The 43,624-nt window shown below is 63.8% G+C and carries 42 protein-coding genes and 1 riboswitch (1 of these 43 cut by a window edge); of the genes, 14 read left to right on the forward strand and 28 right to left on the reverse strand.

The window, feature by feature from the left end; all coding sequences use genetic code 11:
- From DT069_RS22170 to DT069_RS22195, 6 genes are all read right to left on the reverse strand, one after another.
- Positions 1-1,417, reverse strand: the 5' portion of a protein-coding gene (locus tag DT069_RS22170) for a peptidoglycan DD-metalloendopeptidase family protein (protein WP_162913358.1). It extends 122 nt beyond the left edge of the window; the window shows 1,417 of its 1,539 coding nt (coding positions 1-1,417); its start codon is at positions 1,415-1,417; its stop codon lies beyond the left edge, outside the window.
- Between the two features lie 303 nt (positions 1,418-1,720).
- Positions 1,721-3,634 carry an adenylyl-sulfate kinase gene (gene cysC, locus DT069_RS22175; protein ID WP_425450466.1) on the reverse strand — a complete coding sequence of 638 codons (1,914 nt, stop codon included), beginning with the start codon at positions 3,632-3,634 and terminating at the stop codon, positions 1,721-1,723.
- Positions 3,634-4,428, reverse strand: a complete 795-nt coding sequence (cysD, locus tag DT069_RS22180; protein ID WP_119462522.1) for a sulfate adenylyltransferase subunit CysD — start codon at positions 4,426-4,428, stop codon at positions 3,634-3,636. Before cysD ends, cysC begins: the two co-directional genes overlap by 1 nt.
- Before the next feature lie 163 nt (positions 4,429-4,591).
- Entirely contained in the window at positions 4,592-4,963 is a 372-nt protein-coding gene (locus DT069_RS22185; RefSeq protein ID WP_425450467.1) for a cupin domain-containing protein, read from the reverse strand.
- A gap of 169 nt (positions 4,964-5,132) precedes the next feature.
- Positions 5,133-6,752: a BCCT family transporter gene (locus DT069_RS22190; protein WP_119462523.1), complete on the reverse strand. Its 1,620-nt coding sequence runs from the start codon at positions 6,750-6,752 to the stop codon at positions 5,133-5,135.
- A gap of 85 nt (positions 6,753-6,837) precedes the next feature.
- Positions 6,838-7,254 carry a universal stress protein gene (locus DT069_RS22195; RefSeq protein WP_119462524.1) on the reverse strand — a complete coding sequence of 139 codons (417 nt, stop codon included), beginning with the start codon at positions 7,252-7,254 and terminating at the stop codon, positions 6,838-6,840.
- 205 nt (positions 7,255-7,459) lie between these two features.
- Between DT069_RS22195 and DT069_RS22200 the strand changes: the two genes are divergently transcribed.
- From DT069_RS22200 to DT069_RS22210, 4 genes are all read left to right on the forward strand, one after another.
- On the forward strand, positions 7,460-7,933 hold the full coding sequence (locus tag DT069_RS22200; protein WP_425450473.1) for a hypothetical protein: 474 nt from the start codon (positions 7,460-7,462) through the stop codon (positions 7,931-7,933).
- Positions 7,934-8,249: 316 nt separating this feature from the next.
- A complete protein-coding gene (locus tag DT069_RS24750) occupies positions 8,250-8,561 on the forward strand; it encodes a hypothetical protein (RefSeq protein WP_162913359.1) in 312 nt (103 codons plus the stop codon).
- A 61-nt stretch (positions 8,562-8,622) separates the two neighbouring features.
- A complete protein-coding gene (locus tag DT069_RS22205; protein ID WP_162913360.1) occupies positions 8,623-9,621 on the forward strand; it encodes a phosphotransferase in 999 nt (332 codons plus the stop codon).
- 79 nt (positions 9,622-9,700) lie between these two features.
- Entirely contained in the window at positions 9,701-10,747 is a 1,047-nt protein-coding gene (locus DT069_RS22210) for a class I SAM-dependent methyltransferase (RefSeq protein ID WP_162913361.1), read from the forward strand.
- Positions 10,748-10,763: 16 nt separating this feature from the next.
- On the opposite strand, the gene DT069_RS22215 is transcribed toward DT069_RS22210, so the two are convergent.
- The 5 genes from DT069_RS22215 to DT069_RS22235 form a co-directional block, all read right to left on the reverse strand.
- Positions 10,764-11,276, reverse strand: a complete 513-nt coding sequence (locus DT069_RS22215) for a 6,7-dimethyl-8-ribityllumazine synthase (RefSeq protein WP_119462564.1) — start codon at positions 11,274-11,276, stop codon at positions 10,764-10,766.
- An 80-nt stretch (positions 11,277-11,356) separates the two neighbouring features.
- Positions 11,357-11,509: riboswitch (FMN riboswitch) on the reverse strand.
- A gap of 83 nt (positions 11,510-11,592) precedes the next feature.
- Positions 11,593-12,345: a metallophosphoesterase family protein gene (locus tag DT069_RS22220; protein ID WP_119462527.1), complete on the reverse strand. Its 753-nt coding sequence runs from the start codon at positions 12,343-12,345 to the stop codon at positions 11,593-11,595.
- 3 nt (positions 12,346-12,348) lie between these two features.
- The gene (locus DT069_RS22225; protein ID WP_119462528.1) at positions 12,349-13,065 is read right to left on the reverse strand and encodes an SOS response-associated peptidase; all 717 of its coding nucleotides are present in this window, start codon (positions 13,063-13,065) and stop codon (positions 12,349-12,351) included.
- 13 nt (positions 13,066-13,078) lie between these two features.
- Positions 13,079-14,431, reverse strand: a complete 1,353-nt coding sequence (locus tag DT069_RS22230; protein ID WP_119462529.1) for an MFS transporter — start codon at positions 14,429-14,431, stop codon at positions 13,079-13,081.
- Between the two features lie 9 nt (positions 14,432-14,440).
- Complete coding sequence (locus DT069_RS22235) at positions 14,441-15,232, reverse strand: SDR family NAD(P)-dependent oxidoreductase (RefSeq protein ID WP_119462530.1); 792 nt, start codon at positions 15,230-15,232, stop codon at positions 14,441-14,443.
- A gap of 284 nt (positions 15,233-15,516) precedes the next feature.
- Here DT069_RS22235 and DT069_RS22240 point away from each other — a divergent pair, with 284 nt between their 5' ends.
- The 4 genes from DT069_RS22240 to DT069_RS22255 all read left to right on the forward strand — a co-directional run bounded on the left by DT069_RS22240 (position 15,517) and on the right by DT069_RS22255 (position 19,326).
- On the forward strand, positions 15,517-16,014 hold the full coding sequence (locus DT069_RS22240) for a PAS domain-containing protein (protein ID WP_119462531.1): 498 nt from the start codon (positions 15,517-15,519) through the stop codon (positions 16,012-16,014).
- 162 nt (positions 16,015-16,176) lie between these two features.
- Positions 16,177-17,346 (forward strand): sensor histidine kinase, encoded by a 1,170-nt coding sequence (locus DT069_RS22245; RefSeq protein WP_119462532.1) that lies wholly within the window; start codon positions 16,177-16,179, stop codon positions 17,344-17,346.
- Positions 17,347-17,762: 416 nt separating this feature from the next.
- Positions 17,763-18,017, forward strand: a complete 255-nt coding sequence (locus DT069_RS22250; protein WP_119462533.1) for a hypothetical protein — start codon at positions 17,763-17,765, stop codon at positions 18,015-18,017.
- A 412-nt stretch (positions 18,018-18,429) separates the two neighbouring features.
- Positions 18,430-19,326 carry a hypothetical protein gene (locus tag DT069_RS22255; protein WP_425450468.1) on the forward strand — a complete coding sequence of 299 codons (897 nt, stop codon included), beginning with the start codon at positions 18,430-18,432 and terminating at the stop codon, positions 19,324-19,326.
- A 77-nt stretch (positions 19,327-19,403) separates the two neighbouring features.
- Here the strand turns inward: DT069_RS22255 and DT069_RS22260 are convergent, their stop codons facing one another.
- The 6 genes from DT069_RS22260 to DT069_RS22275 all read right to left on the reverse strand — a co-directional run bounded on the left by DT069_RS22260 (position 19,404) and on the right by DT069_RS22275 (position 22,063).
- Positions 19,404-19,835: a hypothetical protein gene (locus tag DT069_RS22260; RefSeq protein ID WP_162913363.1), complete on the reverse strand. Its 432-nt coding sequence runs from the start codon at positions 19,833-19,835 to the stop codon at positions 19,404-19,406.
- A gap of 447 nt (positions 19,836-20,282) precedes the next feature.
- Complete coding sequence (locus DT069_RS22265) at positions 20,283-20,573, reverse strand: hypothetical protein (RefSeq protein WP_162913364.1); 291 nt, start codon at positions 20,571-20,573, stop codon at positions 20,283-20,285.
- Between the two features lie 94 nt (positions 20,574-20,667).
- Entirely contained in the window at positions 20,668-20,805 is a 138-nt protein-coding gene (locus DT069_RS24755; protein WP_162913365.1) for a hypothetical protein, read from the reverse strand.
- A 46-nt stretch (positions 20,806-20,851) separates the two neighbouring features.
- The gene (locus DT069_RS22270; protein ID WP_119462537.1) at positions 20,852-21,460 is read right to left on the reverse strand and encodes a tetratricopeptide repeat protein; all 609 of its coding nucleotides are present in this window, start codon (positions 21,458-21,460) and stop codon (positions 20,852-20,854) included.
- Positions 21,461-21,554: 94 nt separating this feature from the next.
- Complete coding sequence (locus DT069_RS24760; protein WP_162913367.1) at positions 21,555-21,704, reverse strand: hypothetical protein; 150 nt, start codon at positions 21,702-21,704, stop codon at positions 21,555-21,557.
- 95 nt (positions 21,705-21,799) lie between these two features.
- A complete protein-coding gene (locus tag DT069_RS22275; protein WP_119462538.1) occupies positions 21,800-22,063 on the reverse strand; it encodes a hypothetical protein in 264 nt (87 codons plus the stop codon).
- Positions 22,064-22,921: 858 nt separating this feature from the next.
- Here DT069_RS22275 and DT069_RS22280 point away from each other — a divergent pair.
- Positions 22,922-23,935, forward strand: coding sequence for a fatty acid desaturase (locus DT069_RS22280; protein ID WP_119462539.1), 1,014 nt, complete (start codon positions 22,922-22,924; stop codon positions 23,933-23,935).
- A 321-nt stretch (positions 23,936-24,256) separates the two neighbouring features.
- Positions 24,257-24,763 (forward strand): DUF2147 domain-containing protein, encoded by a 507-nt coding sequence (locus tag DT069_RS22285; protein ID WP_119462540.1) that lies wholly within the window; start codon positions 24,257-24,259, stop codon positions 24,761-24,763.
- 59 nt (positions 24,764-24,822) lie between these two features.
- Here DT069_RS22285 and DT069_RS22290 read toward each other — a convergent pair whose 3' ends face one another.
- From DT069_RS22290 to DT069_RS22315, 6 genes are all read right to left on the reverse strand, one after another.
- Complete coding sequence (locus DT069_RS22290; protein WP_119462541.1) at positions 24,823-25,179, reverse strand: hypothetical protein; 357 nt, start codon at positions 25,177-25,179, stop codon at positions 24,823-24,825.
- Between the two features lie 374 nt (positions 25,180-25,553).
- A complete protein-coding gene (locus DT069_RS22295) occupies positions 25,554-25,748 on the reverse strand; it encodes a hypothetical protein (protein WP_119462542.1) in 195 nt (64 codons plus the stop codon).
- Positions 25,749-26,492: 744 nt separating this feature from the next.
- Positions 26,493-27,632 (reverse strand): MFS transporter, encoded by a 1,140-nt coding sequence (locus DT069_RS22300; RefSeq protein WP_162913369.1) that lies wholly within the window; start codon positions 27,630-27,632, stop codon positions 26,493-26,495.
- Between the two features lie 70 nt (positions 27,633-27,702).
- Complete coding sequence (locus DT069_RS22305) at positions 27,703-29,685, reverse strand: ABC transporter permease (RefSeq protein WP_119462544.1); 1,983 nt, start codon at positions 29,683-29,685, stop codon at positions 27,703-27,705.
- A complete protein-coding gene (locus DT069_RS22310; RefSeq protein WP_119462545.1) occupies positions 29,682-30,749 on the reverse strand; it encodes a quaternary amine ABC transporter ATP-binding protein in 1,068 nt (355 codons plus the stop codon). The genes DT069_RS22305 and DT069_RS22310 overlap by 4 nt, the downstream gene beginning before the upstream one ends.
- Before the next feature lie 148 nt (positions 30,750-30,897).
- Positions 30,898-31,866, reverse strand: a complete 969-nt coding sequence (locus tag DT069_RS22315) for an ABC transporter substrate-binding protein (protein ID WP_425450469.1) — start codon at positions 31,864-31,866, stop codon at positions 30,898-30,900.
- Positions 31,867-32,215: 349 nt separating this feature from the next.
- Between DT069_RS22315 and torR the strand changes: the two genes are divergently transcribed.
- Positions 32,216-32,935 (forward strand): two-component system response regulator TorR, encoded by a 720-nt coding sequence (gene torR, locus DT069_RS22320; protein ID WP_425450470.1) that lies wholly within the window; start codon positions 32,216-32,218, stop codon positions 32,933-32,935.
- A 1-nt stretch (position 32,936) separates the two neighbouring features.
- Here the strand turns inward: torR and torS are convergent, their stop codons facing one another.
- A complete protein-coding gene (torS, locus tag DT069_RS22325; RefSeq protein ID WP_119462547.1) occupies positions 32,937-35,954 on the reverse strand; it encodes a TMAO reductase system sensor histidine kinase/response regulator TorS in 3,018 nt (1,005 codons plus the stop codon).
- Positions 35,955-36,051: 97 nt separating this feature from the next.
- Between torS and torT the strand changes: the two genes are divergently transcribed.
- Positions 36,052-37,143 (forward strand): TMAO reductase system periplasmic protein TorT, encoded by a 1,092-nt coding sequence (gene torT, locus DT069_RS22330; RefSeq protein WP_425450471.1) that lies wholly within the window; start codon positions 36,052-36,054, stop codon positions 37,141-37,143.
- Between the two features lie 298 nt (positions 37,144-37,441).
- Here the strand turns inward: torT and DT069_RS22335 are convergent, their stop codons facing one another.
- Positions 37,442-38,704, reverse strand: coding sequence for an App1 family protein phosphatidate phosphatase (locus tag DT069_RS22335; RefSeq protein WP_425450472.1), 1,263 nt, complete (start codon positions 38,702-38,704; stop codon positions 37,442-37,444).
- A gap of 648 nt (positions 38,705-39,352) precedes the next feature.
- A complete protein-coding gene (locus tag DT069_RS24765) occupies positions 39,353-39,760 on the reverse strand; it encodes a tetratricopeptide repeat protein (RefSeq protein ID WP_162913370.1) in 408 nt (135 codons plus the stop codon).
- Positions 39,761-40,195: 435 nt separating this feature from the next.
- On the opposite strand from DT069_RS24765, the gene DT069_RS22345 reads away from it, so the two are divergent.
- The gene (locus DT069_RS22345; RefSeq protein WP_119462550.1) at positions 40,196-41,305 is read left to right on the forward strand and encodes a patatin-like phospholipase family protein; all 1,110 of its coding nucleotides are present in this window, start codon (positions 40,196-40,198) and stop codon (positions 41,303-41,305) included.
- Between the two features lie 275 nt (positions 41,306-41,580).
- On the forward strand, positions 41,581-42,165 hold the full coding sequence (locus DT069_RS22350) for a YciE/YciF ferroxidase family protein (protein WP_119462551.1): 585 nt from the start codon (positions 41,581-41,583) through the stop codon (positions 42,163-42,165).
- Here the strand turns inward: DT069_RS22350 and DT069_RS22355 are convergent.
- Both DT069_RS22355 and DT069_RS24770 read right to left on the reverse strand, forming a co-directional pair.
- The gene (locus DT069_RS22355) at positions 42,162-43,049 is read right to left on the reverse strand and encodes an FkbM family methyltransferase (protein ID WP_162913372.1); all 888 of its coding nucleotides are present in this window, start codon (positions 43,047-43,049) and stop codon (positions 42,162-42,164) included. The genes DT069_RS22350 and DT069_RS22355 overlap by 4 nt on opposite strands.
- A gap of 70 nt (positions 43,050-43,119) precedes the next feature.
- Complete coding sequence (locus DT069_RS24770; protein WP_119462655.1) at positions 43,120-43,359, reverse strand: hypothetical protein; 240 nt, start codon at positions 43,357-43,359, stop codon at positions 43,120-43,122.
- Positions 43,360-43,624: the final 265 nt, after the last annotated feature.

Below are 43,624 nucleotides of genomic sequence, written 5' to 3' on the forward strand. Positions count from 1 at the left end.
CGATCCTGTCGCGGTAGTCCACCATGTCTCCGACGGAGACAGAGATGGAATGCAGATGCCCGTAGCGCGTCGTGATGCCGAGGCCATGGTCGATCTCGACCATCCGACCATAGCCTCCGTTGCGGCCGGCGAACGTAACTCGGCCGGGCCCCGGGCTGAGGACCGGCGCCTTCATCGGGCCCGACAAATCGACGCCCTCATGCATCGCTCGCCTGCCGGTCACCGGGTCCTTGCGCGGGCCGAACAGGCTGGCGACCCAGTAAGAGTCGACTGGAGACGTCAGCGGCAGGGTCCGCAGGATGGCTTGCAGCCGCTCCCAACGCTGTACGGTATCGTCGAGGTCGGCGACACTGGCCAGCAGGATCTCGTTACCAACCTGCTGATCGAGGGGAATGAACGGCCCGCCGGTGCCCTGTTGCTCATTCTCGGTCCGGGATAAAAGCATCTCGACATCGAGGCCGGTCATGGCGACGGTTTTCTCGACCTCGTCGACGCCGCCGCGGGCGCGGTCCACCAAGCTCTGGACGATGGCGTCCTGCGACTCCTGCAAGGTTTCTAGCCGCTCCTCGACGTCCTCCACCTGCTCTCTCAGCTCCGCCCGCGCCGTCTGCAGCGTATCGCGCTCGCCGATCACGCCGGACAGGGAACCGACGATCGACCGCACGCGGTTCTCAAGCGTCGCTTCATCATTCCGAGCGTCCGAGAGCTGCTGCTTCAGGCTGGCGATCTGCCAGTTGAGCACCGCCTTGCCGTTGGCGCTGCCCGAATCCAACGCGGCGAGGCGCTCTTCGAGGGTCTGCAGGTTCGACGCAAGAAAGCCGTAGCGTTCGGTCGCCTGCGCCAGCTCTGCCTCGGCCCCTTTGAGTTCCGCGGACAGCTGTTCGCGGGTTGCGACGACCTGCGCCTTTTCGCCGACCACCGTCTGGAGCTCCTGCTTCAGCGCGGCGATGTTGTCCTTCAGCTCACGGTTATGGTCTGTGATGGTCTGCAGATCGGCACCAAAGCGGCGGAGATCCGCCTGAAGCGCCTCGCGGCCGGTGGCAATGCGGGTCCGTTCGGCCTCGGACCGCTGAATCGCTTCCTCGGCCGAAGCGATGTCGACCGTTGCGCCGTCCTCCCGCGGGGACAGCTCTGGCAGCACCAATTCGCCGGGTGTGGACTCGCCCGAAAGGACCGCGAATGCCTCATCGGACGCGCTGACGTCGGCCAGCAGATTCAGATAGCTGGCCTTCGCTTGGCGGATCTCCGACAGCTGGATCTGGCGCAGCAGGAGACTGCCTGAGCTGTAGACGAGCCAGCCGGTAAGCGCGACGCCGATGCTGGCCATCGCCGCCTGATGTGTCGTCGACAGGACGACATAGCGCAACTGGCCATCGGATCTGACGACGAACTCGCGCCGCCGGAACAGTCGGCGCAAGACCGCAACAAATCGCCCCCATGCCGTTCGAAGCGCCCGCCGCATTCTGCCCCCAACTCATCCAATTCAGCGCGCCAGACACGGCGCGTTGGGGACCCGACGGTGCCCCGCGCCGCAGTGACCGGGACCGCCTCCGCATGTCCGATAAAGCGGACATCATCGTGCGGAAGTCAGGTTCCGACTGTAGCGCGGGATGCTAAAGGCAAATGCTGTACGATTCGTTATCAGGACCGATAATGGTCGAAAATCTCTCCTGCAAGCCTCGCTAATATTCTTCTGCCGAGGCGTAGAGCCCCGACAAAATCAAGCTCCGTTGCCGTGATTTACTTTCAACAGAGAAAAATTCTCCTCAATATAGTGGAGAATTGTCGCGAGGCTCTGCTCCACCGACATGGCACCCGTATCGACGATGAGCTCGGCGGATTCGGGCGGCTCGTATGGCGCCGAGATGCCGGTGAACTCGGCGATCTCACCGCTGCGCGCTTTCTTGTAGAGCCCCTTCGGGTCACGCTGCTCGCAGGTCTCCACATCGGCCTGGATGTAGATCTCGTGCAGCCCGCCCTTCGCCGCCTCCCGGGCACGCTGGCGATCGGCGCGATAGGGAGAGATGAAGGCGGTGATGACGATCATCCCGGCATCGGCGAAGAGAGCGGCCACCTCGCCGACACGGCGAATATTCTCCGCACGGTCATCCGGCGAGAAACCCAGATTGGCGTTCAGCCCGTAGCGGACATTGTCGCCGTCAAGGACGTAGACCTGGTATCCCTTCCGGAACAGCTCCTGCTCGACCGCCATCGCGAGGGTCGACTTGCCGGCCCCGGACAGGCCGGTGAACCAGAGAATGCCGCCGCGGTGGCCGTTGCGCTCCGCCCGCGCGTCCGCCAGGACGCCGTGCTCGACCTTGTGGATGTTGCTCGACCGCTTGGTGACCAGCTCCCGCTGGTCGGGATAGCCTTCCATGTCGATGATGCCGCCAGCGACGATGTTGGTCCCGTCGCCGAGCACGAAACGCCCGGTGCGGGCGATGTGACGTCCCTCGTCCAGCGCGAGCAACGGCAGGCTGCGCAGAATCACGTCGGCGACACCATGCCGCGGCACCTCGACCGCCGGCTTGGCCGACAGGTCGTCGGCATCGAAGACGCGCTCGATCGCCTGGACCGTGACCCGCGCCTCACGCGTCGCAAGCTTCAGCAGATAGCTGTTGCCGACCTGCAGCGGCTCGTGGCCAAGCCAGAAGAGCCGGCCGCGAAAGACGTTGGTCTCGACCGGCGGATCCTGCTCGAGGCTGGCGATCTCGCCACGCTCGAGGAAGAGCTGGTCGTCGAGCGTGATGCCGATCGACTGTCCGGCATGGGCTTCCAAGACCGGCGCCGGGCTGTTCCAGCTCTCGATGCTGGCGATGCGCGCCGTCTTGTTGCTGGGCGAGAACAGGAGCTTGTCGCCTACCGAGAGACGGCCGCTCTCGACCCGCCCGACCAGGATACGCCGGTCGTCGAATTTATAGATGTCCTGGAGCGGCAGCCGGAGCGGCAGATCCGTCAGGCGCGCGGCCGGCTGAAAATTGTCCAGCGCCTCGATCAGGGTCGGGCCTTCGTACCACGGCATCAAGGCGGACCGCTCGACGATGTTGTCGCCGCCGCGCGCCGCGATCGGGATGAAGTAGCTGGGCGTGACGCCGATGCCCTCGAGATAGTCGGAGAACTCCCGGCGGATCGCGGCAAAGCGCGCCCCCGAATATTCCACCAGGTCCATCTTGTTGACGAGAACGACCAGTTGACGAATGCCGAGCAGATGCAGAAGAAAACCATGCAGCCGCGACTGCTGCTGCACGCCGTGCCCGGCATCGATCAGCAGGACCGCCGCCTCCGCGCTCGCCGCCCCGGTGATCATGTTCTTGATGAACTCGCGATGGCCGGGCGCGTCGATGATGACGTAGTCGCGCTTCTTGGTCTTGAACCAGATCTGCGCCGTGTCGATGGTGATGCCCTGGTCGCGCTCCGACTGGAACGCGTCCATCAGGAAGGCCCATTCGAACGGCATGCCGCGCCGCTCGCACATCGCCTTGATGGCGTCGAGCTTGCCGTCGGGCAGCGACCCGGTATCGTGGAACAGGCGGCCGACCAGCGTCGATTTGCCATGATCGACATGGCCGACGATGACGATGCGGAGCTGCTCCCGGAGCAGATCCGTGGCGGGAGAGACGGCCCGGCTCGACATTACATGTACCCCGCAGCGCGCAGCCGCTCGAAGGCGTCCTCGGTTTCCCGATCCATGGCCCGGCCGGCGCGCTCCGGCGCCCGTGTCACCTCGAGCTCGGTGATGATCGCCTCCAGCGTCGCGGCATCGCTGTCGATCGGAAAGGTGATGTCGCTGTCGCCGAGCGAGCGATAGCGCTTGCCGTTCTTGGCGAAATAGAGGTCGACCACGGGAATCCCTTCGCGCTCGATGTAACGCCAGATGTCGATCTCGGTCCAATGCAGCAGCGGATGCACGCGCAAATGCGTGCCCGGCGGCAGGTCGGTGTTGAAGTGGTCCCAGAACTCCGGCGGCTGATCGCGGAAGTCCCACTGGCCCGTATCGCCGCGCGGACTGAAGACGCGTTCCTTCGCCCGCACGCTCTCCTCGTCGCGGCGGATGCCGGCGATCACGCCGGTCAGCTTATGCCCGGCGATCGCGTTGCGCAGGCCCAGGGTCTTGCGTGCCGCGGAGCGGGCGTTGGGCGGCAGCGTCGGATCGACCTCCTCCACCGGCGGGCAGTCCTCGAGCACCAGGTTGAGGTTCCACTCGACGGCATAGCGGTCGCGGAACGCGTACATTTCCGGGAACTTCTTGCCGGTATCGATATGCATGACCGGGAACGGCACATGGCCGAGGAAGGCCTTGCGGGCCAGCCAGATCATGACATTGCTGTCTTTCCCCAGCGACCACAGCATCGCCAGCTTGTCGATGCGATTGAAGGCTTCGCGCAGGATGTAAACGCTTTGCGATTCGAGCTGGTCGAGATGGTCCATTGCGTCTCCGCGTGCTCTCTTTAGCCTGTCGTCCGATGCCCGACCCCGGCAGAACCGAGGAAGTACCGGAGGAAATCCGGTCATTATCGCTTCGGCGCCGGAGAAGCAAACGCTTCCAACGCACTTCTGCTCCTGTGACAGGCGAATATCTTGCCAGTGGTATCTATTTCGGGTTGGCGGGCTTGCCCCATTCGAAAACGGCGATGAGGCACCCTGGGCCGGTCCAGGAATTGTGCCGCGTGCCCGCCGCATAGCTGACGAAGTCTCCGACCTTGAATACACGCCCGTCGCTATCGGTAAGTTCCCCCTCGAGGATCAAAAAATCCTCGACCCCCGGATGATCGTGGGGAATGGTGACCGCCCCCGGCTCCATGCGCATCAGATAGCAGCCGTTGCCGCTCGCCCGGTCATAGCTGATCGGCAGCCAGCCCATCTCCGGCTGCTGCGGCCCATCCAAATCATAGGGCAGAAACTGGGCCGTCCCGGTCTCGATAACGCGCCGGCCCGGTAGATCCCTCGTCTGGTCCTTCGACATTCCGACCTCCCGGATTTCGCATGCGGTTTACCGAGCATACAGAACCCGACGGCGAGGCAAAGCCCCAGTGAGCCGGCCCCGCCGGTGAGCCGACGCCCACAACTGCGTGACGAGCAGTCAGGGGCGGCATGACCCACCGGGGAGGTCGTCGCGGAGCTCTCCGATAAAGCTATTTGCTCCTAGGCTCCGCGAGCAGACCCTTGACCAGCGCGACGCAGCCGAGCAGCAGAACCACGGTGAAGGGCAGCCCGGTCGATACCGAGGCCGCCTGCAGCGCTGCCAGGCCGCCGCCGAGCAGCAGGGCGATCGCCACCAAGCCCTCGAAGGTCGCCCAGAAGACGCGCTGGGCGACCGGGGCGTCGACCTTGCCGCCGGCGGTGATCGTGTCGATCACCAGCGAGCCGGAGTCCGAAGAGGTGACGAAAAACACGATCACCAGCACGATGCCGATGAAGGAGCTGATCGCCGCTATCGGGAGCTGCTCCAGCATGGTGAACAGTTGGAGCTCCAGGGCTGCATCGGCGATCTGGGTGTAGCCCTCGTTCACCAGGGTGATCGCGGTGCCGCCGAAGGCGGTCATCCAGAGCACGGACACGATGGACGGGATCAGCAGCACGGAGATGAGGAACTCGCGCACGGTGCGGCCGCGGCTGACCCGGGCGATGAACATGCCGACGAAGGGCGACCAGGAGATCCACCAAGCCCAGTAGAAGGAGGTCCAGCCCTGGCTGAAGTTCTCGTCCGAGCGCCCGAACGGATTGGAGAGCGCCGGCAGGTACTCGGCGTAGGCGACCAGATTACCGAAGAAGCCAGTGACGATCGCGAGCGTCGGCCCGAACAGGATGATGAACAGGAGCAGCAGGGCGGCCAGTACCATGTTGATCTCGGACAGGCGCTTGACGCCCGCGTCCAGACCGGCGACGACCGAGATCAGCGCGATCCCGGTGATGCCGGAGATCAGCAGCACCTTCGAAACATCGCTCACCGGGATGCCGAACAGATACTGCAGACCGGCGTTGGCCTGCTCCGCGCCCAAGCCAAGCGAGGTGGCCAGGCCGAACAGCGTGGCGAAGACCGCCAATGTGTCGATGATGTGGCCGGTCCAGCCCCACACGCGGTCTCCGAACAGCGGGTAGAATATGGAGCGGATGCTCAGCGGCAGGCCCTTGTTGTAGGAGAAGAGCGCCAGCGACAGCGCGACCACGGCATAGATCGCCCAAGGATGCAGGCCCCAGTGGAAGATCGTCGCTGCCATGCCCAGGCGCCGGGCCTCCAGCTCGTTGCCGGCCGCCCCGGCGAGCGGCGCCCAACTCTCCGGTGCTCCCGCGTCCGCCGCCATGGAGGAAGTATAGTGCGAGATCGGCTCGGAGACGCCGAAGAACATCAGGCCGATGCCCATGCCCGCCGCAAACAGCATGGAGAACCAACCGGCGTAGGAATAGTCGGGCGTGGCCTCCGTGCCGCCGATGCGCACGCGGCCGAGCGGCGAGATCATGATGCCGATCGCGACCAGCACGAAGATATTAGCGGCCAGCAGAAAGAACCAATCGAAGGTCGAGGTCACGGCCGGCAGTAGCCAGCCGAAGATCGCGGCGGCCTGCTCGGGCAGCGCTAGCGTGTAGAAGACAAAGGCCACGATGACGAGGCCCGAGATCAAGAAAACCGGGTTGTGAATGTCGAGTCCGAACGGCCCGAGCTTCGCTCGAATGTTGTCCTGGCCGACGACGTAGTCGGTCTGTACGACCGCGGACTCGCCTTCCGGAGTAACTGCCCCACCTGTATCACTCATAATTTCCCCCCAAGTTCGTTGGTCCCACGTTCGTTGGTTATGCCGTCGTTCGATCGGTCGCCGGGACCGATCCGATTACGCGCGCCTAGCGGACAACGAATACCGACACGTCGGCGTGCATCGCCACTGTGCCGGCGTTCGAAGCGAAGATGTGCTCGGGCAGACCGGGGATGTGCGACGCCATCACCACGAGGTCGGCGCCAACGTCCTTGATCGCCGCGAGCAGCTTTTCATCCAGGTCCACGGCCGGGTCATGGCTCGTATAGGCCTTCGCCTCGTGGCCGTTCAGGCCGCGGCTCCTAGCCTCCTCCGCAGCGAACGCATCAAGCTTCCTGGCATACTCCTGCGGCGTGCGCGCGACCTCGCTGGGCGTCGCCGTGGTGACGCCGACATAGCACACCGGGAGTCCGTAGGACTTGGAGAGATCGGCCGCGCTGGCCAGCGCCTTCTCCAGCCGATCGACATACGCCAAGTCCACGGGCACCATGATCTTCTTATACATCCGTTCCCTCTTTACTGATATTTCCCGGATGTCGCGCCGTAGCGGCCATGACGATAACCCGAACGAGACCGATCGGGAACCCCACGAACCGATTTCCCCACCAATTGACAGGAAAGCGGGTGACCGCCGAGACCTTCTCGGCACCAAATCGTGAGCGCGACGTTACTCCCGGGGAGCGCTATTGTAGTGGAGTCCTGTCGGTGTGATGGTCAAGCCGGCGTCGATGAAGCTGTTCCTCGACCTGGACGGCGTTCTCGCCGATTTCGACCGCGGCGTGAAGGCCGTGACCGGCAAGCGGCCGGAGCAGCTTCCGCTGAAGCAGATGTGGCGCGCCCTGGCGCAGGCGCCGGACTTCTACGGCACGCTCGAGATGATGCATGACGCCGAGATCCTTTGGGCGTTCTGCCGCCCCTATCACCCGACGATCCTGACCGGCCTCCCGCTCGGCAACTGGGCGCCGGACCAGAAGCGCCGCTGGGTCGCCCGCATGCTCGGAGCGGAGGTCCGGGTGATCACCTGCATGAGCCGCGATAAGCACAACTTCTCCGGCCCGAGCCACGTCCTGGTCGACGATCGGGCGAGCATTCGCGAGCCCTGGGAGCGCGCCGGCGGCATCTTCATCCTCCACGTCAGCGCCGAACACTCGATTCGCGCGTTGAAGGCACTCGGTTTTCGGTAGCGGATTTAGTTCCCGGCCGACTCCATCCCGGAATATTAATTGTAATCACCTCCGCCGGGCAAAAAATGCGCCCCCCTCAGTTCTTCGGAATACATCCCCACGCCCGATGAGGATATGGCCGTTGCGGCGAGCGACTCGATTTTTCTCGTGGACGGAAGAATAACGCCATGTAACAATAATGACACAATTCGGTCATCGATTCTAAAAAAAATCTTAACATATGTTAACGGAGAGATGACCGCGGCATGCGACGGTGGTGGGTTCTACGAGGCCGAAAACGCCAGGATAAAGGGCTTGCGGGGCGGAAAGCAGGGCCATGCTGCTCTACACAGCGACGTTCCGGGACTGGTTCAACCGCCACTTGAGCAGCCATGCCTGCGGCATTGTCAATGACGGGATGGACTCTTATGCGAGCCTGATCCCGAATCATTCGAGGCTCTTCAACCGCTTCGCCCCTGAAATCTGGTCGACGGCAGCCAAGGACGCCGAGCGGGCCGGATACGACAACGTCTTCGAATATATCGCCCGTTGGCGCTGCGCCGACAAGGTCGCCGAATGGCCCGACGTCGAAACGCTCATGGTTTGGTATGCCTGCGAGCGTGCCGCGCGCGAGGTGGCCGGTGAATAGAGGTCTCGCCCGCAGCAGTCGGCTCCAAGCGCCGAGCCTAGCTGGAGACGCGGCTCTTGAGGTGCCGCTTTCGTCAGGCAGGGATGCCTCCGTCGTTACCCGCGGTGATGGCGATGGCGGCGGTGCCGCAGACCTGACGAACGAGCAGCTTCGCGAGGTGCTTCGGCATCATTGCGCTCTTTCGCCTTCGGCGTCGGTGTCGATCGAGAAGACGAGCCGGATCTATTCGACGATCTGGTCGGCGACGATCTCGGAGAACGGCTCGCGCCGGACACATATCCTGAAGCAGGCAGGGAAGCGCGCGGAACGGCAGGTTTGGCTAAGCCAGAGGGCGGACAGGCTCTTCTTCGACCAGCCTTTCCATGCATCGCCCGGCTTGGCCTACGAACCCGGATACGACCTGACCATCGCCCGGCTTTATCCCGGCCGCAGCCTCGAGGCGCTGATGGCGGAGGGCGGCATTCCCGATCCCTTCCGCTGGTATCGGGACCTGTCCCGGAGGCTGGGCCTGGCCGGTATCTGGCTGAAACACTATCACCGTGCCGAACGGCGCATCGGCTCCGTATCCGGCCCCTTGATGGCCTATCTGGAACAGAGGCGCGATCAGCTCGACCACCTCCCGGCGCTATGCCGTCAACGGCTGCTCGGGCTGGTGGAAAGCGATCTCGTCGACGACATCGTCGTCACTCATAGCGACTTCTCGCCAGGCAACATACTGTCCGATGGGCGAACACTTTGCGTCATCGATTTCGGAATAAAAGAGTGGACGGAGATGTCTCCATGGTGGGACGTCGTGACGATTCTCACCGCGCTCGACCGTTACTTCCTGTTCAGAAGAACCTGCCCGGTCTACTGGATTCGGCCCCTCCTATCCCGCTTGAAGTCTACCTTCTGGACCGCCTATTCGAGCCGGCCGCCACACGATCAGCGGTCGTTCCTGGCATGCGCCGCCGTGCGGCATTTCTCCTTCGCCGGGGACCTATCCCCGAAGGCGCTTGACGGGAGTCCGCGGTCCCGATGGCATTTGGCCCAACTCGAGCAGATATTGGACAAGCTGTAGCTCCCCCTGCGCATAACAGCGATCTGCCCGGGCAACCTATCTGGTCGGCCGGTGCGTAGAACCATGAGGAATTGATTTCTTGAGCGACAAAGCCACCGACCTGTTTGCGAGCCCATGCTGCAAGGCAAAACTTACGAGACAGGAGACGCGCCTGGAATGCGTTGCCTGCGGGCACCCCTACGCGGTCGAGGACGGTCTTTTCAAATTCACCACCGGGACGAGCTCTCACGGTGAATTCTCGTCCGAGGAGATGGCGGAGCTGCTGAAGCTCGCGAAGACCGATGGCTGGAAGTCGGCCCTGGAGCGCTATATCCGCCCCAGGCGACCGCGCGCCGTTCAATTGCTGACCGATCCCCGGCGGTACAACTCCATAGAGCCGCTCAAAGCCGTCAAGAATGGGCGGGTTCTCGACTTCGGCTGCGGCTTGGGCGGCGTATCCCTGGCGCTTGCGACGGCTTTCGAAGAAGTCGTCGCCCTGGACGGATCGGAGGATCGCGTGTCCCTCCTCAACGTCATTCGACGCGAGGAGAACCTCGACAACATCGTTCCGGTCTGCCACATCGATCCCGCGAACCTGCCGTTCCCCGACAGCCATTTCGATGCCGTCCTGCTGATCGGGGTTCTGGAGTACCTGCCGCAGAGTCTGCCGGACGATACGGTCGAAGCGGCCCACGAGAAATGCCTTAAGGAATTCCACCGCATACTGCGCCCCGGCGGCAGCTTGCTGATCCACACGAAGAACCGCTTCGGATGGCAATATTGGCTGGGTGAGCGAGACCATTCCGGATTGCGTTTCGCCCCGATCCTTCCGGTCTCACTCACTGATCTGATCGCCCGGACCGTCAAGGGCCGGCCTTACCGGATCATCAACTACAGCGGTGGGGGATACAGAAAGCTCATGCGCAAGGCGGGCTTCGACAGCGTCGCGCTCGGATGGCCCGTCCCCGGCTACCAGACCCCCGATTATCTGCTGAGCCTGGAAGGCAGGATGCTCGGCGAATTGAGGAAAATCGCTCCCGATTATCACTCGATCGGGAAGCGCCTCGCCCTCCACGCCTTGGGCTTGACGGGCCTCTTGCGCTATGTCGTTCCGCATTACAGCGTCATGGCGACAAAGCGACGGTAGTTAAATCACCGGCGCCCTACGCACAGAGCTGTTTCAAGCGGCTCATGGCCTTGAGGGTGCTCGCGCATGCGGCCGCGGCTTCGGCGCCCTTCACGAGGAAATGCTCGCGAAAGAATTTCCGGTGCTCGTCATGGTCATGAAAGCTTTGCGGCGTGAGGACTGCCGAGATGACCGGGACCTCGGTTTCGAGCTGAACACGCATCAGCGAACTGATCACCGCATCGGCCACGAACTCATGCCGATAAATGCCGCCGTCGACGATGAAGCCGGACGCCACGATGGCGGCATATCGTCCGCTCTTCGCAAGAATCTTCGCGTGTAGGGGGATTTCGAATCCTCCGGGGACCTCGAAGAAATCAATCCGGCTTTCCGGACATCCGAGCTTCGCCATTTCGGCAACGAAGGCCAGGCGACACTGATCGACGATGTCCTTGTGCCAGCAGGATTGTATGAACGCGACGCGACCGGCCTCGTCACCCGGCGTCGCGCGTTCGGTTGGATCGATCGTTTCTGGATAGCGCTGATTCATGGCGGCTTCCTCGTAACTTAGGACCAGAATCAGGGCGCACGGGCTCTGGAAAGGCGACGCGAATCGCCAAACCGAAGACATCCCGCTCTCTTCCATCCGGACTGTGACCGTCGGCTTCGGAGTCGCACCGAATCTGCTGACCTCGCCGATGATGATCGGCGAGCGCTCGCGGGCTTATGCGATTTCTCGCAATCACCGCCGGTGGGGACTTCCACCCCGCCCCGAGAACGTTCGCCACCCGGACAGGCTGCCCAGGCGACCCGGATCATGTACGGCGATTCCGCCGGCGCGGCAACGGATTTTCATCGGCACCCGATTAAGAGTGCCTAACAGCCCCTATCCGCGCCCTGCAGATCGGCGGCTCGATCGTCTCGCCAGCCTCGTCGACGACGGCGCCGAGTCCGACGCCGTGGACCGTGGCGCCGCTCGGCAGGCGCGCGGTGTAGTGGCTGTGGTGATGACCATGGAAGACGGTCTTCACCCCCATCGCCTCCGCCAGCCGGTCGATCACCGCCCAGCCCAGCGGACGGCCGAACCGCCGCATCGTCGTCGGCGCTTCATGGCTGACGAGCACGTCGGCCTGCTGTCGAAGCAGGATGGCGTAATCCTCGTGCCAGATCGAAACTCGGTGCCGCCGCGGCAGGCCGTCCCGCCAGCGCTGGCGCGGTGTGAGCGACTCCAGGAAAGCAGCCCGTGTCGGCCAGACGGGCGCCTGATCCGGATGCCAGATCTTGTAGCGGAATACGCCACCCAGACCGGCGATCCGGCATACCGTCCCAGGCCCGCAGGTTTCCCCGCCGGTTTCGACCACACGAGCGTTCAGGTTGCGGTCCGCAAGCGCGGAATTGAACGCATGGTCGTACCAGGCGTCGGAGTTGCCCTCGTGATTGCCGGCGATCCAGTAGACAGTCGTGCCGGCGGCCGTGACGGGCCGGAGCACGACATCAAGCGGCCGGTCGAGATCGTAATCGCCGAGCAGAACGACAGCGTCCGGCCGGCAGCGTTCCGCAGCCCGAAGGACCGGCTCCCAGTGCCCATGCGGATCACCGCAATAGAGCGTGCGGGACACCCGTCAGCCCCGGCTTGCCGCAAAGAGATCGCCGGCGGGGCCGTCGTCGAGCGGAGCGAGCAGCTCCGCGTCGTCGTTGCGGGGGTTGTTGACGCGCGGATCGACCGGATAGGCCGTCATCGGCTCCGCGTGATAGGGCTTCAGCAAGGCCAGCGCGGGCTCGACCGCCGCCTCCCCTTCCCCGAGCCACAGCGCGTAATCGCCCGGATCGAGAATGACCGGCATCCGGTCGTGGATCGGGCCGACCAGCGCGTTCGCCTCGGTGACGATGATTGTGAAGGACTCGATTGTCTCGCCCTCCGCCCCGCGCCAGCGGTCCCACAGCCCGGCGAAGGCGAAGGGCGCGCCTTCCTTCATGGCGATGCGATAGGGCTGCTTGTGCTTGCCGACCGGCCGCCATTCATAGAAGCCGTCCGCCGGCACGAGGCAGCGATGCGACTTGAGAAGGCGGCGGAAGGCCGGCTTCTCGGACACCGTCTCGGCCCGGGCGTTGATCATGCTGTAGCCGCTCTTCGGCTCCTTCGACCAGGAGGGCACCAGCCCCCAGCGGAGCATCGCCAGCGCGCGGCCCTCCCTCTCCTCCGCGTCCCGGCGCACGACCGGCGCATCCTGCGAAGGCGCAAGATTGTAGCGCGGCGGCAGGTTTAGCGATGGCCGCTTAAGGTCGAAGATATCCTGCAAAGCCGACGGGGACTTGGTCAGCGTATAGCGTCCGCACATGGCAAGCCTCCCCTCAATGTTTCGCACCCTTGCCGATAACCATCCGATCCGCCTCGTGCAACGCCCAGGCGGCAGCGGCGCCCGCGAGCGCCAGAAGCGCCAGGAGCGCGATCAGCGCCGGCACGCCGATCAGCGCCGCGAGCAGGCCCAGCGCGCCGGCGGCCAGCGTGACGACCCCGACCGCGCTATTGGCGAAGGCGACATAGAGCGGCCGGTCGCGCTCGGGCGCAGCATCGACGAGATAGGTCTTGCGTCCAACCCGGACACCAGCCTGGGCTGCACCGATCAGAATGAAAATCGGTGCATAGACATACTGGTTCCATGCGGCCGGCGGCAGGAGCGCCAGGCCAAGGGCAAAGAAACCGGCCGCCGCCGCGACGAGGCCGGACAGCGCCATCACCCGGCGGCTGGATTTGTCCGCCAAGGCGCCCCAGACCGGATTCGACAGCACCTCCGCCAGGCCCAAGGCGAAGATATAGGCCGCGAGCGCACCAAGATTTTCGTCGCTGAGCCCCTGGGCGTGGAGCGCGAAGAATGGCGTCGCCACCTCGACGGCGACAAGCAGCGCCCGCGCGACGAGAAACCGCCGATAGCCCGGCACGTCGCGGACGAGCCGGAAGCCGCTCCGCACTTCGCGGATCATGCTGCGCCCCCCCTCGGTCGCGCCGGGCAACTCGATAACGACCGCAAATGCGATGGCGGCAAAGGCCCAGAGCGCCGCCGCAACGGCGAGCAGAAGAGCATAGGACCCGACGCTCGCTTCGTCGGACAGGACCGACTTCAGGAGGATCGCCGCAGCGAGCGTCAGGGCACCGCCGATTGCGGCGCGCTGTGCGAGCAGCCGCCCCCGCTTTCCCTGTGGAACGGTCTTGCCAACAACGTCCTGGAACGCGACCGAGCCCATGCCGCTTACCACGCTGAAGATGGAAAGAAACGCGACGATCGCGAGACCGGCGGCGGTCGGCGGCAGGGCCAGCGCCGCAACCGCCATCAGCAGCAGCATCGCGGCCTGGATGGCACCGGCCCCGACCCACACCCATTTTCGGCGGCGGATCCGGCGGATCTGCCCGGCGACCGCAAGTTGCGGCAGGAGCGATCCAGCTTGCCTGGCCGGAACCAGCAGGCCGACAAGACCGGTCGGCGCGCCGATCGCCGAGAGCAGCCAGGGCAGCACCAGCCCCGGGCTCGCGAGCTGCTCGGCCAGCTTGGTCGCGGCGCCGTTGGCGACGTTCAGAAGGAAGTTGCGCGGAACGTCGGTGCAGGCCTGCGCGGGAATCGCGGCGCAGCCACGCTCCTCCATATCGCCGCCGAGAAATTCGTAGGCACGGTCGAGGGTGGTGGGCGGGGAAACGGAGCGATCGGTCATGGCGGCCGATCAGTAATAGAGCTCGGCGGGACCCTTGTATTCCTGGATGATATTCCCGCCATCGACGACAATCGACTGTCCCGTGACATAGCTCGCGGCCTCCGACGCCAGAAAGGCGATTACCTCGCCCACCTCCTCCGGCCGCCCGGAGCGGCCCATTGGGGTGTTCACCCCACCGGCTCTCTCGCCCTCCGTCGTGGAGCCGGTCGCGATCCAGCCCGGCGCCACCGCATTCACCGTGAGCCCATGCCGCGCAACCTCGATCGCCAGACTGCGCATCATCCCGTCCATGCCGGCCTTCGCGGCGCTGTAGGCGGCGTCGCCGGGATTGCTCACCAGAGGGCCGGTGACCGACGAAACATTGATGATCCGCCCGTAGCCCTGGTCGATCATGCCCGGGAGAACGGCACGGGTGACGTTGAAGGTGGTCTTCAGGTTTCGAGCGATGCCGCGATCCCATTCCGCCTCGTCGAGCTCGACCATGTTCCGGAAGACCTGACTGCCGCCGATCTGCGCCATGCCGGCGTTGTTGACGAGGATGTCGATCCGGCCATAGCGCTGCAGCGCCGCGTCGATCAGGGATCGGGCCTGCGCGCCGTCGGTGAGATCGGCGACGAAGCCCACGGCGTCATGGCCGGCGCCGGTCAATGTGGCGGTCCGCTCCTCGATCCGCGCCGTCGTCGAGGTGACGGCAAGCCGGGCGCCTTCGCGGGCGAAGATCTTCGCCGTGGCAAAGCCGATGCCCGCGGGACCGCCCGCCCCTGTGATCAGCGCAACACGATTCTTGAGTGTCTCCGACATGACTTACCGCCTGGTGGTGGATGTAGCCCGGCATGATCCCGCAGACATGGCCCCACCAGCCAAAATTCTACCAGGAGAATATCGCAAAATATCTTGTGTCATTCTTGTGGCACAACTTATACTTGCAACGATTCGGCGCTCGGCATATCGGCAGCAGATGCATAGGAAAATGCAAGCCTCGCTGACGCCATCTGTGCTACACCGCGAGGCCCTGCAAGCCCGACCGCAATGCGGCGGAGCCACGTCGCAGGAACGCAAAACCCAGGCCAGCCGTTTAACGTGTCATGCCCGTCGACGAGCTCGATCGCGATCTTCAGCAGCACCCGAAGCTGGCCCAACTGTTGGACCTTTGGAACCGGAAACGCGGCGGCCGATCGATGCCGGCGCGCCGCGATATCGATACGATCGAACTCCGCGAATGGCTGGGCAACCTGATCCTCGTGGACGTGGCCGAAGATAACGGCGGCGTCTATCATTACCGAGTCTATGGCACGAAACTGGTCGACCTGTTCGGGTATGAGCTGACTGGCAAGGCCGTCAGCCATTTCGCGTCGATGCGCCAGCCGCTGATCGCCGGCGATTACGACCGCGTCCGGCGCGACAAAACGCCGGTATATTTCGACCGGCAGGGCGTGGCGCGTGGCGAGGCCGTGCGGATCCAGACCCTGGCGCTTCCCTTGTCTTCCACGGGCGCCGAGGTCGAGATGATCCTGGCCGCGGTCTATGCTGCGCCCCTCAAGCGGTCCCGTCAGCGGGCCGCCCCCCCGACCGCGGACTTGTGAGCGACCGCCGAGTCGATCTGACTCCTTCTTCCAGAGATGTCACGTCCAGGCCGATGCAGACCATGGACAGGCCCGGCTGGACACTCTTAAGCTGCGGATTTGCACCACAGCTTTGTCGGGTCCCCTGGTCGGGAGCTTTTCGCTTCGGGTGGCATTCAGGCGATGGCAGATCACGCCCGCAAGATCAACCGCGACAGGCTTCTCGAACAGATGACCGCGATTGCGCGCTTCGGCGGGCACGCGCTTCGTACCGACGATCTTCAAGCATTGCTGCAGGAGGCCTCGGCGCTCGCCGCGAAGGGCTTGGGCGTAACGCGGGCGATGATATTGGAAATCGAGTTCGAAGGGCAGTCACTGCTCGTGCGCGCCGGCATCGGCTGGCACCCTGGCGTGATCGGCAAGCTCAGCATCGGCGCAGGTAGCCGGTCGCCGGCCGGCCACGCCCTGCAGACCGGAAAGCCGGTAGCATCGGAGGATTTGGACGCCGAGGCACGGTTCGCTGTGCCGGAGGTGCTGCGCGAGCACGGCGTCAAGAGCGTGGCCAATGTCGTCATCAAGGGCGGCGGACGCCCGTTCGGCGTGCTCGAGATCGACAGCGACGAACGGCGCCGATTCACCCGTGAGGATATCGGCTTCCTGCAAAGCTACGCCAACCTTCTCGCGGCGGCGATCGATCGCCTGCGCACGAGCCGAGAGCTGGCGGCGGCGCGGGACGAGGCCGCGCTCCTGCTCCGCGAGCTGCAGCATAGGGTCAAGAACAATCTCCAGACGATCACATCGATCGTGCGGATTCAGAAGACGCTCTCGCGGAATCCCGAGGCGCAGCGGAGCTTCGAGACCTTGATGAACCGGCTGACCGCGCTGAGCCTGGTGCACAAGCAGCTCTATATCCACAACGGGGCGCGGCGCATTGCGCTGAATGGCTATCTCGAGGAGCTCTGCTCGAACCTGATCACCGCGGGCAATCTCGGCGCGGACGACATCAAGCTCGATCTCCGCCTGGAGCGCGTGGTCGTGCCTGTCGACATCGCATCCTCCCTCGGCCTGATCGTGAACGAGTTCGTCACCAACAGCATGCAGCACGCCTTCCCCGACCGACATGGGACCGTCATGGTCGCCCTGGCGCCGGTCGACCCCGGCAAGGTACGGCTCGTGCTGGCCGACAACGGCGTAGGTCGGTCGCAGGCGGAGACGGCAGGCGAGCCGGTTGCACCGTCTGGGCTCGGCCTGCAGCTGATCAAGAGCCTCACCGGCCAGATCGGCGGCACCATCGAATGGACCCGAAGCGTTGAGGACAGAGGCACCGAGGCGATCCTGACCTTTCCCGTTTGACGGTCGACCCGCGCCGACCGAAGAACGGCAACCGCAGCCCACCGACTCCGATATAGAGTAATAAGAAATGATTACTTGGGGCCGTTTCCAAATAGGTTTGGAGGAGTCCCCATCTTGTCATTGCCGGACCTGCCCGAACTTGATCCGAGGGTTGACCCGGCAATCCAGGCGGCCACGGCAGGATGGATGCCCGGATTAAGTCCGGGCATGGCACTGAATAAATATCCAGACACAATATTAGTCCTTGTTAGCAATATTTCATGAGAGGAGATTGAGAAATAGCTTGCCATCTGCCGGTCATATCGAGAAAAGCGAACCTTCCTTCCGCACAGATTGCGACCCTTGATATTTTGGCCGATGACAGTATGTAGGGCTTGTGCGTTGGCACAATTGTCATCTGCTGAAAGGAGATTGATTTGGCGTTTGAATTCGAAACACTGATTCTCGACGACGAACAGGAAAGCACCGAGGAGTGGTGCCGCGAGCGCGGTCTGAAAATGCAGATCGTCATGGAAAGAAACGTACGTTACCGCAAGCCAAATGTCGGCTTTCTGGATGCGCCGATGAAGCTGGTGCGGGTCTACAACATGACCCATGAGCAGAAAGAAGATTGGCTTCATGCGAGCCAGTTGACACCTGAGCGCACGCAATCCTACGGCCGCGGGAGATAGCAGCCGACGGTCCGGGCCGGCACCGGCCCTGATCCCAATCCGGTCTTAGCACCTATCGGGCCTATCGGGCCTCTCTCCCCTCATTCTCCTTATCCCGTTCTGAAGCGGTGGTTCACCATGCCGGCGAGTAGTGCGCCCGCTGGCATGGCTTGAGCCTATGGCAGATCGAAATGGCGCGTGGCAGCCGATCCAGCGTCGAACTTTCAGAGTCCTACAAGCCAAGCCGGAACCCGAAGCCGGAACCTATGACCACGAAAGAGCGATATTATGTGTCAGAACTGTTACAGCAAAGGCGGCGAGCAGCGTTGAGCCAGGATAATGGCTGTGGCGCAGCCTTGTTCTGCATTCGTCAGGGGGGGCCGGAAGATGTGGAACCATGCCGCAAAACGTCTCTCGCTCTTCGATCCTTGATTTGGCTTTCAGCCTCGCCGTCGCGGCCATCATCGTCGCCGCCATATTCTACCTGCATTACGACGATCCGGTCTGCTATGTCCGTCTGATCTCCGAGGACTCCTACGGCGAGTACGCGACGTCGGCCGGCTTCGCCTTTGCCGGAATATTACTCGTCACGCTGGCGTTTCGGGACGGGCCAGGGTTACGGCGTTGGGTGTGGGCCTTCATGGGCGCGGCCGCCCTCGTGATCGCAGCAGAGGAGATCAGCTGGGGCCAGAGAATCTTCGGCATCGCGCCTCCGGACGCGTTCATCGAAGCGAACACGCAGAAGGAGATGAATCTCCACAACCTGGGCGCAGTCTGGGAAGTGAACAAAAGGCTTCACCAGATTGCCGCTTACCTGATCCTCGGCTGGCTCGTCCTGTCCGTCGTCTTGTCGCTCGCAGCTCCCGCCCTGAAGCAACGGCTGCTCGATAGCGGCGTGCCGCTGATCCCGCTCGGCCTTGTGCCCCTGTTCCTGCTGCCTCCGCTCTTCGTGCTGAACTGGACCATCGTCAAAAGCGACGAGATCGCCGAGCTGACGCTCGCGCTGGCCGCCGTCGCCTGGGCCGCCCGTCTGTTCGTCCGCGAGGTCGGGATCGGGCCTCCGGCGTCGTGGCGCGGCGCGGGCGCCATGGCCGGCGCCTTCCTCCTCGTGGTGACGGCATCCACCCTGCTGACCCATCAGTTTCCCGGCGCGCTGGGGTGGCGGCTCAACATGACGGCCGCGCGAGACTATCCGCGGCTCGGCATGTACGACCAGGCGGAGGCGCTCTTCGACTACATCCTCGCACAGCCGGAACATATCCGCCCGGATACGCGGTCGAACTATGAAGAGGTGTTGAGGCTCGCCGCGCTGGAAGAGCGGCGGAAATAGACATAAGGCCGGGCGATGTCTGAGATCATGGAACGGAGTTCGAGCTCGGCAGCAGACCTGCGTGACCCTTCACGGCCTTAGAACCGCCGCATGACCGGATTCCCGTCGAACGTCATCGCCGCATTTTGGAAGACCGTTTGCCACGGAATATCCGTGTCGGCGCATCCGGCGTCTACCATGCTGATGCGGTTTTGCGGGCTGTAGGCGAAGAACAAACCGCGCCCGATGTTGGTCCTCGCCACGATGACATCGGCCTGTCGAAACCATTCCTTGAGCACGGCCATTCCCATCGCGGAGCCGTCCATCATGACGACGCCACAGGTCTTCAAGTGTCCGGCATTGTTGAACGCCTTGTGATAGACCGTCACCGAAACGGAGTCGTAATCCATGGTGAAATCGTAGGTTTTCCCTCGGTATGAACTGTCAGCGGCAAGCTTGCTATAGCCTTGATAGCGAGACTGGCAGGCCGCCAGAGACATTATGACCGCGCCCAAAAACGCAATACGCATGACTCAATTACATAGTCCACGCATTACTCACTCCCATTTCCCAAGTCAGAGGAAAATTATAATATCTTCCATTCGACTTCCGAGATGACCACAATCTTCACCTCCATACCGCAACACAGGCCAATTCTCGGTTCCGATCGAGCGCAACCAGCGACTCCCGCGCATCGGTTCCCAGCGGTAGGCGGGGGCCGGCTGCACCCGCAGGGCCGACGGCTGATCGAGATGCTCTTTGTCGCAGCGATCGCCGCACCGGAACGCAAGCGGCCGAGAAACGGAAAGCCGCCCGAATGCAGTTTTCCTAAGTTATTGAAATTATTGGTAGCGGAGGAGCGATCCGGTCGATATCACAACATCCGCCCGCAGCGGATATACGTTCGATTTCAGCACTGAGCGGCTGTCGCCCGGTGATAATCCCATCGGCAAGCCTGCCGATAATGCGAGTGTCGCTCAGTGGTTGCGGGGCGCGATACCCGCTTTACCGAAATCGAAGGCGCCGCTGTCGGAGCGCCAAAGGACGACGTCGCCGCTTCTGGCCGTGCAGTCCACGACCTCAACGCTGGCGCCCCGGTCGCCCGCCGCCTGCGCCGCATCAACGGCATCGAGCAAAGCGTCTCGGCGCGAGAGGTAGGGGCCGTGGCGATCGGAGCCCGCCTGCACCGTCCAGCCATGGCTGTTCCGCGTTAGTCGATATTGCTGCGGCGATGCGGCCGGCGGCCGCTTTGGTCCTAGCTTAACCATCTGCTCCTGCTGTTCTGATGCATCGATGATGTCACGCGACGAGGCCGGGGCGCCACATCACGGTCGAGGCTTGATCCTCCACCGCATAGGTCGGCTAATCTGACGATGGCGGCACGGCACCAATCGGATCCGCCGGCGAGGTGTCGACGATCGCGGGCCGAATCACGACCCAGACGACAAGCGCAAGGACCAGGGTTGCCGGAATGACGATGGGCGGGACAAAATAGCTCATAACAATCTCTCCAAATAAAGCAAACCGATCTGCCTCTCCGGTGGCGTTAGCCGACCGAGGCCGCATTGGCCGGCGCGGCCGGACGCGGCTGCCACTGTTCGACCAGACGGTTAGCCTTGCTGATCTCAGCAGGGCTCATGCGGTCCAGCAGCCGGCGCAGGTCGGTTCCGGCGAGGAAGCCGACGACGTCGCCGCCGCGAGTCGCGGCGAGCGCCAGCCACAGATGCGCCTGCACCAAGTCCTGATTTACGCCCTCGCCCGTCGCGTAGCGGTTGCCCAGACGCTGCATGGCAGCCGCATGGCCGCCCTCTGCGGCTCGGGTAAGCCACTGCACTGCCTGCGCCGGGTCGGGGTCCAGGCCATAGCCACTCTCGTACATTTCGGCGAGCTGGAACTGCGCCTCGGCATGCCCTTGCTCGGCGGCCTTGCGATACCATCGGCTGGCCTCGGTCATGTCGTAGGAAACGCCCTGGGCTTGCCGATACATCTCGCCGAGGTAGAACTGGGTGACTTGGTCGCCATGGTCGGCCAAAGGCTGCCATTCCTCGAGCGCGGCAGCGAAGTCATAGCGCTTGTAGGCGGTCAGCCCGTCCGCGAACTCAGCCTCTGCCGCGCCGGACAGCCCGAGCACGAAAGCGGCGGCCAACAGGTACATCCTTCTCACGACACCTCCTCCGCGATGGTTGGTTCTCGCTGTGACCGGGCGCTCAGGTCTTTCCCTTAGCGTTCGTCAGCCAGAAGCCTGACCATCACATCATCGAAAAGCCAACCAATAGAACACTACCGCCAATTAAGGCGATCCACGTCAGCTCATTGCTGTTTAAGACCAGCCAGTCACTGATCATCAATGTCACGCGACGACCAATTCCATTCTTGAGACTCATCTTGAGACTCGACATTTCCGTCTCCTGGAGCCGCTGCGAGGCTCCGAACCGCGGTTCATCCAGTGCTGCCTTTGGTCGTCCGTCGACGATCGCCTTTGCGGTTGAGAGCGCTACGCGATCGCGGCGTCGCGTTCCTGGGCCGCGTCCAGCTCCGAGGGATCGATGTCGATGGCGTGGAGCCATGTGGCGCCGGCAGATTGGGAGGGCAGGAAGATAACCGTCGCAACCCGCCGGTAGACGGGAAACGACAGACCCTGAACGAGCTCCTCGTCCGTCTCCACCTGGTAGGCTCCCGCCGGCAGCATCTCCTCGACCCCTCTCAGGCGGAAGGGCTGCGTAAACGTGACGATCTTTTGGCTCGTGCGCATCATCATGCGTCTCCCGGTTTCGGCGACTGCCCTGCGGTCCCGGCGGCTCTCGCCGCCACGAACGAGCGATCACGCGCTTGCATCGTCCAAACCACGGCTGTGACGTACCGGCCAGCCTTCTGAGACGGCGGCTTCGTATGAGTTCCGGTCGTCTGTCGAGCGCTGGCTCGGGTGTCCGGGCTTCGCGGCGATCTTCTTCGTTACGGCCGCGTCCGTCCGTTGCGCCGGCGGTCTTGACGGCGGCAGTGTCGACTTCTCGGGAATGTTCATGATCGCGGCCCTCCTCATGGAGCGCCGGCATGTCTTGGTTCGGCGCAGAGGCAGCCATGCTGGTTGATCTGTTCGGAGCGCACCAATCTCTGGCGCCGCCGCTCCGATCACATCCAGCCCAGAGTAAAAATATCTCCTGGGTATGAGTATCATATGGGGAGCGATTCCGATTTTACATCGACTTGCGAAAACTTCGTTGTTCGATCGCTTCGAATCCTGCGGAACCGGCTTGAGCATTTCCGTGAAGGATATGGCCCCGCTATCGCCTCGACCGCGGTCCAGGCGAACCAAACCTTGCCTCAATACGTTATAGGGATCATGCGCGTCACAACAGAGACGCCACATTCTGCGGAATCAGTGCGAGTTGTCGCCTCGCAACGCACGATTGGAACTCTGTCGAGATGTATGGGATATCCGGAGTCAAAAGGATCAAGGCCGGCTGAGGTGCCCAACCAATTAGGCGTCTCGCCGGCCTCGTTCCGTGTCCGGCGTCAGCTTCGATATCGGACGATTTGCATAGGCCCGGGTCGGATCGCCAGAAGGCTCTGAGTTCTGGAGCGGCGGCAGGTCAACTCATCCGTCGAGAGCTAGTCCATGCCTGTCTTTTCTGGAGATCCTGAACACTGGTCCTTTCGAACCTCCGTCTCTCGCTATCAATCCCCGAGTCTGGCGAAGAGCGTCGGGCAGATTGCCAACTCGTTCCTGCCGTTCCTCGGTCTCTGTGCTCTCATGTATGCGAGCCTCGACCTGAACTACGGGATCACCTTTGCACTCGCAATTCCCGCCGCCGGATTCGTCGTCCGCATCTTCATCATTCAGCATGACTGCGGACACGGCGCGTTCTTCCGATCGCGGCGCGCCAACGCCATCACCGGCACGCTGTGCAGCTTGGTGACCTTGGCGCCTTATGCCCATTGGCGCCGCCAGCACGCCGGCCACCACGCCAACTGGAACAACCTCGATCGTCGGCTGAGCGGCCTCGATATCTATTCCAGTTGCCTGACGACGGACGAATACCGGAACCTCGACGCCTGGCGACGGGCAGCCTATCGCGTGAGCCGGCACCCGCTCGTCTCGCTGGTCGTCCTGCCTCCGCTCGTGTTTCTGCTGCTCTACCGCGTGCCGTTCGACACCCCGAGGAGCTGGAAGGAAGAACGGCGCGCCGTGCACCTGACCAACCTGGCGCTGATCGGCCTCGTTCTCGCGCTCGGCTTCACCCTCGGATTCCCACAGGTGCTGATGGTGCAGCTGCCGATCTGCGTGATCGCGGCCATCTTCGGCGTCTTCCTGTTCTCGCTGCAGCATCGGTTCGAGAACACGCTATGGGCCCGGCGCGAAGACTGGAACTTCGTAGCGGCTTCGGTCCAGGGCAGCTCCTATTTGAAGCTGCCGAGAATCCTGCAATGGTTCACCGGGAATATCGGGTTTCACCACGTTCACCATCTGAACCCACGCATACCCAACTACCGGCTGCAGGCGTGCCACGACGCCAATCCGGTGTTGCAGGCGGCACCCGTCCTGACGCTCTGGAGTGGGCTCAGGAGCGTTCGTTACGCCCTCTGGGACGAACAACAGGGCAGGATGGTACCGTTCAGACCGCTGCGGTGAACACCGTGATCATCCTAAAGGCCGTTGAAAACACTCCGGGAGCGGTGCAGCAGACGGGAAGCGAGGACGGCGCGGCTGTTAATAGAGGATATGCCCCTGCCCGAGGCCGCGATATGACGCCGGAAAGCCGAACTCTGGTCGGCAACGTTAGTGCCGCACGGGCGTGCCGCACAGGCGCTCGCTCGGAACAATTCAGGCTAGTTCACCGATTATTCCCAGCGCGAAGCCCGGTAGTCGGTCTCGGGCGACAGACATGCGCGGCCGCTCTCGCAATGCGCGGCATGACCCGACGGCTGCTGGAAGCGGTTGGGAGTAATCGCCATGGCGGTTCCAATGCTGAAAACCCTGCTAAACTCGCTCCTTGGACTATTGACGGCATTCTTGGTGCTTGCCGCGACGTCGAGGCCGGCTTTGGCGGCAGATCCACAAGGAGTCTGGCTGACGGAGGACAAAGACGCCGCCCTCACGATCACCAAATGCAATAGTCGGCTTTGTGGCCGGATCATCTGGTTGGAGAGCGCTACAGATCGGAGCGGATCGCCTCGACTCGACCAAAACAATCCGGATCCCGCAAAGCAGACACAACCGATCTGTGGGCTCGTCGTCATAACCGGCCTCGAACCCTCCGGCCCCGATAGGTGGGACGGGTCTGTCTACAATCCACAGGACGGCAAGACCTACAGCGGTTACATTACCGTTCTGTCGGACACGACATTGGCACTTCGCGCATATATCGGTCTGCCGATCTTCGGCAAAAGCCAGACCTGGACGCGCGTGGACAGCGCGGCCGCCAGCGGCATTGAATACAACTGCCGCAGGCGCGGGTGAAACCTGCCGTCGAAGGTGCTGACAGCACCAGCTCGGGTCCCTCACGGGGCACCGCCCGGCTACCTTCTTGCTGAGTTGAGGATGCCCTCTCGGCTTAGACAATGTGCTTCGCCTACTCTGTCTTCTCGCTGTCTGAACTTCAGCGTCGGATAGAGCATCAGCCGCACGTCCTCCTTGCTCGCCTCGAAGACGGAGACGAGCGCCTTGAGGAACACGGCGATGGCAATGGTGGAGATGAACTTGGTCATGCTGCGCCGCGCCTCGCCAGCGTGGCGCATCTCGCTTGAGCGGACGGTCTCCTCCTCGAAGAGATACTCGGCCACATCGAAGACGGCGATCGAAATGATCGTGTAGCCGACGGCCTCGAGCAGAGTCGAGCCGACGTCCGCCTCGGGCTGCCGGAACACAGCGATCACCTGCGCCCCCGCATAGATGATCAGCCCGCCGGCGGCAGCATCAGCGCGATGCTCGCCGCCCGGAATACCGTCCGCGTCACCAAGTCCAGTAGGCGCATATCTCTCATCCCGTGGATCCGTACCGCGTCACCAGAGAAGGGAGTCAGGGAGATCGAGGTGATTCCGCCGGGCTCGGCTGCGCCATGTCTTGGTTCGGCGCAGAACTCGCCATGCTCGTCGATGCGATCGGCGCAGCCCGCTCAGCCTGCGGCGCCGCCTCAACAACACTCGAGAGTAAAGACGTCTCCTGGGTGCAGGCTGTTATATGGGGGCGATTATCACTACCCGCGTCAAGACCGGTGATCGACCCGCCAATCCAGGCACAACTGCGCCGATCAGATCATCTTCGCCTTGACCGCCTCGTCATAGCATCGCTGGCGATCAGCCGAATTGCCGAACATCGCCTTGATATGCGAACCCCGAACGGACCAGAACAGAACAGCGGCGGGATTCTCCCGCCCCCATCGGCCAAGCCAGGTTTCGGCATTCAGCGAGTGCGGAAGCTTGAGGTCGAAGTCAGTGTTTTTCATGGTTGGGCATGTCCAATGCGGTGTTGGCGCAGCTTTGGCGAAGGGCCGCCCACGGAGTCTACCCGAGGGCCGACTGTGTAACTGCCGGGCGCGCATGCCGCCATCGGCACTGTCCGGTTGGGAGCGCCAACGATATATGGCCCGCATTTCATTTTTTGCAATGAACGAAAATACTCGCCGTCATAATATTCGAACCGGGTAAAACAAGGTGCAAAATAAATTGATTGCGTGTAACGTCTCGACTTCCTCGATCTGTGAAAATCACCCAGCGCGGTCTATTCGCTGGCGATCATGACAGCACGCGGCTGCATTTATAATCGCCGCTCCGACACAGGTCTCTAACGCGAAAAATTTAGGAGAATGACGTTGGCCAAAGGTCAAAAGAGAAGCAATCGCGAACCGAAGAAACCGAAATCAACCAAAAAGGCGCCTGCCGCCTCAGTTTCGACATTTCCGGTAACGCCGGCCAAAAGGAAGCCGGCTTCGGCATAGGCCGATCGAGGAGGGCCAATCGACAAGCTTGCCGCGCCAGGAGGTCCGGCGCTGTGGCGGCACATCGACAAGGTGACCGGAACGACTAGTAAGATGGGTGCCTAGTGTGCACCCGGGATCCGGGCGGTACATCGTTGAAGCTACGGGCTGCAGCCAACGAAAACCACATCTACTCGGATGTGACAGACCAGCCAGAACGTGCATGCGCGCCCACCAACACCTTCTCGGGGTAGATCAAACTGCCCCACCTTCTCAGCCTGGTTCCGGAGAAGGCAAACCGACACACGGCAAGGTCATGGCCGTTGCGGCGGCGAACAAGGCGGCAACGGCGGCCAAGGCCAAGGCGAGCACATAGCTTCCGGAAGCATCAAACAGAATGCCCGCGATCCACGGCGCTGCCAGCCCCGCGATGCCCCAGGCGGTGAAGACACGGCCGAACACCTTGGCGACATCCTCAGGGCGATAATAATCAGCGATGGCAATCGGGTAGATGGCGATGATACCGCCATAGGCGAAGCCGACCGATGCGAGCGCCACGATCGCCGCGACCGGACTCGTCGTATAGGCGAGTAAGGCGAGCACCGCCGCGGATAGGATGGTGAAGAACATCAACAGAATGCGCCCGGGCCAGCGATCGGCCAGCCAGCCAGCGGTGAACCCGCCGGCACCGTTGCCCAGGCCGATCAGCATTGTCCCGAAGACCAGCTGCTCCGCCTGTCCGCCTTTGGCGGCGACGATGCCTGCGGCATGGCCCATGGCCATAAGCCCAGCTGCCGCCGCCAAGCAGTAGCCGGTCCATAGCAGGGAGAAGAGCCGACGATCGCGGAGCGCTCCATCTATAGGCAAGAGCAACGGCGCCGGCGCGAATTCACCAGCGCGCGACAGCTTGAGCAGACTGGCCGCGCCGGCTCCGGCACACAGCAGGACGCCCGCCATGACGAGCATCGCCGTTCCGGCGCCACCGACGGCGATGAGCACAGCGAATACCCGCGCGAAGATCACCACGCCGAAGGCATAAGCCGCTGTTACCGCGCCAATCGCAAATCCTTTGCGATCCGGCAGCGCCTGTCGCGCGATCTGAAGAGAGAAGCCGTAACCGATCCCGTTTGCCATGCCGAACAGCACGCTGTAGCCGAAACCGATGACCAGAAGGGATGAGCCGGCGCCGGCAACAGCCATGCCGATCGCCGCGACGAGGCCGACCAGCCCGGCCAGAGCCGCCGGTGGAATCAGGCGATAGAGGACGTGTCCGCCCAGTAGCGAGAGCGTGAGGCAAGCGGTTGCAAGCGAATAGAGCAGACTGACCTCCGCCCGCGTAGCACTGAAGCTGCGCTCCAGCGGCTCGAGAAAGACGCTGAAGGCATGCAGCGACCCGAGGCTGCCACTGAGCAAGATGGCCGCCAAGATTGTCAGGAGTGGCTTGCTCCGCAGCGCCGCCCCGAATCGAGACTGCAACACCGCCTTAGGCTAGCCCAAGCTGCCGCTTGCGCCGGAGACTCCAGGCGCCGATCAGCCGATCGGCGGTGATGCCGATGAAGGCAATGCAGAGGCCGGCGACCAGACCACGGCCGGTGTCGGCGTCGGTCAGCGCCTTGTTGATCTCCTGGCCAAGGTCACGCGTGCCGATGAGTGCCGTGATGGTCACCATGAAGAGCCCCATCATGATCGTCTGATTGACTCCGAGCATGATCTCCGGCAGGGCCAGCGGCAGTTCCACCTTCCACAGAATCTGCCGGCGGGTGCAGCCGGACGCGACCGCGGACTCGACGATCGTCGTCGGGACCCGCCGAAGTCCCAGATAGCTGTAGCGAATTGCCGGAACCATCGCATAGGCGATGATCGCCGTGATTGCGGCGACATCGCCGACCTTGAACAGCATGACGACGGGAATCAGGTAGATGAAGGACGGGAAGGTCTGCATCGTGTCGCAGATGGTCAGGACGACCGAGGCAACCTTGGGCTTTCGCGCCGCCCAGATGCCGAGCGGAACGCCGATCCCCGTGCAGATCACCACGGCGATCGACACGAGATAGACTGTGATCATCGCCGGCGTCCAGAAGCCGGTGATCACGATGAAGCCGATCAGCGCCGCGACCAGGAGCGACAGGCGCCAACCGCCAAGGCGATAGCCGAGCAGGGCGACCAGCCCGACGAAGATGGTCCAAGGGGTCCCGAGGAAGAGATTGCGGACCGGAATCAGGACGTTCACGAGAAGACCGTCCCGGATCAGCCCCAGATAGCCGTAAAGGTTCAGCGAGATCCATTCGACGATCGCATCCCAGAACGGCGCCGTGGTGATCGCCCAGCCCGACGGCAGGATACGCAGCGCGGGAGCCCAAGCCGACAGAAGATAGCCGACGACGAGCACCGCCACTGCCAAGGCGGCGTGCGCGTGGCGGTGCCAGATCGCCTCGCCATGGCGGTGGCGCACCGGCTGCTTGCGGGCGTAGGCTTGGCTCAGCCGATCCAGAACGATAGCCATGACGACGATGGCGACCCCCTGTTCCAGCGCCTGGCCGAGCTTCAGGCTCTGCAGCGAATAGAGCAGATCGAAGCCGAGACCAGATGCACCGATCAGCGAGGCGATCACCGCCATGGCGAGGGTCTGCATGATGACCTGATTGACGCCGACCATCAGCGTCGACCGCGCCGCCGGTAGCTGGACTTTCCAGAGCAGTTGGCGCGGCGTGCAGCCCGACATCCGTCCTGATTCGATGACTTCGCTCGGCACCGTCCGCAGTCCGAGGATCGTGCAGCGGGCCATCGGCGGCATCGCGAAGATGCCGGTGGCGATCATCGCCGGCACGTCACCGAACCCGAACAGCACGACGACCGGCACGAGATAGGCGAAATGCGGAATGCTCTGCATCAGGTCGAACATGCCGGTCAGCACGGCTTCCGCCCGCCGGTTGCGGGTCGCGAGGATGCCAAGCGCCAGCCCCGTCGCCGCGGCCAGCGGTACAGTGATCACGATGATCGACAGAGTCTGCATCGACCCCCGCCAGACGCCGAAGAGCGTGAGGTAGGACACGCACCCCCCGGCGAGCAGCGCCAGCCGCCATCCGGCGATGGCGTGCCCCAGGATCGTGATGAGTAGAACGAGCACGATCCAAGGCAATTGGGGCAGGCCGATCGCCGGAAAACCGGAATAAAGGATGCCATCGGCCCAGCTGAGCGGCCAAGCGAGCAGCCAGGCGATGCCCCGCGTCAGGTCGCGGAATGTGAACAAGCCGAGATCGGCCGAGTAGCCAAGCCAGTTGAAGAGCGCCGTGATCCAGTCGGCGACCGGCACGACCCACGCGTCGGGAAGCCGAAACGTCCAAGGCAGGAGGTCGCGCAGCAGGACGCCGGACCCGACGATCGCCAGCGCCAGCAACAGGGCGTTGCGGCCTGCCGACTGTCGCGGAATGCGTACGCGTCGCGCCACAATCGGGACGGCGGTCATAGCGTCGGCCTCTCGCCGCGCCCCTTCTCCGATTCCAGGCTACGCGGCCCTCCGAAGACGATCTCGACGACGGCGTCGCGACCCAGAACGCCGATCGGCTCACCAGCGTCGCCGAGGACCGGAACCGGCTCCGCGCGGCCCAGCACGTAGGCGGCGATCTCTTCGACCTTGGCGCTCGCCGGAACACCGCCCTCAGCGCTCACCAGCCCTCCCGCCGGCGTCATTGCGGTCCGGGCGGAGATCAGCTTGGCCCGAGGCGCATCCTTGGTGAATTCGGCGACGTACGCATCGGCAGGCCGCGTGATCATCTCCTCCGGCGAGCAGAGCTGAATCAGCGCGCCGTCCTTCATGATGCCGATGCGGTCGGCCAGCCGCGTCGCCTCGGCGAAGTCGTGAGTGATGAACACGATCGTCTTCTTCAGCAGGCGCTGCAGCCGCAGGAACTCGTCCTGCATCTCGCGCCGGATCAGCGGGTCGAGTGCCGAGAACGGCTCATCGAGGAACCAGACCTCCGGCTCGACCGCGAGGCTGCGGGCGATGCCGACGCGCTGCTGCTGACCGCCGGACAATTCCCGCGGATAGTACTCCTCGCGGCCGTCGAGGCCGACCAGACGAACCATCTCGCGCGCCCGCTCCTCGCGCCTTGGCCGGGATATGCCCTGGACCTCCAGCGGAAAGGCGACATTGTCGAGCACAGTTCGGTGCGGCAGCAGGCCGAAATGCTGGAACACCATGCCCATCTTGTGGCGGCGCAGCTCGATGAGATCGGTCTCCGAGGCCTGCAGCAGGTCTTGCCCCTCGAACAGGATCTGCCCCTCGGTCGGCTCGATCAGCCGGGAGAGACAGCGCACGAGCGTCGACTTGCCCGAGCCGCTCAAGCCCATGATGATCAGGATCTCGCCGGTGAAGACCTCGAACGAGACGTCGTGCACCGCGGCGATATATCCGCCGGCCGTCAAGTCGGCCGCGCTCGGTGCGCGATCATGCCGCGCCAGGAACTCGGTTGGCTTCGGCCCGAAAATCTTCCAAAGGTTATGGCAGGCGATCTTGACGGGTCGTTCCATTGATCGGGCGCCTCCGTCGGGTTATCGATCAGGGTCTTCGAAAGCGGCGTGCCGGGCAAGCGCGGCTTCGGCAGGAACCGCGGCCGGGCGCGAACGATCGTCCGCGCCCGGCCCGCCCTTGACGGCGAGATTCACTATCCGGCACCGATTACATGGTCGGCATCCAAGCCTTCCAAACCGGCTCGTTCTCCGCGATCCACTTAGCGGCGGCTTCTTCGGGCGTCAGGCCATCGACATCGACCAGGGAGGAAGCCTCAGCAAGTTGTGCATTGGTGAAATCCATGTTCTTGATCAAGGTGAAGGCAGCCGGCCATTTGTCCTCCATGCCGGCCCAGACTCCCTTCTTCAGCCAGCCCTTCTTGGTCGCACCGCAGTCATAGGCCAAGTCCGGATTCGTGCCCCAGCTCGGGTCGGTGAGGCATTCGGGCGCGAAGTCGGGAAAATCGACGAACTTGCCTTCGTACTTCGCCTCGACCCAGTTGGGCGTCCAGTTGAAGAGCACGATCGGCTCCTGGCGCTTGTAGGCGGAGTCGAGTTCCGCCCACAGGGTCGCCGCCTGCCCGACTGGCACCTCGACGAAGTTCATGCCCAGCGCTTCAATGCGCTCGCTGTGATGCTTTCCCCAATCGACTGGCCCGCCGACATAACGCCCCTTGGGCGCGGTCTCGGCCGTGGCGAACAGCTCGGCACACTTGTCGAGCGCCTTCCAGTCCGGCAGGCCGGGGCACTTCTCCTCCATGTAGATCGGGTACCACCATTCCTCGCGGGTGATCGCCGTGTGCGAGCCGGCATCGATCATCCGCCCGGCCTCGACCTCCTTCTCGAACGGCACCAGCATGGTGCCTTCCCAGACCTCGAGCTGGACGTGGAGATCGCCATTGCCCATGGCAGTGAACTGCAGCTGCGTGTTGGAGGGTACGTACTCGACGGTGTAACCCATCTTCTCAAGAAGCTGCCCAGCGATGTCCGACACCACCAGCTGGCTCGTCCAGTTGTTGTGAATGATTTTGATCGGGTCGCTCGATTCCGGCACCTCCGCCACGGCGGGTACCGTCAGGGTGAGCATGGCGGCCACGCCGATTCCCAATGTCCAATGCCTTACTCTCGCAGAACGCATGATGACCTCCTGTTGTTGATTGTCGGCTTTTGCCCGTTGTTCACGCTTCCGCGTGTTTTCGAAATGTCGCTTTGCGGTCGTGCGCATCCGTTCGGACTTACTTGCCGGCCCGACAGCAAGCATGTCGCGCCGTATGAAGGCCGACTTCGGCATGAGGATTGCTCCCCGTCCCGCCTTATTCTTCTGCGTCCGTCGTTCATCCGGTGCGGACCGGCAACAAACGGACGACAGTGGCGATAGCGCCAAAGCAGGCTCGAAACAATTCTATCGGGCAGTTGTGAACGACTCGACGGGACCTGGTGAACGGCCTGTGCTAAATTGTGAAAAAATGTTAAATAACGAGATTGCAGTGGAGGGTGAGACTTTGCTGGCAGCACCGTTTCACATCGTCATCGTCGAAGATGAGGTGGTGACCCGAGCCAAGCTGGCGGGCTATTTCGAGACTGAGGGCTATCGCGTCAGCGAGGCCGAGAACGGCGAGGACATGCGCGCGATTCTCGCCCGCGATCCGGCAGACCTTCTGATGATCGACATCAACCTGCCAGGCGAGGACGGGCTGCTTCTGACTCGCGAGCAGCGCAGCCGGTCCGACGTCGGCATTATCCTGGTCAGCGGGCGGTCCGACGATGTCGACCGGATCGTCGGGCTGGAGATCGGCGCCGACGACTATGTGACCAAGCCCTTCAACCAGCGCGAGCTGCTGGCCCGCGTGAAGGGCCTGCTGCGGCGATCGGCCTCACGGTCCGCCACCAAGCCGCCCGTCGCGCGATTCGCGGGATGGACCTTCGACATCGCCCGGCGGCGCCTCACCTCGCCCGAAGGAGAGACGGTCGATCTGACCCGCGCGGAATATCAGACGCTGGTCGCCTTCGTCCAGAATCCGGGCGTCGTGCTGAGCCGCGAGCGCCTGCTGCGCCAGGTAATGCGCCGTGCCTGGGACCCTTACGACCGCACGGTCGATGTTCTGGTGGGACGGCTGCGCCGCAAGCTGGAGCCGGAGCGGAAGATGCCGGAGCTCATCGTCACCGCCCATGGCGAGGGGTATCTGTTCACGGCCGAGATCCAGTGACTCAGCCCGCGGCGCGCTGCTGCAGGTCGTTCCAGCTTTGGCTCAGGCAGTCCCGTGACTGTTCATAGAGCGCAGCGTATCCGGCGAAAAGACTCGTCACTCGCGCCGAATCATCGCTTCCCGCCGCGCCTTCCAAACTCCCTGACCGATTGGCAAGCGCAAGCAGACCGAGGGCGGTGGCCGAGCTCTTCAGATAGTGGGCGGTCCAGCGCACCGCCTCCATATCGCCCGCCTCGACCGCGGCTTGCAGCCGGCCAATCTTCTCCGGCGTCGTTTCCAGGAACAGGTCGACCAGACGCCGCGCTCGCTCCGCGCCGAGCGCATCGACATCGCCGCGCAGAACGTTGAGCTGGATCAGCGCGGTCTGGTCCAGCGAGCGTTCATCCCAGTGGGTATCAATCCGGTGAGCGTCATCCCGGTGGGCGTCTCCATTTCGGGCCTCGCCCTCATGGACCGGCAGGAAGATCCGGCGGTCGCCGCCGGAGAGGACCTGGCCGAGGGCGGCCGACAGGGTTTCAGGCGAGATCGGCTTGCCGACGAAGGCGTCCATGCCGGCGTCCAGATGTTGGGCGATCTCGTTGCGGAAGACATGCGCCGACATTGCGATGATCGGGATCTGCCGCTTGCCCGGATCACCAAGCGCGCGGATGCGCCGCGTTGCCTCGATCCCGTCCATCCCCGGCAGGCTCACATCCATCAGGACCAAATCGAACCGTCCTGCCGCGACCGCAGCCACCGCCTGACGGCCATCGGTCACGATGGTCACCGCATGGCCCGCTTTCTCAAGGAAGGTCCGGGCAACCAGCTGGTTGACCTCGTTGTCCTCGACCACCAGCATGGTCTTCGGTTCCACGGGCCGGCCATCGCCGATCGGTTCCCGATCCGGCGCGACGAGGGCTCCCGGATCGCCGCGTTCAAATTCCAGCGTGAGGCTGAACAGGCTACCGACACCGGGCGTGCTCTCGAGCGCGAGCCGTCCGCCCAGAGTGTCCGCCAGCCGCTTGGAGATAGCGAGACCGAGACCGGTTCCGCCATAGCGGCGCGAGGTCGAGGCGTCCATCTGGGAGAAGGCCTCGAAGATGCGGTCGCGGCTCTCCTCTGGCACACCGATGCCGGTATCGCGGACCTGGAATTCAAGCGTGACCGCCGCCTCGTCGACCCTAATCGGCCGGACACCGACCAGAACCTCCCCCGTTTCGGTGAACTTGACGCCATTGCCGATGAGGTTGAATAGGATCTGCCGCAGCTTGCCGGGATCGCCCTTCAGCACTTCGGGCAGATCGTCGGCGTAAGCGGCCGCAAGCCGCAAGCCTTTCTCCTGGGCCCGGGGCCGCATCAGCGAGACGATGCCGTCGACCACGGCGCGCGAGTCGAAATCGGTGCTCTCGATCTCGATATGCCCGGACTCGATCTTGGAATAATCGAGAATGTTGTTGAGAATCGCGAGCAGGGTCGTACCCGAGGCGGTGATGATCTCCAGCTGGGCACGCTGCTCCGGGTCGAGCCGGGTGTCCGACAGAATGCGGACCATGCCGAGGATGCCGCTCATCGGCGTGCGGATCTCATGGCTCATGGTTGCGAGGAAGTCCGACTTCGCGCGATTGGCCGTCTCCGCGCGGGCGCGGGCCCTATCGTGATTGCGGACCTCCTCCTGCAGGCGGGCGTTGGCATCGGTCAGCTGCGCGGTCCGCTCGGCGACGAGACGCTGCAACTCGTTCCGGTGCTGGCGCAGCTCCTCCTGGACGCGTTCCCGCTCCTGCTCCAGCTCGCGCTTGCGGATCGCCTCGTCCTTGAAGACCTGGATCGCGCGCGCCATCTCGGTGAGCTCGTCGCGGCCTTCAGTCCGAACCGGCACCGTCAGGTCGCCGCGGGCGAGCCGTCGCATGGTGCCAGCCAGGAGGCCGAGGCGCCGAACCACGTTCCGCTCGACATAGAGCCAGACGATCAATGCGGCGACAACGAGCGAGGTAACCGACGTTAGGACGAGGATGCCAAGACCGAAGCGGACCGCCCGATCGGCCTCGCGGGTCGCCTGCGCCGCGAATGTCCGCGACGATTCGACGAGATCACGCACCAGTGCGCCGAGGGTCTCCGACAGTTCGCGATTCCGCTGGTTGAGCCCCTCGATGCTGGCGGACGCGGCCAGAACGCTTCGTCGCAAGCCGAAGACATCATCGCCGTCGCCGGGCGCACTCGCCGCAGACAGGTCGCCGAACAGGGCTTCCGCCTGGCGGCGGCGAACCGGATCCGAGATGCCGGAGACCCGCCGCGACAGGATCCGGAGATGCTGGGTGAAATCTTCCTGCAGCCGGCCGATTTCGGCGAGGTCGACGGACTTGCCAAGCTGATTCAGCAGCAGGCCGACCTGCGAGCTGCGAAGACGGAGCTCGAACATCCGCTCCATCAGATACAGCTCCTCCTCGATCAGCCGGTCGAGCGCGTCATAGGCCCGCTCCTCCTGCACCGGCGGCTCGATGAGGCTGTAGAGATGGGAGATGACGGCCGTCGCCCGCGTTGCGGCGTTGGAGACCAGGGTTTCCGACAGATCGGTGATCGCGGTTGCAGCCTGCAACGCCTCGGCGGTCAGGGTGCCGAGCTGCTCAAGGTGGGCGAGCCGTTCGGCGACCAGTTCGTTCTGGCGCAACAGATTCTCCAGGACGGCCTCGGCCGCTTGCTCGAGGGCCGCCAGCTGCTCCGCATCGAACTGCTCGCGGTCGACCGCGGCCACCGCCTCTCGCAAGGCGTCAGCCTGACTGAAAAGCGCGTCCGCCCGAAGGCGGCGCTCGTCTTCGTCACTGGCGCCGATGAGAGCGGGAGCCGCGGCGACCATCCGCGCACTGATCTCGGCGACGGTCTGCGCCGCGGCGACCGCCGGCATAGCCCGGGTGACGACGATCGCCTGCGTTTCCGCGATGTCGCGAAGAATCAGCCAGCCGACGAGGCCGGAGGTCAGCGACAGCGCCGAAATCCCAACGAACGCGAAGAACAGACGACCGCCGATTCCAATTCCCTTGGCCATGGCGCAATTAAACCGCTCTTTCAATTCCGGGAGAAGCAGCTAAAACTCGGTCACGGCATCTCGCCCTGCAGATATCCTTTCCGGACCGGGGACGACCGTGACCTTTGTTCGCAAGCCGCTGCCGCGATTCTCGGTGCTCCTGGCGCTGATATCCGGGCTCCTTCTCGGCGGACCGGGCCTGCTGCCGCAGGCTGAGGCCGAGACTTGGCAGCTGCAGAGTTGGGTTCCGCCGTTCGACTACCAGAGCGAGCCCCAAACGATCGCATATACGCCATTGAAGACGGCGTCGCGCAAGTGGCGCCTCTGCGCCTCCTATCCGCATTTGAAGGATTCCTACTGGCTCAGCGTCAATTACGGGATGGTCGAGGAGGCTCGGCGGCTCGGTGTCGCCCTGCGCGTCGTCGAGGCGGGCGGCTATCCGAACCTAGACCGGCAGATCGCCCAGATCGAGGAGTGCGTCGCCGCCGGGGCGGACGCCTTGATCGTCGGCCCCGTGTCCTATTCCGGACTGACGAATCTCGTGGCGCAGGTGGCGCAGCACATCCCGGTTATCGCCGCCGTCAACGATATCGACAACCGCGGGATTACCGCAAAATCAGCCGTCCCGTGGACCGATATGGGCGGATCGATTGGCGCCTATTTCGCACGGATCCACCCGAAAGGCAGCCCGCCGGTCAAAGTCGCCTGGTTCCCGGGCCCCAAGGGCGCCGGGTGGGTTCGCTTCGTTGAGACGGGATTCCGTGCGGCCATCGCCGGGAGCTCCGCCGAGGTGGTCGCCACGAAATGGGGCGACACCGGCACGGAGATCCAATTGATCCTGATCGAGGAAATGCTCGAGGAGCATCCCGACATCGACTATATCGTCGGCAGCGCCGTCACCGCCGGCGCCGCGGTCAGCCTCCTTCGGGCACGTGGGTTGACGGGAAAGATCCAAGTCCTCGCCGACTACTTCACCCATGCCGTCTATCGCGGGATCAAGCGAGACAAGATCCTCGCCGCACCGACGGATGCCCCCGTCCTTCAGGGGCGACTTGCCATCGACCAAGCCGTGCGCGCGCTTGAGGGTAAACTGGAAATTCTCCATGCCGGGCCGCGGATCAGAATAATCGATCAAGGCAACATCGAGACCATGGACCTTGAAGCGTCCGTCGCACCGGCTTGGTTCACCCCAACATTTACTGTCGAGTGAAAATTGTCGGCTCTCCCTATAGCCAACTGCGAATAGGAAAATGCGCCGATTAACCCGAGCCTGAGCGGCGTTACGCTATCGACCGGCTTCGCGCCGCCCAGGCCGAACGGCACCCGCCATGCCAACCAATTTGCTGAATTTGACGCACACAACTCCGAGGTCAGCTGCTACTCGAGTAGATAGACCCGGTCCGCGGTTTGGCCTAGCCGGGAGAGGATATCTCCCGTTGTGATCGTGGGCCGATACCCGCCTTATGAGAGGCGGCGGCGATGGGTTCGCAGAATCACGCCGCGTGGAGCTACCTGCCCTTCTCGTCTTCCGGCTCGACGACAACGTTCGGTGGTGCGTCTCCGTCAGATTTCTCGTCGAGCACGTCCGTCAGCTCACCCCGCTGCACAACTTCACGAGTTTCGCGCGGGGTCGGTCGGATGAGCTCGCAGGTCGGTTTCGGCGCCGGCTCATCCGGCTGCACCTTTCTCTCCTCTGCGACGGCGGACAGCGCCTCCGGCGCAATAAGGCCGTGCTCTGTCGCATGCCGCGCCATCGCCAAACTGTCCGAGGCAAGCAGCAGAGTGCTGCCGGCATTCACCACTTCGACGGCCAGCGCCTCAATCGCCCGGCGCCGCTCGGGATTTCGGCTGACATTGCGGATGTAGATCGCGGCAACCCGCCCGGGATGCTCTCGCACAATTTGGCTGTAGATCTCGGGATCGCGCTGGCCGCTGTCGCCGATCAGGACAAAGGGCAGATCGTCATAGAGTGCCAGCATGTTGCGGACCAGTTCGAGCTTGTGCCCTTTCGCCCGGCGCGGCAGCGGGCTCTGCAAGGTCAGCCCCCACTCCCGCAGGAACAGCACCGGTCCAATTGGAATGCCGTGCAGGTTGAAGAATTCATCGAGGACCTCGTAGAGACTCCATGGGGCGCGGGAAACATACAGCATCGGATTGCCTTCGGTTCCGGAGACGCCACGGTGCAGCGCCTGCAGAAAGGCCGCGATCCCGGGGAACGCGGCCCGGTTCCGCGCTTCCTGCATGAAGAGCCGCCACAGCATCTCCAGCTTGCGGACGACGCCCGTGTACATCACCGTATCGTCAATGTCGCTGATGACCACGTACCGGCAGGTGCCGGGCGGGATAAACAGCGCGCCTTCGGCCACAATCGCCACAGGGCTCATCAACTCAAGTGCTATGGAATGCCAGAGCCGATCCGTGGGCGATGACTGTGCGGGACGCAAATGAATCCGGAAGTAGCCGTCGCGATCCGTCGTCACCCTCTGCTCCGTCCCATAGAAGCGTACGACCAGGGTCGCATCGGCAATCCCCCGCCGCAGGAGTCGCCGTCCGGCGTCGATAGCGGCATGGCGCAACGTCCCACGATGCCCGGTTGGGCTCGTTCCCGGCTGCTTGAAGACTCGACCGATGAGGAATACTTCGTGGGCCGAGCCGTAACCCCGATAGGGCTGCAGAACGACGCCATTCTGGCCCCCCGCGGCATTATCGGATCGGCCCAGCAGTCGGAGCACCTTGCGGACGGCCCTTACTCTGTTTGCCATACGCTGCATGTTTATGAGCGTCTCCGGGGACGTCGTCGCCTCAACGGTAAAACTCAGGCCATTTCGATCCTGAACAGGTCAGGACCGCGCTATGGGCGCGCGATTGATCCGGCTGCAGCCCTTCGGCAGCGGATCGACCGTTCCGGGCGCTGCAGCCGGGTCCGGAAGTCTGTTGCCCACGCACTGCGCGGGGCGGCTCGTATTGCACCAGCGATCACCATCACGGCAATTCTCCGCCATTAAGAGGTCGTTCGCGTCCCATTTCACAATAGGAAGATCCAAATCGGCTCCAATCGTGACGGAAAGCCCGTGGGTCGTCGCAGCCCTCGCCAGGGTCTTGCCCGATGGTGGCGGTAACTGGGGCGCTCGATCGCAAGGACACGCGCGCCGAGGCGGCCAAGGCGCTGCGGGCGCTGATCGAGGGGATCCGGCTCGTGCCGGAATGGGGAGATGGAGATCGAACTGAGGGGCGACTTGGCGGCGATTCTGGCACTGAGCGCAAACGGCAACGGACCCGCCTCCAGAGGAGGCGGGCCTATGCAAGTAACGCTGGTCGCAGGGATCCGCAGCTGCTTTTATTTACCCCTCTGTGCACCCAGGGCTCCGGTGGTTTCTGGCTGAAGTTCCAGGCCGCACCCAACGAAAAATCGCATCTATTCAGATGTGCTTGTGCATCAGCCCAAGGAGATACTGCGCCTTGGCATGGCCGTGCCTTGCCGCCTGCTCGTACCAGCGGGCCGCCTCGACATCGTCCTGGGGAACGACCGTGCCCTCGTCATAGGCGCGACCGAGTTCGAACTGCGCCTCCGCGTGCCCCCGCTCGGCGGCTTTGCGGTACCAATGGATCGCCCTGTCCTCGTCCTGGGGCGTGCCCTTTCCGTCCCGGTATAGAGTCGCGACACAGTACTGAGCATCACGGTCGCCGGCCTCCGCCGCTGGCAGCAAGGCTCCCAAGGCGGCGGAATACTCGCCGCGCCGATAGGCCGCCTTGCCTTCGGCAAGGCTGAGCGCCGACGGCGCCAGCCCGATCCATCTCAGTACGGCGAGCAACCAACGTCGCGGCAAGCCCAAGGACTCCAGATCAGCGATCCCAGACCGGTGCTGTCCCTCCCCCGACGGAGGAGACCGTCTCGACCGCGGTTGGAACTGAACGGAGAAACGGCCGGGTGTGCAAACGGTTCCCGCGAACGATCTGGTCGTCCACTCCGCGGAAGATAATGCGCCGACTTTGTTAGGTGATCGAGATGAACCTGTTTGACTAATGGAGGCGTCATTGATCAGGGTGCCGCCATGGTCCTGGCTCCGAAACCGGCGCATCGGGGCCCTGTCTCGCGCGACGGGCGTCTCGCTAAGCCGGCCACGACGGCTTACAATGCTGCTCGGTGAGCTCACGGTATTCACCGTCCACCTTGGGACCGCCTCTCAGGTGGCGCGAGGCTTTGCCGAACAGGCGTAGGTCATGAGCCCTACTATAACGTGAAGTCCAATAGGGTTGTCGCCATGACGGAACGGATCACGCTCGTTTTGTCCGGAGGAAATGCGCTCGGCACTTATCAGGCAGGCGCCTACGAAGCGCTTCACCAACGGGGCTTGCAGCCGGACCGGATCGTCGCCGCCTCCATCGGTGCCGTGAACGCCGCTATCGTCGCCGGTAATCCGCCGGAACGGCGTGTGGAGAGCCTGCGACAGTTCTGGGACGGGGCCGCGCAGGACGGCGCAGCATGGGCTTTGAGCCCGGCGTTCTGGGGTGACGACCGGGCCCGAGTGTTGCAGTCCCAGGTCTTGGGCAGTCCGGGCGTCTTCAGGCCGCGCTTCCCGGGTGGGCTGTCCCTGCTACCCGGCATGCCTGCAGACACGAGCCTTTATGATCTTGCGCCGTTGCGCACCAGCCTGGAGCGCGTGACCAGTCTTGAGCGGTTGAACAGCGGGGCAATGCGTCTGACCGTGGTGGCGGTAGACCTGATCACCGGGGAAGAGGTCCGCTTCGATACGCAGGATGCGCCGATCGGGCTCAACCATCTGCTGGCAAGCAGCGGCTTTCCCCCGTTCTTTCCGCCGGTCGAGATTGATGGCCGTCTTCTGTGCGACGGCGGCATGGTCACGAACCTGCCGCTTGAGGCCGCCCTGGCCGAACCGTCGGCGGAGGATCACCTGTGCATAGCCATCGACCTTTTCCGCCGGCAGGGCGCCCCCCCGAAAACGGTGGGACAAGCCGTCGACCGGCAACTCGACCTGCTGCTCACCAGCCAGACCTGGAAGGCAATTGAAAAGCTGCGCCGGGTCCACGACTTGCGCCGGCATCTGCGGGTGCTCGGTCAAAGACTGCCGGCGGAACTGCGAACCGATGCTGACGTTGTTTCGGCCTTGGCGGAAGGGGCGAAGAGCGCCGACAGTTCGACCACGCTCCTCCTTCTGATCCACGCCCCCGTTCCACACGACGTGGAGATGAGGGCCTTCGACTTTTCCCGGCCGGTCCTGACGGAACGCTGGGAAGCCGGGCGCGCGGAGATGGAGCAGGCCCTGCGCGAATTCGATCGTCGCCAAGCCTCACCCGGAGAGTTCGTCGTACACACTGTCAACGGAGATGGGGGCGTGCAAAGCGCTCGGTGAGCGTGAGCATTGCCGGCCGCATCGATCCGCCGTCCTCCAACAGCCCGGCATTTTCGGAACTCTTCCTCCCGCCCGGTGTTCCTGGACAGTCATATCGCTTCCTATCCAGCTATCTACCGTAGCATGCATTCTTTTTAGCCTCGTCCGGCGCCAAGCGCGCATGCCCTTCGTCCTTGAAGGGGTCGAGATCAGCAGTCGCATGATAGCTCTGTTCCCGCTCCCCGAGCGGGTTCGGCCTTTGACCGGATCGGCCGCCCAACCACAGTGAGGTCCTCATGAAGATCAATTCTGCCGATGATCTGTTCACGAACGAATTGCGTGACATCTACAGCGCCGAGAAGCAGCTATCGCGGGCCTTGCCACGCCTGACGAAAGCCGTCCAGGCGGAGAGCCTGCGCGGCAAGCTCCAGGAGCGCGTCGAAGAAGGACAAACGATCCTGGAGGCGATCGATCAGGTCTTCGAGGAGCTCGAGGTCAGCAAGGGCCGTAAGAAGTGCGAGGCCATGGAGGGCCTGATCGAAGAGGCCAATCAGCTCGTCGAGGAGATTGAAAACGAGACGGTGCTGGACGCTGCTTTGATCGGTGCCGTGCAGAAGGTCGAGCATTACTGCATTGCTGCGTGGGGCACGGCGGCGGCGCTGGGCCGGGCGCTCGACCAGGACACGGCTGTCGGTGCATTCGAGAAGGCGCTGGAGAACGGCAAGCGCTTCGACGACGAGATGACGGCGCTCGCCGAGAATGAGGTAAATCCCGCCATGCTTGCTTCGGCTGAGGAAGATGCCTCTTCAAATGGCGGGAGAGCAACCCGGAAGACCGGTGCACGCAAGTCTACGGCCACAAAAGACAAAGGGAAGCGCTAAGGGCAAGGGCCGCCGCGAAGGCGATCGTCGCGAGCATGGGGCACCTCCTTCTCCGCCGCGGTTGCGGCGGCGGCGCCGACGGCATCCTTGCCTAGGGTCGCCTTCAGCCGATCCAGATCCGCTTGCTCGTGGACGAAGATGAAGTTGTTGATGTAGAGCCCGGCCGGGCTCTTGCCGCACCAGCCGACCGATCCGGGTTGCTGGTGCTTCCGCCGATCGAAGCCGTCGACCGCGACGAGGCGGCGGTCGAGCAGGAAGAACCCTCGGTAGCCGAGCGACGCGAGGACCGCGAACATCCGATCGGGGCAGTCGGGATGATGGCGCCGTTCGGACTCGATGATGAGGTTGGGGCGGTGCCGAACCAGGGTTTCGCGTGCCCCGCGCAGCACGGCGAGCTCATGGCCCTCGACGTCGATCTTGATGAGCCCGACCGCGCCCAATGCGAAGCTGTCGAGCGTCCGGGTCTCCACCGCCACCGCCGCGGCGCGGCGGTGGCCGCCGAACCCGTTCTCGGGTTCGATCGACGCTCGCCCGACGAACGCGCGCCCGGCGACGACGGGGACGCGCAGCGCTGCCGAGCCGGCCCGATCGGAGAGGGCGCAGTTCTTGACCGCGACCGCCGGCGCGAATGAGCCCCGCAGGAGCCTGTAGCGCCGCGGATCGGGTTCGAATGCGAGGACCTGCCGGGAGTACAGGAGCATGATGGCGGCATAGACGCCGAACCCGCTGCCGACATCGACGGAGATCCGGTCGCGGTCACACAGGGCCGGGAGCAGGCGCAGCTCGGCCTCGCCCCAGGTCACATGCGCCACCGCGCGTGCAAGCAAGGGCAGCCTCGGACCGACCCGCCGCAGGAGCTCGTGCGAGACCCGGTGCGGGGTCATCCTGCCGGCACCCGGATGGCGGTGCGATCCCGCGGACAGGACGACGCCAGGGCGGCCGCCGTCGCAGGCATCACATCGACCAGTGCTCATAGCGGACCATGGTTCGGCGCTGCGCGATGCAGATCTGGTCCGCCTCGTTGAGATGGTCGAGATGCCGAAAGAACTGCTGTGTATCGTCCGGGGTGCGGGTTGTGAGGGCGCGCAGCCCCGCGGCATAGACGAGGCTGCTCTTGCCCATGACGGCGCCGGCGGCCTCGACCAGTTCGGACAGCGAGCGGTGGAGCCGCTCTCGGGTGCGGGCGTCGTGCATGGCTCTCTCCTTCGCCGCCGGGCTCTGAGGTGGCAAGGCAACCCGCTCGGCGGGGTCTGGTTCCGCAGCATCGCCGGCCGCCGGAGACATTCCGGAGGGTACGGTCGGCCCGGAGGGTACGGTGGGCGCGGAGGGCACGGTCGGCGCGGCGTTGCTTGGTCGGATGAACCTCGAGGATCAGGGAGACCGGGCTTGGACTGCCGCGCACCATTCGGCCAACACCGGCTGGCACCTGGGACGCGGGTCTCGCCCGATCGAACGGATA

The sequence above is a fragment of the Virgifigura deserti genome, from assembly GCA_003576685.1.
GTDB lineage: Bacteria > Pseudomonadota > Alphaproteobacteria > Dongiales > Dongiaceae > Virgifigura > Virgifigura deserti.

Bases quoted from the DNA above. Each gene is read 5' to 3' on its own strand.
- DT069_RS22235 (WP_119462530.1), bottom strand. From the start codon at position 15,232: ATGTCGGAGACACTCAAGAATCGTGTTGCGCTGATCACAGGGGCGGGC.
- DT069_RS22245 (WP_119462532.1), top strand. From the start codon at position 16,177: ATGGCAGATCACGCCCGCAAGATCAACCGCGACAGGCTTCTCGAACAG.
- DT069_RS22280 (WP_119462539.1), top strand. From the start codon at position 22,922: ATGCCTGTCTTTTCTGGAGATCCTGAACACTGGTCCTTTCGAACCTCC.
- cysC (WP_425450466.1), bottom strand. From the start codon at position 3,634: ATGTCGAGCCGGGCCGTCTCTCCCGCCACGGATCTGCTCCGGGAGCAG.
- DT069_RS22295 (WP_119462542.1), bottom strand. From the start codon at position 25,748: ATGAAAAACACTGACTTCGACCTCAAGCTTCCGCACTCGCTGAATGCC.
- DT069_RS22315 (WP_425450469.1), bottom strand. From the start codon at position 31,866: ATGCGTTCTGCGAGAGTAAGGCATTGGACATTGGGAATCGGCGTGGCC.
- DT069_RS24770 (WP_119462655.1), bottom strand. From the start codon at position 43,359: ATGCACGACGCCCGCACCCGAGAGCGGCTCCACCGCTCGCTGTCCGAA.
- DT069_RS22260 (WP_162913363.1), bottom strand. From the start codon at position 19,835: ATGCGTATTGCGTTTTTGGGCGCGGTCATAATGTCTCTGGCGGCCTGC.
- DT069_RS22345 (WP_119462550.1), top strand. From the start codon at position 40,196: ATGACGGAACGGATCACGCTCGTTTTGTCCGGAGGAAATGCGCTCGGC.
- DT069_RS22265 (WP_162913364.1), bottom strand. From the start codon at position 20,573: ATGGTTAAGCTAGGACCAAAGCGGCCGCCGGCCGCATCGCCGCAGCAA.
- torS (WP_119462547.1), bottom strand. From the start codon at position 35,954: ATGGCCAAGGGAATTGGAATCGGCGGTCGTCTGTTCTTCGCGTTCGTT.
- DT069_RS22215 (WP_119462564.1), bottom strand. From the start codon at position 11,276: ATGAATCAGCGCTATCCAGAAACGATCGATCCAACCGAACGCGCGACG.
- DT069_RS22190 (WP_119462523.1), bottom strand. From the start codon at position 6,752: ATGAGTGATACAGGTGGGGCAGTTACTCCGGAAGGCGAGTCCGCGGTC.
- DT069_RS22230 (WP_119462529.1), bottom strand. From the start codon at position 14,431: ATGACCGATCGCTCCGTTTCCCCGCCCACCACCCTCGACCGTGCCTAC.
- DT069_RS22305 (WP_119462544.1), bottom strand. From the start codon at position 29,685: ATGACCGCCGTCCCGATTGTGGCGCGACGCGTACGCATTCCGCGACAG.
- DT069_RS24750 (WP_162913359.1), top strand. From the start codon at position 8,250: ATGCTGCTCTACACAGCGACGTTCCGGGACTGGTTCAACCGCCACTTG.
- DT069_RS22240 (WP_119462531.1), top strand. From the start codon at position 15,517: ATGCCCGTCGACGAGCTCGATCGCGATCTTCAGCAGCACCCGAAGCTG.
- DT069_RS22270 (WP_119462537.1), bottom strand. From the start codon at position 21,460: ATGTACCTGTTGGCCGCCGCTTTCGTGCTCGGGCTGTCCGGCGCGGCA.
- DT069_RS22335 (WP_425450472.1), bottom strand. From the start codon at position 38,704: ATGCAGCGTATGGCAAACAGAGTAAGGGCCGTCCGCAAGGTGCTCCGA.
- DT069_RS24760 (WP_162913367.1), bottom strand. From the start codon at position 21,704: ATGTCGAGTCTCAAGATGAGTCTCAAGAATGGAATTGGTCGTCGCGTG.
- DT069_RS22285 (WP_119462540.1), top strand. From the start codon at position 24,257: ATGGCGGTTCCAATGCTGAAAACCCTGCTAAACTCGCTCCTTGGACTA.
- DT069_RS22185 (WP_425450467.1), bottom strand. From the start codon at position 4,963: ATGTCGAAGGACCAGACGAGGGATCTACCGGGCCGGCGCGTTATCGAG.
- cysD (WP_119462522.1), bottom strand. From the start codon at position 4,428: ATGGACCATCTCGACCAGCTCGAATCGCAAAGCGTTTACATCCTGCGC.
- DT069_RS22310 (WP_119462545.1), bottom strand. From the start codon at position 30,749: ATGGAACGACCCGTCAAGATCGCCTGCCATAACCTTTGGAAGATTTTC.
- DT069_RS22195 (WP_119462524.1), bottom strand. From the start codon at position 7,254: ATGTATAAGAAGATCATGGTGCCCGTGGACTTGGCGTATGTCGATCGG.
- DT069_RS22350 (WP_119462551.1), top strand. From the start codon at position 41,581: ATGAAGATCAATTCTGCCGATGATCTGTTCACGAACGAATTGCGTGAC.
- DT069_RS22275 (WP_119462538.1), bottom strand. From the start codon at position 22,063: ATGATGATGCGCACGAGCCAAAAGATCGTCACGTTTACGCAGCCCTTC.
- DT069_RS22200 (WP_425450473.1), top strand. From the start codon at position 7,460: ATGGTCAAGCCGGCGTCGATGAAGCTGTTCCTCGACCTGGACGGCGTT.
- DT069_RS22225 (WP_119462528.1), bottom strand. From the start codon at position 13,065: ATGTGCGGACGCTATACGCTGACCAAGTCCCCGTCGGCTTTGCAGGAT.
- DT069_RS24755 (WP_162913365.1), bottom strand. From the start codon at position 20,805: ATGAGCTATTTTGTCCCGCCCATCGTCATTCCGGCAACCCTGGTCCTT.
- DT069_RS22355 (WP_162913372.1), bottom strand. From the start codon at position 43,049: ATGACCCCGCACCGGGTCTCGCACGAGCTCCTGCGGCGGGTCGGTCCG.